This is a genomic window from Corynebacterium sp. HMSC05D08 (genome assembly GCF_001807215.1).
Taxonomy (GTDB): domain Bacteria; phylum Actinomycetota; class Actinomycetes; order Mycobacteriales; family Mycobacteriaceae; genus Corynebacterium; species Corynebacterium striatum.
Genome location: NZ_KV788319.1, coordinates 56,652 through 106,167, shown reverse-complemented (window position 1 = coordinate 106,167; position 49,516 = coordinate 56,652). Strand labels below are relative to the sequence as shown.

The following is a 49,516-nucleotide window of genomic DNA, read 5'->3' as shown; positions in this document are numbered from 1 at the left end:
GAAATTGTGCCCCCGACAGGGATCGAACCTGCGACCTTCGGTACCGGAAACCGATGCTCTAATCCGCTGAGCTACGGAGGCAAAAGATATGCGGCATGCGCCAGATATCAACGGTGTGATTCTAGCGCATGCTGTCACCAAGTAGCCAATACGGGGGCTACTTAGTGGTGTGGCGTCTAGCTAGCCTGGCTACTTCACGATGACCACGATGAGGTCGCGCGGACCGTGGACGCCCTCCACACGGGAGAGCTCAATGTCAGAGGTAGCAGACGGGCCGGAGATCCACGTAGCGGGGAAGTCCGGGTTAATGCGAGAGACCATCTCCGGAACTCCGTAGACGATCTGGTCCTTGCGCACGATGCAGACGTGACGATCCGGAACCAAAGTTAGGGCGCGGCGACCACACAGTGGGCCGGCTTCTAGCACGATGGTGCCAGTCTGTGCCGAGGTGACGTGGGACTCGGTCAGCACAGCATCAACGGTGTCGAGTTCGCGCGGATCCGAAGTTGGATCGTCAGGGGTGAAGGTGGCGTTGGACGTGATGGCGTCGATAAGCGCTGCGTCCATTCCCTGAGCGTAGGTGACCTTGGAGCATTCCTTGTTAGTGAAAATCTGGGAAATGGTCTCTGCCAGCTCAGCCTCGGTGGTCACGTGGACTTCGGCCTTGTAATCCTCGAGGCGTTCCACAAGCATGTCACGCAGCTCGTCGGCATTGAGCGTGCCCTCGGTGTCGTACTCACGCGGTGCCTCCACGTGATCGGACAAGCCTGCCTGCTTCTGCGCGGTGCGAATGCGCTTCAGGATCTCTTCTTTGGCGGTACTCACTTGATGCCCTCCTTCTTGGCCTGGGCGAGCAGTTCTTTAGCTTCATCGGAGTCGAACCACTGACGGAAAGACTTCTTTGGTGGAACAGCAGTATCGCGGGCATCGGACCACCCGGACAGGAACAACGGGAGCTTGTCCATCACTCCGTTGAATCCGCCGAGAACGCGGCCCAGCGCAACCATGTGCGTGACCTGGTTCCAGATCTTCGGGTGACCCCAGACCAGCTGAACCACACTGAAGAGCTTGGACTCGACTGGTGGGGTAGCGTGGGTGACCTTTTGGTGGCGGTTCTCCAGGATGACCTCAGAAAGCGGAATCTTCACCGGGCAAACCTCGTCGCAGCGTCCACACAGGGAGCATGCATAAGGCAGGCTGGCGGAAGGATCGTGGTGGTCCTTCATACCGGTCAGCTGTGGGGTCAGGGAGATGCCAATCGGGCCAGGGTAAACGGAGCCGTATGCGTGGCCGCCGGCGCGCTCGTAGACCGGGCAAACGTTAAGGCAAGCCGAGCAACGGATGCATTTGAGAGCCTGGTGGCCAATCGGGCTGGACAGGGCAGCGGTACGACCGTTGTCCAAAAGAATCAGGTGGAAGTTCTTCGGGCCGTCGTTTTCAGTTACGCCCGCCCACATGGAGGTGTATGGGTTCATGCGCTCTGCTGTGGAAGAACGCGGCAGCAGCTGCAGGAAGACCTCAAGGTCCTGGAAAGTTGGCACGAGCTTTTCGATGCCCATCACGGTAATCAGGGTCTCCGGCAGGGTCAGGCACATACGGCCATTGCCCTCGGACTCCACAATGCTGATGGTGCCGGTCTCGGCAACGCCGAAGTTCGCGCCGGAGATGGCAACCTTGGCCTTCATGAACTGTTCGCGCAGGAAGGTACGAGAAGCCTCCGCGAGTTCGGCCGGCTCAGCCTTGAGGGATTCATCCGTGTGCGGCATTTTGTCGACGAAGATGTCACGGATTTCGGCACGGTTGCGGTGGATGGCTGGAACCAGGATGTGGGAGGGCTTATCCTCGCCCAGCTGAACGATGAGCTCAGCCAGGTCGGTTTCGCGGGCATTAATCCCTACGGACTCGAGGTGCTCGTTCAGGCCGATTTCCTGGGTTGCCATGGACTTGACCTTGACGATGTCGGTCTCACCGGTCTCGCGGATAAGGCCCTCGATGATTTCGTTGGCTTCCTTAGCGTCGCGTGCCCAATGGACGATGCCGCCGCGCTTGGTTACCTGCTCCTCGAACTGCTCGAGAAGTTCCGGCATGCGGGCAGCAACGTCTTCTTTGATTGCGGAGCCGGCGTCGCGCAGCTTCTGCCAGTCCGGCAGCTCTTCGACGGCGTTGGCACGCTTATTACGAATGGTGGTGGTGGCGTGGTGCAGGTTACGACGCTGGGTCGCGTTGTTGAGGCCAACGTGGGCGAGTGGAACGAATGCCTTCTCGCCGCGGAGGTTGCCGTAGCCCTCCGGCGCGCGAGGCGGGGTGGTGTCGAGGAAGGAAGTCATTAGAGCATCTTCTCCTTGGAGTAAGCGGCCGTCTCAGGGGTCCAAGGGTGTTCCTTGGTGGAGGCCAAGATTTCAGCCATGTGCAGCACGCGAACGCCGCTGCGCTGGCGCGCTAGTGCGCCGCCGATGTTCATAAGGCAGGAAGAGTCACCGCCGGTGAGGTACTCGGCTTCGGTGTCCTTCACGTGGCGGGTTTTGTCAGAAACCATGGCCTGGGAGACCTCTGGGTTCTTAAGTGAGAAGGTGCCGCCGAATCCACAGCACTCTTCGACGTTTTCGAGCGGCACGAGGTCGATTCCCTCGACCTTGCTCAGCAGCTGGTACGGGCGGTCACCGAGCTTCAGGAAGCGCAAGCCGTGGCAGGAAGCATGGTAGGTGACCTTGTGCGGGAAGAAAGCGCCGAGATCGGTGCGCTGCTCGATGTCCACGAGGAATTCGGGCAGGTCCAAGGTCTTCTGGGAGGCCTTTTTAGCGCCATCCACGTCAGCGGAGGAGCCGAACCGGTCAGCAATCTTGACGTGCTGCTCACGAACTGCGCCAACACACGAGCCGGAGGCGGAAACCACGTAATCGATGGAAGGATCTGCGAACGCGTCCGCGTAGCTGCGGATCATGCCCAGTGTTTCCTTCTGGTAACCAGTATTGATGTGCATCTGGCCGCAACAAGTTTGCTCTTCCGGGAAGACCACTTCGTGGCCCAAACGGGAGAGGATTAGTGCGGTTGCCTTGTGAGCGTCCGGGAAGAGGGCGTCACCAATGCACGTAGAAAAAAGTGCAATTCGCATGCTTGCGCTCCTTTAACTGCCCAGTATGTGCCATGGAAGTCAGCGCGTACTTGGGTGGGCTAATTTTTATGGGTGTGCCTTAAATAATACCGATAAAAACGCAGAATTTCATAGTGAAAATGCCGTCTAGCTGCGGTTATTCTGCAACACTAATGTTGCGAAATTTATTACGTGCGCAAACCGCTACCGCCGTGCGTCTCGTGGGGAACTTGTGGTTTCTGATGAGTGATGCGTCACTTTAAGGCAATATACCTTTTGGGGGTAGACAAAAGTCTCCCCATCGCGCGGCTGTAATTGCAGCGGATGCGGAGACTTTCTTTAGGGGCAGAAGTTTTAAGGAACCAGGAAGCCCAACGCGTTGGTCATGAGGAACACAATGACACACACGACGGCCAGGAAGACGAGCGAGTAGCCCACGACTGCCTTGAGGATGCGGGACTCCTCGCCCTCCATCTGAACTGCCGTTGCGGCGATGGCCAGCGACTGCGGGGAGATCATCTTGCCCACAACACCACCGGCGGTATTCGCCGCCAGCATGAGGTCCGGGTTGACGCCGATGCGTTCTGCAGCGGTGACCTGGAGGTTGGCAAAGAGGGCGTTGGCCGAGGTATCCGAACCGGTAACTGCAGTGCCGATCCAGCCCAGCACCGGCGCGAAGAGCGCGAAGATGCCGCCCGCGGAAGCCACGAATTCACCGATGGAGATGGTCTGGCCGGAGTAATTCATGGTGTAGGCCAAAGCGAGGACCAAGATGATGGTCAACGCAGAGAACTTCATGCGGGAGCAAACCTCGCCGAACTTTGTCAGTGGGGCAGACTTCGGCAGGTGGTAGTGGCCGTTCTCGTTGAAGATCCAGAAGATGATGGCCACGATGAGTCCGGAGATGAGCAACAGCGTGCCCGGGTTGCCAAAGACATTGAAGCTAAACGAGGTGTCCATTACCTTGCCAGCAGAGTCAAGGACTGTGCCATCCAGGCCCGGCCAGGCGAACTTAATCTTCCAGAACCCAAAGAGCTTCGGAGCTGCGGTAGCTACCGCGAAGACTGCGGTCACGACTGCGTAGGGCAGCAGCGCCATCCAGATGCGGCTGCCGGACAAGTCGGTGACTGCCTCCTGCGCCGGAATGCCCATGCGCTTACGCAGCTCAGCAACGCCCTTTGGCTTCCACATGCGCAGGAATACGAACGCGCAGCCCAGCGAGACGATGCAGGCCACAACGTTGGTGAGCTGGTAGGCAAAGAAGTTGGCCGCAGCCCACTGCGCGATGGCAAAAGAAACGCCAATGACGCCAGCAGCCGGGGCGGCTTCCTTGAGGCCGCGGACTCCGTCCAAGATGAACAGGATGAAGAAGGGGACTGCCGCTGCAATCAGCAGCACCTGCAAGGAAATAAGACCTGCGATATCAGCAGTCTGCTCGGCGGTGCGGCCGCCCACTTCACCGGCGGTGGTCACTGGAATGCCCACCGCGCCGAAGGCCACCGGTGCAGTGTTGGCGATGAGTACCGTCGTCGCAGCCTTGAGTGGCTTGACACCCAGCGCCAGAATCATCGTCGCGGTAATCGCCACAGGGGCGCCGAAGCCGGCGAGAGCCTCAAGCAGGCCGCCGAAGCAAAACGCGATGAGGATGGCCTGGATGCGGATGTCACCGTCGCCAAGCAGGTCGAAAGTCTTGCGAAGATCCTCAAAACGCCCAGAGGCCACGGTGATCTCGTAGAACCAAATGGCGGTGATGATCACCCAGACAATCGGCAACAAGCCAAAGAGGCCACCGCGTGCGGCGGAGGACAGCGCCATGCCCGTGGGCATGTCGAAGCCGAAGATAGCAATGGCGAGAGCCACGATGAGTGCCACAGCGCCCGAGGTATGTGCGCGAGCCTTAAGGCCCAGCAACATGATGAAGAAGGCGATGAGGGGAAGTGTCGCTACGGCAGCGGAAAGGCCGAGGCTTCCGCCGATGGCATCCGTTGATATTTGGAAAGTGTTCATAGTTACCCAAGTCTCTAGAAGGAAAACGAGTGTCTTATTTAATACACAGTCTTTCTAAAGCCTAAAACTTGAGCGAGCCTTTTCGCGTAAGTTTCGCAATAAAGGGCATATGTCACACAAGTTGCTTGCTGTTATAAAAGACCCCAACGCGTGCCTGATGCTGCTCATGTCAGCGCGGGACGATAGACTTTGACGCTATGAATCCCGTAGATCTTTCTGTGCTTATTAAAGAGACCGCAGTCGCTGTATTGAGCGAACACGAGCTCGACACCGCCGTCCTTCCTGAGATCGTGACCGTGGAGCGTCCGCGTAATCCCGAGCACGGTGACTACGCCACCAACCTTGCCCTGCAGGTAGCCAAGAAGGCCGGCGTGAATCCGCGCGAGCTGGCCACCTGGCTGGCCGAGGCGTTGGCTAAGCACGACGCCATTGACGTCGCCGAGATCGCAGGCCCGGGCTTCCTGAACATCCGCCTGGCTGCCGCCGCACAGGGCGCCATCGTGGAACAGGTCCGCCAAGCAGGCACTAACTACGGCCACAACGATGCCTACAAAGGCCAGAAGATTAACCTCGAATTCGTCTCCGCTAACCCCACCGGTCCGATCCACCTGGGCGGCACCCGTTGGGCAGCCGTGGGCGATTCCCTCGGCCGCGTGCTCGAAGCCTCCGGCGCTGAGGTAACCCGCGAGTACTACTTCAACGATCATGGCCGCCAGATCGACCGCTTCTCCAACTCGCTCGTGGCTGCGGCCAAGGGCGAGCCGACTCCGGAGGACGGCTATGGCGGAGAGTACATCCAGGAGATCGCAGCCAACGTCCAAAACCAGGTCCCCGATGCACTCGAGGGCACCGAGGACGAGGTCCGCGAGAAGTTCCGCGCCGCTGGTGTGGAAATGATGTTTGACCACATTAAGGAGTCCCTGCACGAGTTTGGCGTTGACTTCGACGTCTACTTCCACGAGAACTCCCTGTTCGAGTCCGGCGCCGTTGACAAGGCCGTGGCGCACCTTAAGGACAACGAGAAGCTCTACTTCGAGGACGGCGCCTGGTGGCTCAAGTCCACCGACTACGGCGATGACAAGGACCGCGTGGTCATCAAGTCTGACGGCGACGCCGCATACATCGCTGGCGACATCGCCTACGTTGCGGACAAGTTCGACCGTGGCCACGACCTCGCTATCTACATGCTGGGTGCGGACCACCATGGCTACATCGCCCGCCTGCGCGCCGCCGCTGCCGCCATGGGCTATAACCCAGAGCAGGTCGAGGTTCTCATCGGTCAGATGGTGAACCTGCTGCGCGACGGCAAGGCTGTGCGCATGTCCAAGCGTGCTGGCACCGTCATCACTCTCGACGACCTCGTCGAGGCCATCGGCGTCGATGGCGCACGCTACTCCCTGGTGCGTTCTTCCGTGGATCAGTCCATCGACATCGACCTGGGCCTGTGGGCTTCCCAGTCCTCCGATAACCCTGTTTACTACGTTCAGTACGGCCACGCGCGCATCTGCTCCATCCTGCGCAAGGCGCAAGAGCTGGGCCTTGACGCCGCGGCTATGGCAGATGCAGATCTCGCGCTTCTCACCCACGAGAAGGAAGGCGATCTCATCCGCACCTTGGGCGAGTTCCCTGAGGTTGTCTCCACCGCAGCGACCTTGCGCGAGCCGCACCGCATCGCCCGTTTTGCTGAGGATCTTGCTGCTGTGTTCCACCGCTTCTATGACCAGTGCCAGGTGCTGCCGAAGGCAGGGGAGGAGACGCAGCCAATCCACCTCGCACGCCTCGCGCTTGCCGACGCCGCCCGTCAGGTCCTCGCCAACGCCCTCACCATGGTGGGGGTTAGCGCGCCGGAGAAAATGTAAATGGATTTTAACGAGCTGCCAGCGCACGTCTGGCCCCGTAACTCGCGCCGCGAAGAAGACGGCGTGGTTACCGTAGCCGGCGTCCCGCTGACGGAACTCGCCGAAGAATACGGCACGCCACTCTACGTCTTCGACGAGGATGACTTCCGCTCCCGTTGCCGCGACATGGCCCGCGCCTTCGGCGGCCCTGAGCACGTGCACTATGCCTCCAAGGCTTTCATCACCAAGCGCATCGTGAAATGGGTAAACGAGGAAGGCCTGTGCCTTGACGTCGCCTCCCTCAACGAGGCCAAGGTGGCGCTGGCCGCCGGTTTCCCGCCGGCCCGCATGACCGCCCACGGCAACAACAAGGAGCCCGAGTACCTCGAGCTGTGCGTGGACAACGAGATCGCGCACGTCGTCCTCGATAACGAAGGCGAGCTGGCGCAGCTCAACGAGATCGCACGCACTGCTGGCCGCGTGCAGCCGGTGATGATACGGGTGAAGCCGGGCGTCGACGCCCACACGCATGAGTTCATCGCCACCTCCCACGAGGACCAGAAGTTCGGCATCTCCCTGGCCACGGGCGCGGCTTTCGACGCCGCCAAGGCTGCCCTCGAGTCCGAGAATCTTCAGCTCGTGGGCCTGCACTGCCACGTGGGTTCCTCCGTGTTCAACGCTGAAGGCTTTAAGCTCGCCGCAGAGCGCGTGCTCTCGCTTTATAAGCGCATCCACACCGAGCTGGGTGTAGCACTCAAGGAACTCGACCTAGGTGGCGGCTTCGGCATTCCGTACATGGAGTACGAGGAGGCACTCGACGTCGCCAAGCTGGCTCAAGATCTCCTGGCAGCCGTGGAGCGCACCGCGCACGAGCTCGACATCGAGCCGCCCTTCGTGCTCGTCGAGCCGGGCCGCTCCCTCGTGGGTGCAAGCGCAGTCACCGTCTATTCCGTGGGTACGGTCAAGGACGTGGAGACCGGCAAGGCCGAGCTGCCTATCCGCCGTTATCTTTCCGTCGACGGCGGCATGTCCGACAACATCCGCCCAGCGCTCTACGAATCCGAGTACGACGTGCGTGTAGCCAATCGTTTCACCGACGGTGAGCCCGTGGACTCCCGCGTGGTGGGTTTCCACTGCGAATCCGGCGACACCTTGGTCAACGAACGCAAGCTTCCGGGAGACATCACCACCGGCGACCTGCTCACGTTCGCAACCACTGGCGCCTATCAGTACATGATGGCCTCGCGCTACAACGGCGCACTGCGCCCGGCCGTGGTGTCGGTGCGCAATGGGCAGGCAAATCTGATGCTGCGTCGCGAGACTGTCGATGACCTTTTGGCTCTCGAAGTCAATTAAATTCACTTAAAATCCACTGGCGGTGGGGCCATGACCAAAAGGTTTGCCCCTCCGCCTTCCTATATGGGGCCATGATTTTGATCCCTAAACCCAAAACTAGACAGCTCGTTCTGTATAGTGTGGTTAACAATTTCAGTACCGACGAATGAGGGACGATATGACTTCACAGACCAAGATTCGCACCGGCAAGGGCGAGGGCGAAGCAGTAGGTATTGCACTGCTCGGTTTCGGCACTGTCGGCGCCGAGGTCTTCCGCCTGCTGGGGGAGAACGCTGATGCTTTTGCACATCGCATTGGTGGTCCCGCAGAGATTCGTGGCGTAGCTGTCCAAAACAAGAACAAGCTGCGCCCAGGCGTTCCTAAGGACCTGCTTACTGACGACGCCAAGGCGCTAGTCATGCGCGACGATATCGACTTGGTCGTCGAGGTCATCGGCGGTATTGACTACCCGCGCGAGCTGCTGCTGGCCGCGCTCAATGCGGGCAAGTCCGTGGTGACCGCGAACAAGGCTCTGGTGGCCGCGCACGCGGACGAGCTGGCTGAGGCTGCCGACCGTGCGGGAGTCGACCTCTACTTCGAGGCGGCCGTCGCAGCCGCCATCCCGGTGGTAGGAATGCTGCGCCGCTCGCTGGCGGGTGACCAGGTGCAGCGCATCTCCGGTATCGTCAACGGCACCACCAACTTCATCCTGGATGCGATGGAGACCACCGGCGCTTCCTACGAGGATGCGCTGGCTGAGGCCACCCGCCTGGGCTACGCGGAGGCAGACCCGACCGCCGACGTCGAGGGCCATGATGCAGCTTCCAAGGCAGCCATCTTGGCTTCGTTGGGCTTCTACACCCGAGTCACCTTTGATGACGTCTACTGCGAGGGTATCTCGAGCATCACCGCTGACGACATCGCCGCTGCGAAGAAGGCGGGTTACTCCATCAAACTGCTTGCCATCTGTGAGCGCTTGCGCGACGAAGATGGCAACGAGTCCGTCAACGCCCGCGTCCACCCGACGCTCGTCCCGAAGGATCATCCGTTGGCTTCTGTGAACAAGTCTTATAACGCAATCTTCGTCGAGGCAGAGGCAGCAGGTTCTCTAATGTTCTACGGCAACGGCGCAGGCGGTAATCCTACTGCTTCCGCAGTGCTTGGCGACGTCGTCGGTGCCGCCCGCAACATCGTCCACGGCGGCCGCGCACCAGGGGAAAACACCTACGCCAACCTGCCGATTGCTCCCTTCGGTGAGGTTTCCACCCGTTACCACATCGACATGGAGGTCGCAGACCGCACCGGCGTTCTGGCGGCGATTTCCGCGCTGTTTGCCAAGCACAACGTCTCCCTGCGCACCGTGCGCCAGGAGGACGGCGACGACACCGCACGTCTCATCGTGGTCACCCATGCGGCCACCGAGGCTGAGCTCGAGGCCATCGTCTCCGAGCTGAGCACTCTCGACGAGGTCAAGGCAGTGCACTCCGTTATCCGCCTGGGCGGTGAAGCCCTGTGAGCATCGAGCTAGAGGTCGGCACCAAGGCCATCGTCACGGTTCCAGCCTCCTCGGCCAACTTGGGCCCAGGCTTCGACACGCTCGGAATTGCGCTGAGCCTGTACGACACCGTCGAGGTAGAGGTCACCAACTCTGGTCTTGAAGTGGAGATCTTCGGCGAGGGCGCCGAGGACCTGCCGCGTGACGGCTCCCACCTGGTAGTCAAGGCAATCCGTTCGGCCCTCAACGTTGCTGATGTTTCCGCGCCCGGCCTGCGCGTGGTCTGTAACAACAACATTCCGCAGTCCCGCGGCCTGGGTTCCTCGGCGTCGGCAGCCGTAGCAGGCGTTGCCGCCGGCAACGGACTTGCAGGATTCCCGCTTACCGAGCAGCAAGTAGTGCAGCTTTCCTCGGCTTTCGAGGGGCACCCAGATAATGCCGCGGCATCGGTTCTGGGCAACGCGGTGGTCTCGTGGACCACGGTTCCCGTCGATGGCCATTCCCTGCCGGAGTACAAGGCGGTCACCGTGGATGTGCATAAGGACATCAAGGCAACGGCATTGGTGCCTAACTTCCACGCATCGACCCAAGCCGTGCGCCGCGTGCTGCCATCCCACGTCACCCACGGCGACGCAACGTTCAACGTCTCGCGCACCGCTGTGCAGGTCGTAGCGCTTCAGAACTACCCGGAGCTGCTCTGGGAAGGTACGCGCGACCGCTTGCACCAGCCTTACCGTGCCGACGTCCTACCGGTGACCTCCGAGTGGGTCAACCGTCTGCGCAACCGTGGTTTCGCGGCCTATCTTTCGGGCGCCGGCCCTACCGCCATGGTGCTGCACACCGAGCCCATCGACGAAAACATCTTGCGCGACGCGCGCGAGGCCGGCCTCCGCGTTATCCCCTTGGAGGTCGCGGGGCCGGTCGAGGTTAAGGTCGTTCAGGCTTAAGAAGACCGCTTCACGTGCACGCAGCAGGTTCCGTTGCCAGACTTCGGAAGCAGCGTAAGCTGGAGGCGGTTTCCTGCGTCTGCGGCTGATTGCTCGAGGAAGCCGTCGTGGATAGCACACAAGAATGGGGAAGGCTTGATGCCTGCGGTCACGAATGGGCAGGCGTGCAGCTCCATTTCCGTGTGGCCCTTTTCCTCAAGGTCGGCGTTTGAGGCAGTAGGGTCGAAACCCATGTCACGCATCTTGCGGTAAAGCGGGGTCAGCGCATTCGCGGAAGCGTACTGGTCCTGCTGCGTGGAGTTGGCCCACTTACGGCCGATTTCCCGGGCTTGTTCGGAGGCGAAGTCATTAAGCTGGTCTTTGTCCGCGAGCATCTCTGCTAAGACACTGATCAAGGTCACGTATTCCTCGGCCACCGAGCGATTGTCAGGGATGCGTACCTGGAAGATAAGCGAGGGACGTCCGCGGCCCTTGGCCGGGGCCGTAATAACGCGCACGGCGCCCACGTGTACGAGCTCGTCTAGATGGCCGCGCGCGGTGTTGACATGCATGCCCATGTCTTGGGCGATGTCTGCTGCGCGAGCTCCCTGGGGATATTCCTGCAACGCGTTGAGAACCTCGCGCTGCTTTGGGGAAAGGCGCAGCGCCTCGGGAAAAAGTTCAGTGGAAGAACGCGGAGCTTGGGTGGGCATGTGTTTACCTCGGTGAAAGTTTTTGACGTGAATTTATTAGGGTAATCAGTTGTTAAAAACGACGATACAACTACAACCCGTAAAAAATACAAACTAGCGAGTGCGATATATGCCACTACGTGGAGCGACTTCCCCCTAATTAGTGAGGATAGAGCAGTGGACTTGCCCGCCGACGACGAGCTTTGTTGCCTCGGTGACCGAGATTTCGGCGTCTACAGATTGCCCGCCCAGGTCCAGGGTAACGACGGCCCGGTCCAAGGAGATAGCTCGCAAATCCAGCACGGTGGCAGTGATGCTTCCGGAAGGGGAAAGCACGACGTCGCTGTTGCTTAGGATGAGCGTTGTGTCGCCCTGCGGATCGGGCTGCAGCGCGCCTGCAACCTTGTTGCCGCGGATGACGCTGCGGCCAAGTAACTGCGCCACGAAGCGGTTGGGCGGAGCATTGACGACGTCCTGGCGAGGGGCGTGGGCAAGAATTTCGCCTTTTTCCACCACCGCGATGTCATCGGCCAGGCTGAGAAGATCGAGAACATTGTGGGTGACGAGGATCGTGGTGCGGTCGTGCGCCGCGGCAGCAAGCAGGCGGCGCCATTGTGCGGCGGCAGCGGCGTCCACTGCAGCCAGGGGTTCGTCGAGTAGCAGCACTGCCGGCCGCGCGGCCAAAGCGCGCACCAAGGCGGCTTGTGCTGCTTGTCCACCGGAGAGGTCCCGCACCTTGACGTGGGCGATCTCATCCAACCCTGCAGCGGAAATGAGCTGCGCGGTAACGTCCTCGACATCGGTGACCATGGTGATCGCCTCGGTCACTGTGGACAGCGGCGGCAATGCGGGCTTCTGGGTGAGCATGACGCTTTCAGAGGAGTCAGCGATGCGGCGCAGCAGCGTTGTCTTGCCAGCGCCGTTAACGCCCACTACGGCGGTCGTGGCATGGGGCCGGAACGGTGTGAGTTCGCGGCTTTGCTGCGGCTTACTTAGCTCGCGGAGCTTTTCGATATCAAGTGGGCCTTGCGCGTGTGCCCGTGGCGCTGGTTCCTTGCGCAGCAGCGTGGGCAGGCCCGCGAGTGCTAAACAAAGCACGGCCAGGCCGATGAGCACGGCGGAGAGAGCATAGGCGTTGTCCGTGCTGACCTCGCGTTCTAAGTAGATGCCGCTTGACATCGTGCGCGTAATACCTGGCGCCGAACCAGCGAAGGTAATCGTGGTGCCAAACTCGCCCAGGCTGCGCGCGCAGGCCAGAACGGCGCCGGTAAAGATGGAGGGCGCAATGGTAGGCAGCGTGATCTTCTGCCATACCGCCCACCGTGACATTCCCACCCGGCGCGCTGAGGTGGATACCTCCTGGTCAATGTGGCGTAATGCCGAGTCCACCGCCACCACCACGAAGGGCAGCGCCACGAAAGTATGCGCTGTGACCACACCGGCAAAGGCAAAGGCGAACTTCAAGTGGAGGGCGTCGAGAAGCGGGGCCAAGAGCCCGCGCCGCCCGAGTGCCGCGCTTAGCGCTAGGCCGCCCACCACTGGCGGCATGGCCAGCGGAAGGTAGACCAGCAGGCGCACAGCCTGGCCCATGTGTTTGAGGCCGTGGAGCCACATGGCGAGCCCGACGCCCAGGAACGTGGCAAGGACGGTGGCCAAAACTGCAGAACTCAAAGTCACGCGCAGCAAGTCGTGGGTGGAGTCTTGACCGACGACCGCCCCGAGACGGGACCACGGTACGCGCGTTGCTAGTGCCACGACGGGAATAGCAACGTATAAAACCGCCACGGCGCCCACGATGGCGAAGGGCCACGGGGCGCGAGTGGGGGTTTCGTGAGAAGCCATGCAGAGCAGTTTAGTCGGCGGGTTGGAAGCCGTACTTCGTCCAGGTTTCATCAAAGTCGTCGGAGAGCGTATCCAGTAATTGCTCGGCAGCGTCGCGTCGCTCGGAGTGCGTGACCACGGCGCCCATAATCTTGTTGCGGTACTTCTCAGCGCCCTCGATGGGGATGACCTCGAGGTCTGGGTTGGCCGCGGCGTCTGTGGAGTAGACAAAGCCGGCGTCGGCTTCGCCGCTGGCGACCTTGCCCACGACGTCAGCTACCTGGCCTTCTTGCGAATCGGGAGTGATGGTGAGGTGGAGGTCCTCCATGATCTTGTCCGCGATGTCGCCGCAGGGCACGGACGGATCGCAGCGCACGAAGTAGTCGTCCTCGCGCAAGTCTCGGACCGAGGAAATCCCTGCCGGATTACCGGGTGGGACCACCATGACCATGGTGTTGGTGGCTAGCACGCGGGGCTTGTCCACATCGCCGTTGTCCACGGCTTTGTCCATGGTCTTTTCTGAGGCCGTGATGAGGAGGTCTGCCGGTGCTCCTTGGTGAATCTGCTCGACGAGGGATGCTGATCCGCCGTTGTTGAAAAGCACTGGGGTGGTGGCCGTGAGGGCATCGTTGAGCACACGCGTCGAGGACGCGGCAAAAACGTTGAGTTCCGCTTGGTCGCTGGCGCAGGCGCTCAGCGACGAAGCCGCAAGCGCCGATGCAATGAGCGGGGTAAGGATCTTCTTCATGGCTATCTAACTTACGCCAGCACTAGGCGGTGCGGGTGAACTTGATGTGGAAATCTTGTGGTTCTTCCTTGAGGTAGGCAAGGTCGAAGGACTCCTCGCGTGCCTCAATCTCCTTGAGCAGTGGCACTGGGTTGTGCGGCGCGATGAGGATCATCGATTCGCCAACGTTGAGGGTGCCGAGCGCGCCGTGGATGGCGCCGTGGCGGACTGCGTGCGGAATTTCAGAGGCGTTCAGGGTAGGGATGTCGTTGCCTTTGTGCGCATCAGAGATGGGCAGTTGCATGTTATTCCTTTCGTTGGAGGTGCTCGAAAGCGTTTCGAGTTTCACCTTAGACCCAATATTAGTACGATAAAAGTTGTGAAAAATAGTGCGCATCGTTTCGTGTTTCTGGCATTCGCCGGCGCGGCGTTGCTCGTCGGCCTTTTCGCCGGTGCCTCACTGCTGGGCGTCGCCCCAGCCAGCGCAGTAACCAACGCCCATGGCCCACTGATGGTGTTCGGTTTCGTGGGAGGTGCCATCGGCTTGGAGCGTGCCGTCGCAGTGAAGAAGACGTGGGCCTGGGCGGGCCCGGCCTTCCACGTGCTGGCAGTGCTAACGCTCCTCGCCGGGGTAACGCGACCCGTACCCGCGGTGTGCTTTGCACTGAGCTTCCTCGTCCTGGGCTTTATCTATCTGGAGGTCCATCGCCGCCAGCCCACCCTCGCTGTCCTCGTCCAGGCTGCCGGCGTGATTGGGGGAGTCGCCGCTTCCTTACTGTGGGCGATGACGCCCTCCTTTGCTACGGCCATGCCGCTGTGTGTCCTCTACGTCGTTGCCACCATCATCGGCGAACGCATGGAGCTCGCCCGCGTGACCATGGCCGGCACTCGCGCGGAAAACCTCATCACTGCATTGGTCCTCGCCCTGGCAGCCGCGGGAGTTATCTACATCCTCGTACCCGCAGTGGGCTACCGCCTGATGGGTGCGCTTTTGCTCGCCATCTCCTGGACCACTGTCCGCGTGGACGTGGCCAAGAACCTCGTGCGCGCTAAGGGGCTGCCCCGATATTCCGCAGCCTGCATGCTGGCCGGTTACTTCTGGCTGGCGTTAGCTGGACTGGCGTGGCTAGGCATGGGGCAGGTCAGCGGCTTTAGCTACGACGCTTCGGTGCACACCATTTTCTTGGGCTTTGTCATGTCCATGATCTTTGCGCACGCACCGATCATCTTGACGTCTGTCATTCGAAAGAAGCTGCCCTATAACCCCGTTCTCTACGGGCCTGTGGTGCTACTGCACGCGGGCCTTATGGTGCGCGTCGGCGCGGATATCGTTGCTCACACTGGGGTGTATCAGGTAGGCGGTATGACTAACGTGGTGGCGGTGCTGCTGTTCGTTTTAAGTGGCTTTGTTTTGACCATCCGGGAGGCACGACGTGCACATCGCTGACGTATCTTTAGCCGCCCGCGGACGCTGGCACACGATCGCAGCGAGCGTCATTGGCTTCTGGGTGTTGGTGGGCGTTGCCATCAACGTGGCAGGAAATCTCGGTGTCAACGTGGTGTGGTGGGATCTCATTCACCCGTTCACGATTGGCGCGATGACCACGGCGATCATCGTGTATTCCACGCACTTTACTGAGGCACTGACCCGCATGCAGGCCCGTGGCTACAAGTCGGTGGCCTGGCGCGTGGCGCTAATTCAGGTGGGCTTGGTCCTCCTGCTCGTCGATCGTGCGGGCTATGATTGGGGCCCGCTTTCCGACGCCGCCTCGCTTCTCATCATCGTCACCTTCTTCTGGCACGCGTGGGACATCTACCGCGCGCTCAAAGGTTCGCTCGCGGGTTCTTTTGCCGTGACAGTACCTTTCTACATTGCTGCCGCTGTGTTCTTGATGGCCTCAGTCGTGATGGTCATTTTCGCGGCTAACGGCGTGGGCAACTACTCACTGCTGGTCGCCGCGCACTCCCGCGGAATGGTGTGGGGCTTTGCCTGGCTGACCATCCTCGGAACAGTGGTCACGCTGCTGCCCACGCTGTCGAGCACCAAGATCGCCCCGGCAGCGCGCGCCCGCTGTTCCCGGGCACTTATAGTGCACTGCGTAGGCCTCGCCCTCGCGGTGGGGCTTTACGCAGTGGGGCTTACTCGGGCAGCGGGCATGGCCCAGTTGCTCGTCGTGCTCGCCGCAATTTACATCATTCAGCCCATCCTGGCCACGGTGGTGGCGGGAAACCCGCAGCAGACCACGGCGACGGTCTCGGTCGTCGCCGGACTGTTGTGGATGCTCAGCTTATGCGCTGCGGACGCGGTGTGCGCCGTAATCGGCGTCTACCCCCGCGCGGTGACGTTGTTGCTCATGCCCGCCTTCGTCGGCGCTGGCCTGTTGCAATTGGTCACCGGCGTGCTCCATCACCTCCTGCCCACCCTGTTGGGCGGCGGTCCGGCGAAAGTCACACTAGGGCGAAAAGTCGCTGACCGCGGCGGTTATGCACGTTTGGTGCTTATCAACTTGGGCGCAGTGTTGTGCTTACTCGGCGCGGATGTTGCCGGGCTTATCATGATGGGGCTTGGCCTCATCACCAACGTCTTGGCCATCGTAGTGGCCGTTTACAAGCAGAAAAGACTGGAGAACTAAATGCTCAGCGTTTCTTCGAATCAATCTCCGAAGCCGCCGGCTCAAAACAATTGGGCTTCCTGGTTGCTCATCGGCATTGCCCTTGCCGCGATTATCGCGCTCGCGGTGTTTAATAGCACGGGCAAGGCGCAAAGGGCGTCGGAAAGCGCGGGCGTGGAAGCGACCGTTGTCGACGTCTCAGTCTCCGGCATGGCCTTCGTCCCGGCCTCCATCGACGTGCCACAGGGCGCCCACCTGGTGGTCAACTTCACCAACGTCGGCGACCAGGTCCACGACCTAAAGATTGGTGACAACGAGACCGGCCGTGTGGAGCCAGGCAAGACCGTTGAGCTCGACGCAGGCATCATCAATGAATCCACCCAGGGCTATTGCACCATCGCCGGGCACAAAGCACAGGGTATGGTGCTCCAGATAAACACGACTGACGACGCCGCGGGAGCTGCCAGCACCGCAGGCTCTGCAGGCACAGCAGGCGATGCTCAGCACGAGCACCATCACTCTGCGAGCCACCCCGACGTACCGAGTGCAGCGGAGCGCACCAAGAAGCGCGACGACTTCAAGGCTTTCGATGCCCGCTTGGCCAAGGCCGAAGGAACCACCCACGAGGAGACCTGGACCATGACCGAGGAAGAGGTCGAGGTCGCACCCGGGGTAAAACAAACGCGGTGGCTATTCAACGGCCAAGCCCCAGGGCCAACCCTGCGCGGCAAGGTAGGCGACAAGTTCAAGATCACCATCAAGAATGAGGGAACGATGGGCCACTCCATCGACTTCCACGCCGGTGAGGTCAATCCGGATGAGAACATGAAGTCCATCGACCCAGGCCAGTCGCTAACCTACGAGTTCACCGCTAACCGCGCGGGCATCTGGATGTATCACTGCTCCACGGCGCCGATGAGCCTGCACATTGCCAACGGTATGGCTGGTGCGGTGGTCATCGATCCGCCAGAGCTTGGCGACGCCGATGCGGAGTACGCAATGATTGCCTCTGACATCTTCCTAGGCGACGAGAACGGTGCCGACGCCGACCGCGTCTCAAACGGCGAGTACGACCTGATGGCGTTTAATTACTATCCGAATCAGTACGACCTTGAGCCGCTGCATGCCAAGGTGGGCGATAAGGTTCGCATCTGGCTGCTCAACGTGGGCCCAGACCAGCCGTTGTCCTTCCACGTGGTGGGCGAGCAGTTCGACACCGCGTATAAGGAGGGCGACTACCTCATTAAGGACCGTCGCGATTCGGGTTCGCAGGCGCTGGATCTGCTTCCCGCGCAGGGCGGCTTCGTGGAGATGACGTTTAACGAGCCGGGTACCTACAGTTTTGTCAATCACATCATGACCGCGGCCGAAAAGGGCCAGCACGGAAAGATTGTGGTCACGCAGTAGCGCTTAGACAAAAGGAGCGAGGAAGAAATCTTCCTCGCTCCTTTAATCGATCTAGTGCTTAGGCACCGTGGGCAGGAGTCTCGTTGGCGTCGAGCTGCGCGCGGTGGGAACGCACCGGCTCCCACGCAGTGTGCGAGCGCATATCCGTAGTGCGCTGGTCGCGGGAACGGTAGACCACGTACGGACGGGTGACGTAGCCAACCGGCGCTGAGAAAGCGTGAACCAGGCGAGTAAAAGGCCAGACGGCGATGATGGTAAAACCACACAAGACGTGGACCTTGAACTGCCAGGGAACATCAGCCATCCACTCCGGGTGGATGTTGAAGATCAGCAGCTGGCGCAGCCACGGCGAGATGGTCTCGCGGTAGTCATAGCCTTGTGGTCCGCCGAAGACCTGGGTGCTAAACGTCGCGATGGTGCCAGACAGCAGCGCTAGCGCCAGGAAGAAGTACATGACCTTGTCCGAGCTCGAGGTGGACAGGAACACTGAGCGATTAACGATGCGGCGGTAGAGCAGACCCAGGAAGCCAAGAATCACGGCGACCGCCGCGATAGAGCCAGGGATCGTCGCTAACAGGTGATAAGCGTGGTCACTGATGCCTACCGCACGCGTCCACGACTTTGGGAAAGCTAGGCCCATCAGATGGCCGATGACCACGAAGACCATGCCCCAGTGGAACAGCGGGGAGGAAAGGCGCAGCAGCTTCGATTCATAGATCTGGGAAGAGTGCGTGGTCCAACCGAATTGGTCGGTGCGCCAGCGCCAGAAGATGCCGACGAAAAACGCGGCGATGGCCAGCCACGGGAAGGCACCCCATAAAAAGCTGTTGAAATAATCCATGAGTGCTCCTTAAACGAGATCAGGTTGAGCAGTGGGGAAAGGAAGATCAGCAATGCCCACCATCTCAGCTGGAGGGCCGGTACGAATGAGATCGACGTATTTCTGAGCGGTTTCGGCATCTACCTCCGGCAGCGCCTTGCACACGGCGACGATTAGGCGCACATAAGGCGAATCCTGTTGTGAAAGTGCAGCACGCAGCACCTCTATGCCCTCGCGATAGCTCGCCAGCATCTCAACGGCGCGCGCATGGTCTTTGCCCTCGGCGAGTCCTAGCGCTTCCAGAACCACGCAGAGGTGGTCCGGCAATTCATTTTCTGCCAGCTGGAAACCAAATGACTCAAGCTGTTGGGAGAAAGACAAGATGGCCATTCCGCGCTGCCGGGTATCGCCGACGGCGTAGTAGGACAAAAACAGCGAGCAGCGGCGACGCTGATCGAAGGTCTCAACGTAGTGCTCCTGCAGTGCGCGCAGCCCCGCGGTACGGGCGGCGTCGATAAAGCCCATGAAATCCGTTGCCAGCGCCATTGGTAGCTGGTCGAGCTGGTCCTGGACCACGTCCAAATGGGAGAGAAAATCCTCCTCCGGGTAGCGCAGCAAGACGCTGGCCGCCATGGCGACGATACGCCGCTGGGTCTCATCGACCGCCACCGGTGTCACGAAGTCAGTGGGGACCTGGCCGGTGTGCGTGCGTGCCGTGCGCTTGACATCGGCAGCTCCGCCTAAAGAGCCGATGCCGGCAGGCACACCGCTGACGGTGCCGAATCCTGCCACGGCGTCATCTTGCGGAGGTTGAGCCGCACGGGCGGCAAGTTTTTCAAAGATATTCATCTTTCAGACTTACCCCCTAGTCGCGGTTTGGGAACATCGAATCGGGGCGGTCACCAGTCCACGACAGCAGGGAAACCGTGCCGGAACCTGCTGCCGCGCCGTGCGTGCAGGCCTCTGGCGCGCCCATGCCCAAGTCGTGGAAGACGTCCTCGGAAGCGCGTGCCGGGTCGACGTCGCCGAAAGGATCCAGCGAAGCGATGCCACGCGGGGTCTCCGGGGAGGCAGTCGGGATGACGTAGCGGTCGTCGTACTTGGCGATGGAAAGCAGGCGGTACATAGCCACCATGTCCTCTCCGGTCATGCCGACGGCCTGTGCAATTTCCTCCTGTGGCTCGTTGCCCAAGTTGATATCGCGCATGTAGGAACGCATAGCGACGAGGCGGCGCAGCGACTTTTCCACTGGCACGGTATCGCCTGCGGTGAAAAGACCTGCGAGGTATTCCAGCGGAATACGCATGTTAGACAGCGCGGAGAAGAGGATCTTGTGGTCCTCGCCGTCATTGCCAGTGGCGCTTACCTGGTCCACGATGGGCGAAAGCGGCGGGATGTACCAGACCATCGGCAGCGTGCGGTACTCAGGGTGCAGCGGAAGCGCGACGTTGTACTTGAAGATGAGGTCGTAGATTGGCGAGTTCTGCGCGGCATTGATCCAGGAGTGCGGGATGCCTTCTTTCTGTGCGGCAGCTACGACAGCAGGGTCGTGCGGGTCCAGCATGATGGACTTCTGCGCTTCAAAGAGGTCCTGATCATTCGGCGTCGAGGCAGCCTCGGCCACGCGATCGGCATCGTAGAAGATGACGCCCAAGTAGCGCAGGCGGCCCACGCAGGTTTCAGAGCAAACCGTGGGCTGGCCTACCTCAAGGCGCGGGTAGCAGAGCGTACATTTCTCGGCCTTGCCGGTCTTGTGATTGAAGTAAACCTTCTTATAAGGGCAGCCCGAGACACACATGCGCCAGCCGCGGCACTGGTCCTGATCCACGAGCACGATGCCGTCTTCAGCGCGCTTGTACATCGCGCCGGAAGGGCACGAAGACACGCAGGTGGGGTTCATGCAATGCTCGCAGATGCGTGGCAGGTAGAACATGAAGGAGTCCTCGATCTCCTTCTTTACCTGCAGATTCATCTGGTGCAGGGTAGGGTCCTGGTCCATGGTCTCAACAGAACCACCCAGGTTGTCATCCCAGTTGGAAGACCACTCAATCTTGTTTATTTCGCGGCCATCGATTTGAGAGACCGGCTTTGCGGTGGGCTGGGTCTTTTGACCAGCCTTGGCACCCATCAGATCCTCGTACTGGTAGCTCCACGGCTCGTAGTAGTCCTGGATGGTCGGCAGGTTCGGGTTATGGAACAGGGTAGCCAGCTTCTTCAAGCGTCCACCGGCCTTGGGTTTGAGCTTGCCAGAGCCGGTAAGCTCCCAGCCGCCCTTCCACTTTTCCTGGTCCTCCCAGGTGCGGGGGTAGCCCACGCCGGGACGAGTTTCAACGTTATTGAACCAGATGTACTCGGTGCCTTCGCGGTTGGTCCATGCCTGCTTACACGTGACTGAACAGGTGTGGCAGCCGATGCACTTGTCCAGGTTCATGATCATGGAGATTTGGGCCATGACTTTCATTAGTAAGAAACCTCCTGGGAGCGACGGCGCACGCGGGTGACTTCGTCGCGGTTGTTGCCGGTTGGGCCGATGTAATTGAAGTGATAGGTCAGCTGGCCGTAGCCGCCGGCAATGTGGACCGGCTTGATAGAGATACGGGTCAGCGAGTTGTGCGTGCCGCCGCGGCGGCCGGTGAACTCGTTGATTGGGGTACCTACGGTGCGTTCCTGGGCGTGGTTGCAGATCATTGTGCCCTCCGGGATGCGGTGGGACACGATGGCGCGGGCGGAAACGATGCCGTTGCGGTTGTAGACCTCAACCCACTCGTTGTCCTTCACACCGATCTTTGCGGCGTCCTTGTCCGACATCCAGACCACCTGGCCACCGCGGGAAATAGACAGCACGTGCAGGTTGTCGAAGTATTGCGAGTGAATCGACCACTTGTTGTGGGTGGTGAGATAACGCAGGGTGACCTCGACTTCGCCGCGCTCATTCTGCAAGGTCTGGCCCGGCGCGAATTCGCCGTGCATATGCAGATGATCAAGCGGCGGGCGGAAGATAGGCAGCGCCTCGCCGTAGTCCATGAACCAATCGTGGTCGATGTAGTAGTGCATGCGGCCGGTCAGCGTGTGCCATGGCTTGTCGAACTCGACGTTGATGCTAAACGCCGTGTAGCGGCGCTTATTGCGCTTGTCAGCCGTCCATTCCGGCGAGGTGAGGACCTCGGTCGGGCGCTCCTTGATGGAATCCCAGCTGATGCGCACGTCCTCATCGGAGGCCGCAAGCGGTGTCATGTCACGGCCGGTGCGCGAAGACAGATACTCGAAGCCTTGCTTTGCCAGCTCGCCGTTGGATACACCGGACAGGTGCAAGATGGCGTCGATGACCTTTGTGTCTTTGCTCAGGTCAATGAGCTCACCCATTGAGGTCTTCGAGGTTCCACAGATGAGCTCAAGCTCCTTGACCTGCTTTTCCACGTTGAACTTGGTGCCATGCACCACAGTCCCGGCCTTGGCCGGCAGCGGGCCCAAGTGAGTCCACTTCTCATAGATCTTGGTGTAGTCACGCTCCACCACATGCAGCTTCGGCATGGTAACCCCTGGCACCAAGCCGAGCTTTTCGACGTCGGGCACAATGCCGTTTGGCATGCTCAACTCATCGGGGGAGTCGTGGTGGCTCGGTTGCGTGATGATGTCAGTTTGCACGCCGAGCCACTTTGCGGACTTGGCAGAAAGCGAAGCTGCGAGGTCGCGGAAGACCTCGAAGTCGGTGCGGGCCTCCCACGGCGGGTTGATGGCCGCGTTGAAGGAGTGCAGGTATGGGTGCATATCCGTCGAGGACATATCGTGCTTTTCATACCAGGTAGCTGCTGGCAGCACGATGTCAGAGACCAAGGTCGTCGACGTATTGCGGAAGTCCGTGGTCATCATGAGGTCGAGCTTGCCCTCAGGAGCCTCATCAACCCACTTGATGGTGCGTGGACGATCCTCGGCAGCGAGCTCTTCGGCCGTGGCATCGGAGTCGATTCCGAGCAAGTGACGCAGGAAGAACTCGGTGCCCTTTGCAGAAGAACCCAGCAGGTTGGTACGCCAGTTCAAAAGAATGCGCGGCCAGTTTTCTTCTGCCGAAGGGTTGTCGTAGGAGAACTCGAGGTCGCCATCTTTGAGCTGGCTTACAACGTAGTCATTGATGTCGACGCCTTTTTCCTTTGCCTCTGCCGCAAGCAATAGGTTGTTGCGGTTGAACTGCGGGTAAGCCGGCATCCAGCCGCGACGCATAGCCTCAGCCATGGTGTCGGAGACCATCTTGTCACCGATGACACCGTGGCTGGCCAGGGGCGAACCCAGATGGGAGGCGCGGGAGTTGTCGTAGCGGTATTGCTCGGTGGCGAAGTAATAGAAGCCTGTCGAAATCATGTGGCGCGGAGGACGCTGCCAGTCGGTGGCCATGGCCCACTGGGTCCAGCCGTTGATAGGACGCAGCTTCTCCTGGCCCACGTAGTGAGCCCAGCCGCCACCGTTGACACCCTGGGTACCGCACATCGAGGTCAGCGCCAAGAAGGTGCGGTAGATGGTATCTGCGTGGAAGTAGTGGTTGACGCCGGCACCCATGATGATCTGGGAGCGCCCCTTGGAATCTGCGGCGTTCTGCGCGAACTCACGGCCGATGCGGATGGCGGTATCGGCAGGCACGCCGGTGAGGCCCTCCTGCCAGGCTGGCGTGCCCACTTCGGAGGCATCGTAGAAGTCCTTCGGCCAGGAACCTGGCAAGTTAAGCTCTTCGCGATTGACGCCGTAGTGCGCGAGCATGACGTCGAAGACCGTGGTCACGAGCTTGCCGTCGACGCGACGAACCGGCACACCGCGGTGCACAATGCCCGTGCCAACTGGCTTGTCGGTGCCGATGTCGGCTGGATCCGCATCTAAGTCGAAGCGCGGGAAGAGTACCTCGGCGGTCTCGAAGGAATCGGTCTCTGCGATGGACATGACAGGATCGGCGTTGTCGAGGGAGAGGTTCCACTTCGCCGAGTTGTTGTCCCAGCGGTCAGCGACGGTGCCGCCCGGATCGACTACCTTGCCGTCTTCTTCCATGACCAGGCCACGGTGGGTGGCGTTTGGCGAGGAATTCAGCTCCGCATCGGAGACCTGGGAAGCCGTGAGGAACTTGCCTGGGGTATAGGTTCCGTCCTCGCGCTCGTCCAAGGTGACCAAGAAAGGCGAGTCCGTGTACTTGCGCATGTAGTTCAAGAAGTACGGTTCTTGGCGCTCAACGTGGAACTTCTTCAAAATGACATGCCCCATGGCAAAAGCCAAAGCGGCATCAGAACCCGGCTCGATGCGGGCCCACTCGTCGGCGAACTTCGTGTTGTCAGCGAAGTCCGGCGAAACCACGACGACCTTGGTGCCTTTGTAGCGTGACTCCACCATGAAGTGTGCATCCGGGGTACGGGTAACAGGGATGTTGGAGCCCCACATCATGAGATAGGAGGAGTTGTACCAGTCACCGGATTCCGGCACGTCAGTCTGATCACCGAAGGTCTGGGGGGATGCCGGCGGCAGGTCGGCGTACCAGTCATAGAAGGACAGAGCGACGCCGCCGATGCTCTGCAGGAAGCGGGTGCCGGCGCCATAAGAGACCTGCGACATGGCAGGAATAACTGTAAAGCCGAAGATGCGGTCCGGACCGTACTTGCGAATGGTGTAAACGTGCGCCGCAGCAGCGATGTCGATTGCCTCTTCGTAGCTGATACGAATCAGGCCGCCCTTGCCACGCTGGGAGATGTAAGCCTTGCGCTTTTCAGGATCTTCCTGGATGGCACGCCATGCGAGGACAGAGTCGCCGCCGTTTTTAGCTTTTTCCTCACGGAACATGTCCACCAGAACGCCGCGCGCATAGGGATAACGCACGCGGGTAGGCGAGTAGGTGTACCAGGAGAAAGAAGCACCACGAGGGCATCCGCGCGGCTCGTATTCCGGCATGTCATTGCCGGTGGTCGGGTAGTCCACGGCCTGGGATTCCCAGGTGATGACGCCATCTTTGACGTAGACTTTCCACGAGCAAGAACCCGTGCAGTTGACGCCGTGTGTAGAGCGAACCATTTTGTCGAAGGCCCAACGGTTACGGTAGAAGACATCTGCCTGCCTGCCGCCCTTCAAAAACAGCTGTTGGCCAGAGTCGCTGGCTTCGCCTTTGCGCAGATAGGCGCCGAGCTTGAAAAGGGAGCTGGGGCCGGATTTATTTTCAGTCATGGGGGTGGGTTACTCCTTTAGGAAGGCGTGGTTTAGCCGGGGAAAGGCGCGCGTGGACGGGCGTAGTAGATCCACACGAGGACAGAGGTGATTGCGAAATACACAACGCAACCCCAGAAGAACGTGGCGGCCGGCATCATGGAAAGCAGCACGCCTACGACGAACGGGCCGAAGGCGCCGATGGCACCAGTCCAACCGATGACGCCGCCTGCCTGACGCTTCGGCAAAATCATTGGCATCTGCTTGAAGGTGCCGGCATTGCCCAGACCGGTGAAGAAGAACATGATGAGCATGCAGGTCAAAAAGCCCTTGAACTCGCTCGGGTCGGAGGGGTTTAAGAAGAGTGCAGAAAGGGCAGTAAACACCGTCATGCCTACACAACCGACGAAGGTCCAGATAGCGCCGCCGAACTTATCGCACAGCGGGCCCCACAGCGCGCGGACCAGCGCGCCGATCAGCGGGCCGAGGAAGGCATAGGCAGCCCCGCGCGGCAGGTCATCGAACTGGCCAGCAAACTGAGAATCGGCGCCGAAGGTCTGGTTGATAAGAAGCGCCATTTGAGCCGCGAAGCCAGAGAAAGCGCCGAAGGTCATCAAGTAGACAACGGTCAAGATCCACGTGTTCTTGTTGCCGAAAATATCGATCTGCTGGCGGAAGTTTGCCTTGACTGGAACGTCCTTGAGCAGCATCCATGCGAGAACAGCACCAACTAGTGCCCATGGAACCAAGAAGATTGCTGGGTTGTGCACGAAGATTGCGCCATCATCTGTGCGCTGTGGTGCCACGAAGCCGATTCCCAGGAGGGTAAAGCCCATCAGCCACGGCGCAACCAGTTGAATGAAGGAAATACCGAAGTTGCCCAAGCCTGCCTGCAGGCCGAGGGCGGTGCCGGACATGCGCTTAGGGAAGAAATAGCCGGTGGAAGGCATAAAGCCAGAAAAGACGCCGCCGCCGATACCGGACAGGAAAGCCAAGGTTAAAAGCCACCAGTACGGGGTGGAGGTGTCCTGCACGGCGAAGAACCAGCCGAGCATCGGGATGATGAACAGCAGGGAGGACACGAACACCAGCTTGCGGGTGCCGATGATAGGTGGCAGGAACATAAACAGCAGGCGGAATAAGCCGCATGCGAGGCCTGCAATGGAGGTCAGCCAGTACAGCTGACTCTTGCTGAGATCGAAGCCGATCTGGTTGAGCATCGGTGCAATTGCGGAAACGAGATACCACGTTGCAAAACCGATGATCAGCACGAAGGTGGAAACCCACAAGGTTCGCCACGCAACCTTGGAATCCCAGTGGTCTTTTTCTTCGGGGTTCCATCCTTGGATGGTCTTGCCCGACGTATCAAGTGCAGTCATTATTCCTCGGTATTCTCGTAGAAACTTTCTCTTTCTAATGTAGTTTCAATTATCCTAAAAAGAGGAATTTTCTACGGAATTCTTCGAGTTTAATTAGGGAGCATTAGTGTTGCGGAAATATTTCATATACCGACCTTTCGCTGGTTAACCCGTCAAGGGGTAGGAAACTGCTGCTTATGACTCGTTTCTGTTAAAAATGTCACACCATTAAACCGAGGTAAAGGACGCCCACATGAAACCTGCCACCGCTGCCATAATCGTCACCGCTGACCGCGTTTTGAGCGGCGCAAAGCCTGATTCTGCAGGCGCCTTGGCCAAGGAGCTTTTGTTGGCTCAGGGGCTCAAAGTGGCGAGCCACGATGTCGTTGCGGAAGGCTACGCCCGCGTGGCCGAAGCACTGCGCGAGCAAGTACGGGCCGGCGTCGACGTCATTGTGGTCATCGGAGGAACTGGCATCGGTCCCACCAACTACACACCTGAAGTAACCGAAGAGTTCATTGCTGCCCGCCTGCACGGGCTGGAAACCCAGGTGCTGATCAAAGGCCTAGAGGGTTCGCACAAGGCTGGCCTTTCCCGCGGGGTCATTGGCATGACTGACCGCGGCTGTGGCTCGCTGATTATCAATTCCGCGTCCTCCCGCGGCGCAGTTGCTGACACCTTGGGTGTCGTTCTCCCTTTGCTCGGGGATATTTTTCGGGACGCGAAGGGTAACTGATAAGCGCGGTTACTTATTAAGCTCGGCGGCGCTCCCACTCGGCGAGTTCAGCCAAAGTATCGTAGTCCATTTCCGCGCCTGTACCCGGCACCGCGATGAGGCGGGGGACTGCGTGCAACAGCCTGCGGGCTGACTTGTTGTGCAGGCAGTCGAAGGAATCTACCGCTTGGCGCAGGCCGTCGTAGTGCCACAGTGCGCACAGCGGCTGAATAAAATCGCCGCTTAAAGCTGCCGCTACCGAGGGAATCGAGCTTTGCGCTCCGCAGGCGGCGAGTTTTTTCAACAACTTTGGCAGCATTTGGGGCGAATCCGGCGCATCCACAGATAACACTGCGATATAGCGAAGTGGCGCTAAACTACGTGCTTCCAGGTTCTTCAGGCCTGCCGCGATGCCAGCTGCAGGCCCACCAAAAAGCGGATTTTCGCATACCTGCGGCAGGCCCAGAGGAAACGGGGAAACCACGCAGACCGGCGCGCCATAAGGAAGCTGTCTGCGCACGACGTCGACAAGCCTTTCGCCCCGCACACGCACCGACCCCTTATCGCGCCCGCCCATCCTGGTGCCGCGGCCGCCTGCCAGGATGATGACTCCTAGCTCGTGCGGTTTGTAGTTCAGCATTGCCTAGGTTTTAGGAAGCTCGCGGCTCCAGTCGCCGGAACGGCCACCGGATTTTGCGGTGATCCCACAGCGGCGGATAAAAGCGGAGCGGTCGACGCCTTTGACCATATCGATGATGGACAGCGCCGCGACGTTGACCGCGGTAAGCGCCTCCATCTCCACACCGGTGCGATCGGCGGTTCGCACCGTTGCCTCGATGAAGACGTGGTCGTCTCGGATTTCTAGATCGACCGAGCAACCATGCACGCCGATGGTGTGGGCGAGAGGAAGCAGTTCCGGAACCTTCTTGGCCGCCGAGATGCCGGCGATGCGCGCGACCGCTAGCACGTCGCCCTTGGGAACCGTGCCGTCGTGAAGCGCTGAAAGAACCTCACGAGAACATGCAACCTCGCCTTGCGCGGTAGCGGAGCGGACGGTGGGCTGCTTTTCTGTCACATCCACCATGTAGGCGGAGCCGGAGGAATTGAGATGGGTAAGTTTCATGGGTTCTAGTCTAATTAAGGCCTAATCGAGAATTAATAGATAACCACGCGGACCTCATCGCCAGCCTGAATTTCGGAGGTCACCTCAACCAGGCCGCACGTGCCATGGAGCGAGGCCACGAAGTGGCTGCTCAACCCGCTGGCAAAAGGGTACGCCACGACGAATTCGCCGAACTCCAAGCGCGTGGGCACAAATGCCGTGCCGTGCTTGTGTGCCATGGGGAACTCCTCCCCGGCGCGCGCGACGATGGTGCGCCCGCTGCAGACCTTCGTGCGGGCAGGGCGCCCGCTCAAGGCCTCGAGGAAAGGCGAAACATACAGGTGATAGGAAACAAACGCCGCTACGGGATTGCCCGGCAGGGAGATAACCGGCAAACCTCCATAGAGGGAAAAACCTTGCGGCGTGCCCGGCTTTTGCTTGACCCCGCCAAACCAAGCCTCACAGTCCTCTGCGGCCTGGAGCGCGGTCTGCGTAACGTCGAAGGCGCCGGCGGAAACACCGCCCGTCGTGATTACTACTTCGTGGGAATGAAACAGCTGCTCAATCGTCTCGCGCAGCTGCTCCGGGGCGTCGGAAGAGCGCTTGTGCGTTACCACCGCGTGCGGGATAGTGGAGCGAATCAGCGACTCGATCATCGGCCCATTCGAATCGGGTAGCTGGCCCGGCTCGAGGCTTGAGCCCTCGACCAGTTCGTCGCCGGAGGAGACCACGCCTACGAGAATGGGGCGGTAGACGCGAACGTGCGTGATGCCAGCCGAAATCAGCGCGGCAATAAGGCCGGCATCGACCACGGTGCCCGGCTTGGCGATGGTCGCGCCCTCCCGAACGTTTTCTCCCTTCGGGCGGATGTGCGTGCGCCTGGATGTCTCGTTGATGGTGACCTCACTCGGCAGCTCGTGTGGGCCGGCTGGAATATCGGTCAACTCCACCGGGACTACAACTAGGTCATCGTTGTCCTCCGGAACCGGCGCGCCGGTCATGATGCGCACCGCCTTGCCCGCTGGCACCTCCTTGGGGGCCTGGCCCGCCGGAACGTCGCCTGCGACGGGCAAACGCGCAGGCAGCTCAAGCAGATCCTTTACGTGTACCAAAAAGCCATCCATCGCAGAGTTGCTAAACGGCGGCACCGCTAGGCGCGCAGTGACGTGTTCTGCAATAACGCGGCCCAAAAGTTTCTCGTTGACCGGCTGGACTTCCGGAAATACCTCTACCGGCACCGGCCGGGCGTGAGACATTATCGCATCGAAGTGTTCTTGTGGGGAGCGCATACTTTTCAAACTATATCCTTAGCCTTTAGCCACCGATTGCTGCCATCAAGCGATCCGGCTGCAAGAAACCCTCGTCATTCACGCCGTGGCCGGGCAGCTTCGCCCACATTTCGGCGGCCCATGCCTCCATGAGCTCTTCATCGCTGGCGCCCGCGCGTATGAGGTCACGCAGCGAGGTTTCAGAGTTTCCAAACAAGCAGTTGCGCACTGCACCATCCGTGGTCAAACGTGTGCGATCGCAGGAACCGCAGAAGGAGTGGGTGACTGAGGCGATGACACCGATCTTGCCCACATGTTCGCCGCCGCGGGAGGCGTTCCACAATGCCGCGGGTGCGGAGCCGCGCGGTTCACTGGCTGGTTCAAGTTCAAAGGAAGCGCGCAGACGCTCCAAGATATCTTCTGCCGTCACCATGTTCTCGCGGCGCCACTTATCACGTGGCCCCAACGGCATCTGCTCGATGAAGCGCAGCTGCGCGCCCGCCTCGATGCAGTACTCGGCCAGCGGAACGATGGAGTCCTCGTTCACGCCCGGCATGACCACTGCATTGACCTTGACCGGGTGCAGCCCGGCGCGGGTAGCGGCTTCGATGGCTGTGAAGACATCCTGGATGCGGTCGCGCCGGGTTAGCCGGGCATAAAGCTCGCGGTCGGTGGTATCGAGCGAGATGTTCACGCGGTCGAGGCCTGCTTCCACCAGTCCATCGATACGCCGGTCGAGGCCCAAGCCGTTCGTGGTCAGTGCGGTAGACGGTGATTTACCTTCGTCGGTGCGCAATTGCTTAGTGGCAGCGACAATCTTCTCCAAAGACTTGCGCAGGAGCGGTTCGCCGCCGGTGAACCGTACCTGGCGGATACCTAGTTTTTCGACGCCGATGCGGATTAGGCGGATCGTTTCCTCATCGCTCAAGGTTTCTGTGGTGGGAAACCACTCGAGACCTTCAGCCGGCATGCAATACGTGCAGCGGAGATTGCAGCGATCAGTAAGCGAAACGCGCAGGTCGCGGGCCCTGCGGCCGTATTTGTCTAGAAGCGGATAAGTCATTGTCGTCCTAGTCTATAGGCAGAGTGGTCTTATCCATATTAACCCGGAAATATTCGAGTTTAATCCGGGAGCTAATCACGGGGCGGAAAATGCTGCGGCAAGTCATCTAGGCGCTGTGACTCGCCAGGGCCTTTCAGTCGAATGATGTTGTATTCGCCTTCGGCCAAGTGTGAGCGCAGGTCCTTCTTATCGAACTTGCCCACCGAGGTTTTGTCGATGTTCTTTACGAAGGTCCAGTACTCCGGAAGCATCCAGGAAGGAAGCTCCTTGCGCATGCCTTCACGGATGCGCTCGGCGGTTTCGATTGTTGGAGAAAACCCTGGTGCCAACACCGTTACCGCGAGAGGGCGTTCCACCCACTGTTTATCCGGATAACCGATGACCGCGGCTTCCACCACGACAGGGTTGGCCATGATGAGGTTCTCCAGCTGCACGGAATAGATCCACTCACCACCAGAGCGGATGACGTCGCGGGCGCGGTCCTCCACAGTAAGGAAGCCATCTTCGGTGACGGAGCCGACGTCGCCAGTGCGCAGCCAGCCATCCGCGGTGAATTTGGATTCGGCATCCTCGACCTGCTTGCCGCGGAACTCTTCTGCTGAGCCGCCCGGCTCGGAGGTGGGTGAGTGGTAATAAGAGCCCGTGACCAGGTTGCCGCGCACCTGAATCTCGCCGGCGTTGCGGTCGGAACTGGGCACGACCACGCCGTCGTTGACCACGCGGTATTGCAGCGAGGCAGGAAAACGGCCTTGGGAGACGCGGTAGGCCCAGCGGGTATCGCCATCGGCACCCTGGGGTGGACGGGCAACCGTGCCCACCGTGGTGGTCTCGGCCATGCCCCAGACGTGGACAACATCAACGCCGTATCGCTCCTCCCACATCTTGATCAGTTGCGGCGGCACCGGCGAGCCGCCTGCGAAGATTTCCGTAAGCGTCATGCGGCTTGGCGGGTTCTTGAGGTAGTGAACGAAGAGCTGAATCCAAATCGTTGGCACGCCATGCGCCACGCGCGGCGACGTTGCCGCGATGATGCTGGCGAGCGTCGGTGCGGAAACATCGGCGTCGGGAAGCACCAACGGCGTACCCGTCATGAAAGCCGCAAACGGAACACCCCAGCTCAACACGTGATAGATAGGGATGCAGCACAGGAAGGTCTCGCCGTGGGTCACGCACAGTGAGTCGGATGCGCGCAGCTGCATGCTCTCAAGGTAGAGCGCGCGGTGGGAGTAGAGCACGGACTTCGGTGCGCCGGTGGTGCCGGTGGAGTAACACAAGGCTGCCGCCGTATGCTCTTCCAGCTCCGGCCAGTTGTATTCGGTGGAACGTCCGTCAAGCAGCGCCTCGTAGGAGTACACCTCGACGCCCCGTCCAAACTTTCCTGCGTGCGACTGCGGATTGCTGGCCCCGATAAACAGCACGGCGCGCACGGATTCTGCTCCGGCTAGAACCTTGGCGAGCTGATCTGCCAGACGTGGGTCAGCGACGATGACCTCCACCTCAGCATGGTTAATGATGTGCCGGATTTGGTCATTCATCAGCTGCTTGTTCAAGGGAGTGAAAACAGCGCCCTTGCAGGCTACGCCAAACATCACCTCGAGATGTTCCGCACAATTCCACATGAAGGATGCGACACGCTGATCCCCGGTAACTCCAAGTTCGTCGTGCAGCACGTGCGCGAAAGCTGCGGCTCGTGCGCCGATGGCGGAGAAGCTGGTCTTTTCCGGTTCCGAGTTGCTATGCCACGTGGTCACCTGTGTCTGCCCATGAACGGTGGACCCGTATTCCAGGATGCGTGTAAGGGAGAGCGGGATGTCCTGCATGGTGGAAAGCATGCTGTCTACTTTAGCGGTGTCACTTCCAGCTTGCGCGTACAATGCGTTATAGTTGACAGCGACTGGTGCGGATTGGCTTGACAAGTGTTTCCGAGTCGCCGCGCAACCGAGTATTCCGAGGATGCAACCTCGTGTTACTTTCTCGCTCGCAGTCGCCTTCTACTAATTCTCCTCCGTGGCATTCCTTTTCCCAGGGGAGAGGCCTAGATATTTCACCGCCCGCGCAGTTAACCCGAATAATTCGTTACTTCGGAACTTGCTTCGCTCGTGGCGGCATGCACCATAAAAATACAGATTGGCTTCCAGCGCGTAGGCCACATTTCAGGCTACGCAAATCAATGCTGGTGAAGCGACGAAAGGATATCCGTGAGCAATACGGACAAAGCCGCAGCACAGGATTACGCATCCCTGAAGCTGCCGGAACTGCGCAAGCTTGCTGCAGAGCGCGGCCTTCGAGGCGTCTCTGGTTTGCGCAAGGGGGACCTCATCACTGCACTGACCACTGGCCAGGTTCCAGCCAAGGCCGCCAAAGCTGCCAAGGCCGCAAAGCCCGTAGCGGACGCTGCGCCTGGCGACGCCGCGGCGAAGCAGGAATCTGCAGCCGATGCAGCTGAATCGAAGAACGCTGGCGCAAACCCGCGCCGGGTTCGTAAGGCTACCCGCAAGGCTGGTGCTGCACACGACCACGCAGCGAACGACCACGCGGACAACGACAATTCCGCGAACTTCGCAAACGCCGCAAACGCCGCTGCCGCCGAGGCTCAGAACGAGAACAAGGGCGAGCAGAAAGGCGAGCAGAAGGGCGACGAGCAGCGCTATGAGTCCCGTTCCCAGGCCCGTCGTGCCCGCCGTAACCGTGCTCGCCGCCAAGAGCGCGAGAACGCCGAGAACACCAAGTCTGACAACGATGCTGGCAATGGCGCTGCGAACGAGGGTTCCCAAGATTCCTCCAGCGAGCAGCAGGGCAACGAAGACAAGCGCGAGAACAACGACCGCGGCGACCGTGGCGACCGTGGCGATCGCAACGAGCGCAATGACCGCAATGACCGTGGTGGTCGCAACAATCGTCGCAACACCGATGATGACGATGACAACAACGGCGGACGTCGTAACCGCCGCAACCGTCGTAACCGCCGCAACCGTGGCGGCAACGACAATAACGGCGGCGGCAATGACCTGCAGATCCGTGAGGGTGATGAGGTGCAGGCAGTCGGCGGCATCCTCGAGGTCGTAGACAACAACGTAGCCTTCCTGCGCACCACCGGTTACCGCGCGGCAAGCTCCGACGTCTTCGTGAACAACAACCTCGTTCGCCGCCTGGGCCTGCGCTCTGGCGACGCCCTGACCGGTAAGGTCAAGGTCTCGGGCCCAACGCACACCCACGGCAATGGCCGCAACCGCCGTAAGTACAACCAGTTGGTGCAGGTTGACACGGTTAACGGTGCGGATCCTTCGACCGCGCAGAACCGCCCGCACTTCTCCAAGCTGACCCCGCTGTACCCGAACCAGCGCCTGCGTCTGGAGACCGATCCGAAGATCCTGACCACCCGCGTCATCGACCTCATCATGCCGATCGGTAAGGGCCAGCGCGCGCTCATCGTCTCCCCGCCTAAGGCCGGTAAGACCACCATCCTGCAGAACATCGCCAACGCGATCTCCGCAAATAACCCAGAGTGCTACCTCATGGTCGTCCTCGTCGACGAGCGCCCAGAAGAGGTCACCGACATGCAGCGCAGCGTCAAGGGCGAGGTCATTGCCTCCACCTTCGACCGCCCGCCATCAGAGCACACCTCCGTGGCCGAGCTCGCCATCGAGCGCGCAAAGCGTCTCGTGGAGCAGGGCAAGGACGTCGTCGTCCTGCTCGACTCCATCACCCGCCTGGGCCGTGCATACAACAACTCCTCGCCGGCTTCCGGCCGCATCCTCTCCGGCGGTGTGGACTCCAACGCCCTTTACCCGCCGAAGCGTTTCCTCGGTGCTGCCCGCAACATCGAAGACGGCGGCTCCCTGACTATCATCGCTACCGCAATGGTCGAGACCGGCTCCACCGGTGACACCGTCATCTTCGAGGAGTTTAAGGGCACCGGTAACGCCGAGCTCAAGCTCGACCGCGCTATCTCCGAGCGCCGCATCTTCCCGGCTGTCGACGTTAACCCGTCTGGCACCCGTAAGGACGAGCTGCTGCTCGTTCCGGAAGAGGCACGCATCATGACCAAGCTGCGCCGCATCCTGTCCGGCCTAGACTCCTTCGCCGCGATCGACTTGCTCATCAAGCAGCTCAAGAAGACCCGCTCCAACGGCGAGTTCCTCATGCAGGTGGCAAGCTCTGCACCGATGGTTGCTGACAAGGAAGCTGAGGATTACATCTAATGGCAAGCCAAGTTTCACTCGTTGACGACATCGTCTCCGAGTACCAGGGCATCGAAATGCAGATGGGCGACCCAGAGGTCGCCGGCGATCAGAAGCTCTTCCGCAAGCTTTCCAAGCGCTACGCGGAGCTGCGTCCTATCGTTGCCGTCAACAACGACCTGGTCCAGGCACGTCAGGACCTCGAGGACGCCAAGGAAATGGCATACGAGGACCATGACTTCCAGGACGAGGTCGATCGCCTTGAGCCGCTGGTAGTCGAGCTCGAAGAAAAGCTCGCCGACCTGCTCGCGCCGCGCGATGAGCACGACTCCGAGGACATCATCATGGAGATCAAGGCCGGTGCCGGTGGCGAAGAGGCAGCCCTTTTCGCAGGCGACTTGGCCCGTATGTACGAGCGCTTCGCCGACAAGGCTGGCTTCCAGTGGGAAGTCTTGGGACTCAACGAGTCCGACCTCGGCGGCGTGAAGGACATGTCCATCTCCTTCAAGTCCAAGACCCCGTCCCGCGACGGCGCTTGGTCCGTATTCAAGTTCGAGGGTGGCGTGCACCGCGTGCAGCGAGTCCCGGTCACCGAGTCCCAGGGGCGCATCCAAACCTCCGCCGCTGGCGTGCTGGTGTATCCAGAGCCGGACGAGGTCGAGTCCGTCAACATCGACGAGAAGGACCTGCGCGTCGACGTCTACCGTTCCTCCGGTAAGGGCGGCCAGGGCGTTAACACCACCGACTCCGCAGTGCGTATCACGCACCTTCCCACCGGCTTGGTGGTGACCTGTCAGAAGGAGCGTTCCCAGATTCAGAACAAGGCCCGTGCACTGCAGGTGCTGCAGGCCCGCCTGGATCAGATTGAGCGCGAAGCTCGCGAGGCTGAGGCCGGCGAGCAGCGTGCCTCCCAGGTCCGTACCCTGGACCGCTCGGAGCGCATCCGCACCTACAACTGGCCGGAGAACCGCATTACCGATCACCGCATTGGCTACAAGGCCAACAACCTGGATGCCGTGCTCAACGGTGACATGCAGGATCTCATCACCGCCCTGCAGGCCCAAGAGCGAGCTGAGCGCTTGGAGGCGGAAGGCTAAAGGTGGCTTTTCACACCTACGCAGAAGCGCTTCGCGACGCCGCGGAGCGCTTTCGCGCATCTGGAGTTCCCAGCCCCGAGTGGGATGCCCGTTTGTTGGCCGCCGAGCTCATCGGCTGCGGGCACATGGACATAGACCTTGATGCAGCTCCCATCCCGGGCTTCGACATCGCGTACGAGGGCTGGGTGGCGCGCCGTGCCGCCCGCGAGCCGCTGCAACACATCCTCGGTACTGCGTGGTTTGGCCCGCTTGAGCTCCAGGTCGGACCAGGCGTGTTCATCCCACGCCCCGAGACTGAAGTCCTGGCGGATTGGGGAGTGCGCATGCTTCGCGACGTCGCCAAGCACACAGCTCCTACAGCTCTTACAGTTCCCGCGTCGCCTCCGCGTGTCGTCGACCTGTGTACCGGTAGCGGCGCGCTGGCCGGCTACGTCAAGCACGAAATGCCGGAAGCCGAGGTGTACGCGGTCGAGCTCTCCGATGAGGCGTTTTCCTATGCGCAGCGCAACCTCTCCCGCGTGGCCGGCGAGGGGCTGCGGCTTGTCCAGGGCGACGCGACTGCGCCTGCGACCTTGCGCAAGCTCGACGGCAGCGTCGACCTCGTGCTCACCAACCCGCCCTATGTGCCGGAAACCCCAGATCTCGAGCCCGAGGTCTACCACGACCCACACATGGCAGTCTTTGGTGGGGAGGACGGTATGGCTATAATCAACCGCCTCGTCCCGCGCATCGCGGAGCTGCTCAAGCCCGGCGGGAGAGTGGGCATCGAGCACGACGACGCCACCAGCGCTGCAGTGCAGGCTGTGCTCCACGCTGATGGACGGTTCACCGATATCGCCGTGCTGCGGGATCTGACAGGCATCGCCCGTTTCGTTACGGCGCGCAAAGTGTAAGCGCCTACTCCGCAGGAGTACAGTAGGTTGGTCTGTAAACATGAAGTGAGGAAAGCATGCAGGGAAAGATTTATAACTGCGCCGACCAAGCAGAGCGCGAAGAGGGAATGGCACTCGCAGTAAAGGCTGCGAAGTCGGGCCGTCTGGTTGTGATGCCAACTGACACTCTTTACGGCCTGGGCTGCGATGCGTTCGACAACGACGCCGTGGCAAGCCTGCTGGCCACCAAACATCGCGGTCCTGACATGCCGGTCCCAGTACTAGTGGGATCGTGGGACACAATCCGCGGCCTAGTTTCCAGCTATACCGACACCGCACGTACCTTGGTCGAGGCTTTCTGGCCGGGCGGCCTGTCCATCGTGGTGCCACAGGCGCCGTCTCTGCCCTGGAACCTCGGCGATACCCGCGGCACCGTGATGCTGCGTATGCCGCTGCACCCGATCGCGATTGAACTGTTGCGCGAGGTAGGCCCCATGGCTGTGTCTTCCGCAAACATTTCCGGTCAGACCCCGCCGACCACCGCCCTTGAGGCAAAGCAACAGCTGGGTAAAGCCGTGACCGTTTACCTCGATGGCGGCGAGACCGCAATTGGAAAGCCCTCCACCATCATCGACCTCTCCGGGGAGCGTCCGTACCTGCTGCGCGAGGGTGCGCTGTCCGCGGAGGAAATCGCTGCGGTTATTGGTGTGACCGCAGAGTCTCTGCGCACCCGTCCTGGCGCCTAGGCGCTGAGGCGTAGTAGTGCCTAGGCGCTGAGGCGCAGTAGCAAAGACAAGAACCCGAGCGAAAAGGAGAGTGTGTGGGCGGAACTGGAGTACCGCTGCGCGAGATAGCCCTCGTTATTCTCGTCGCAGCGACCTTTACCTATCTTGCCACTGGCTTAGTTCGGAGCTTTTTGGTCCGCACTGGCCGAGTGGCAGAAATTCGCTTGCGAGATTCGCATTCTCAACCCACCCCGCAGATGGGCGGCGTGGCGATGTTTACCGGGTTTGCGGCCGCGGTATTCATTGCGGGTCAGTTTCCAGCATTGACTCGCGGCTTTATGCCCGTTACCCCGGAGATGAACGCGGTCTTATGGGCGGCGCTGGCCATAGTGCTTGTGGGTGTCATCGACGATCTTGTTGAGCTCAGTGCGGTAGTCAAACTAGTGGGCCAATTACTGGCCGCTGGAATCATGAGCGGCCTCGGTCTGACGTGGACGTTGCTCTTCATCCCGCTGGGGGATGGAACTACGGTTCTTCTCGACCAAATCCAGGGCACGCTCTTGACTACATTCTTTACGGTGCTGTTGATTAACGCTATGAACTTCGTGGATGGCCTTGACGGTCTCGCCGCCGGCCTAGGCCTTATTGCAGGCGCCGCGATCCTGGTCTTCTCCCTGACCGTCTTGCATGATCAAGGTGGTGCGGTCTCCGCATATCCGCCCGCAATCATCGCGGCAGCGCTGGTGGGTATATGTGCCGGATTCCTGCCCCACAACTTTGAGCCTTCTCGTATCTTCATGGGGGACAGTGGATCGATGCTCATTGGCCTGCTGCTGGCGGCGGCTTCGACGTCTGCCTCGGGCAAGATCAATATGTCCTTGTACGGTACTGTCGACATGGTGGCTCTCGCTTCGCCGTTCATCGTCGTGGCCGCTGCTGTATTTATTCCAGTCCTGGACCTTGTCTGGGCGGTTATTCGCCGACTCTCACAGGGGCGTTCGCCTTTCTCTGCGGACAAAGCGCACATCCACCACCGCCTCTTGTCCTTGGGTCATACTCACCGCCGAACCGTACTCGTCCTCTATTTGTGGGTATCCGCTGTAGCTTTTGGGGCCGTGTCTTTTTCCATAGTCCCGCCGGTTCTCGCAACGACTATTACGGTGCTGGCTTTGCTCTTTGCCTTCGGCGTCACGCTCATCCCACTTCGCCAGGGCAAGCTCGGACGCGCCAAGCCTGGCGCCACAGTAGTAGCCCATACGGATCCTTCATAGACGCGGGCGTGATGTAGGCTTTTTGCCTATGACTAACAACGCCGCGAATGATGCGCCGATTAACAAGGTTGAAGACTTTGATGATCCAGTTTTGCCGCTCAAGCGTGCCTTAAACTTCGGCTCGATGGCACTGGTAGCGATAACTATCTTGTCCCTGGCTGTCTGGGGTAGTATGCGCGGACTACCCGGCATTTGGGGCGTCGTAATTGGCGCCGGCATCGGCGGCGGTTTCGTACTGCTGACTGTGGTGTCTGTGCTCGCTGCATCCAAGACTTCGCCGACCAATACCATCATCGTGGTGATGGGCAGCTGGCTGGTGAAGATCTTGGTCCTCATTATCATCTTGGCCGTGATCCGCGACCTTGAGTTTTACGACAAGATGGCCATGTTCGTGACCGTAGTCCTGGCGCTCTTGGCGACTCTCGGCACAGAGGCATGGGGCGTAGTCAGTGCCCGCGTATCTTACGTGCATTAAATTCTCGCGCTAACCCATTTTTGCCGAACTTATCGGCCTGTACCCCGTGGTGGGTGGACATTCGTTGTCTGCTTGCCCGGGGTGGCTTATGTTTTGCGCCATATAACCCGAATGTGGGGCAGGTACCTTCCTTGGGGGAACGTGTGAAAAGTGTGTAAATTCCACCCCCGGGGTGGTGCATATTTCCTGTGTGTGACAAAGGCCATAAAAGATCTTTTGCCTAGTCATAAGCCTTAAAAGTGGGAAATAGCGAAGCGGGGCGGGGTGGTGTCATTTCGGCTCCACCCTGCTACACGTCTCAAACGCGCTGAACTGATATTATTTCGTGCGGGTTACCGCGGAACCGAAATATTTTCCTTGCTAGCTGCGAGGTCATTGAGATTTCGGCTCCCGCGCGGTCAATCCCTGTCACTTCTTCGAAGATGTGCGACGGAGTCCGAAGTCGTGACAGAGAGCTTGAGACGTCCATCGCACCGTCCGCAATATCCAATTGCGGCGGCCCTAACACGGGAGAGAACGCTGAGCGTTACAACATTGGCCATGAAAGGGCACTTCCACGCGCCTGATCTGGGTGAAGAATTCTTCCCGGGGCAAGTAGATGCTGACCATCTGTTCTTCGGCGACTTTGCCGACGGATGGTTCGCGCTTGATCGCCTAATGCTGGTGCGCATCTTGATGACGCTGGTATTGGTGGTTCTTTTCATGTTGGCCTTTAAGAACCCCAAGTTGGTTCCAAAGGGTCTGCAGAATGTCGGCGAGCATGCGGTCGATTTTGTCCGCATCTACATCGCCGAAGACATCTTGGGTAAGAAGGAGGCGAAGCGATTCCTCCCGGTTATCGCGACGATCTTCTTCGCAGTCCTGTTTATGAACGTACCGACCATCATCCCGGGACTTAACGTCTCGCCGAATGGTCGTATCGGTATGCCTATCGTTCTTGCAGCGGTTTCGTACATCGCAATGATTTACGCCGGTGCAAAGCGCTACGGTTTCGGCAAGTTTGTTAAGTCCTCGGTGGTTATTCCTAACCTTCCGCCGGTCCTGCACTTGCTCGTTGTGCCGATCGAGTTCTTCTCGACCTTCATTCTGCGACCAGTTACCCTCGCCATTCGTCTCATGGCGAACTTCTTGGCTGGACACATCATTCTGGTCCTCCTGTTCTCTGCTTCGAACTTCTTCTTCTGGCAGCTGAACGGTTGGACGGCACTGTCTGGTTTGACCATTGTTCTGGGACTTGCATTCAGCTTGTTCGAGCTCCTGGTCATCTTCCTGCAGGCCTACATCTTTGCCCTTCTGACGGCGGTGTACATCGAACTGTCCCTCCACGCGGATTCGCACTAAGGACGAGGTCGACGAGCGCGACCGAGAAAAATCTCAACTTCACAGAAACTATCTCCCTGTTCGTAAGAATGCGGACAGGACATACGAAAGGGAACGACTTTCACCATGAACGAAATCATTCTTGCACAGGATGCTGCCGCTAACCTCGACAGCTTGAAGGCTGTTGGCTACGGCCTCGCCGCAATCGGCCCTGGTATCGGTATCGGCATCGTTGCCGGTAAGACCGTTGAGGCTATGGCTCGCCAGCCTGAAATGGCCGGCCAGCTGCGTACCACCATGTTCCTTGGTATCGCCTTCACCGAGGCTCTTGCACTTATCGGCCTCGTTGCAGGCTTCCTGTTCTAAAAAGTTCGCGTTTTCCTAAACCAACCTTTTAAGACTGGAGACCACATGAACAACGTCTTTTATACGCTTGCGGCGGGGGAGGAGAACCCGGGTTCCGGCAGCTTCTCCGTCCTTCTGCCCAAGAACTATGACATTTTCTGGTCTTTGATCTGTTTCGTTGTCATCTTGTGGCTGTTCTGGAAGTTCGTTCTTCCGGCATACAACAAGATGCTCCAGGAGCGCGAGGACCGAATCGAGGGTGGCATGAAGCGTGCTGAGGCTCAGCAGGCTGAAGCTAAGGCTGCTCTCGAGAAGTACAACGCACAGCTTGCTGACGCACGTGCAGAAGCTGCAGAGATCCGTGAGCAGGCGCGCGAGCGCGGCAAGCAGATCGAGGCTGAGGCTAAGACCCAGGCCGAGGAAGAATCCCGCCGCATTGTCGCCTCTGGCGAGAAGCAGCTGCAGGCTTCCCGTGCACAGGTCATCTCCGAGCTGCGTTCCGAAATCGGACAGAACTCCATCAACTTGGCTGAGAAGCTGCTCGGCGGCGAGCTTTCGTCCGCTACCAAGCAGTCCTCCACGATTGACAACTTCCTGTCCGAGCTCGATTCTGTGGCACCGGCCGGAAAGTAGGCAACTATGAAGGCAGCTAGCCGCGAAGCTCTCGCGAGCGTTGAATTCAAGCTGGATCAGTTTCTGGCTTCGGACAACGCTGTTGCGAGCGCTGCACAGGCAGGTCTCGACCTCTTCGAGGTCGTCGATGTCCTTGATACAGACCGCGAACTGCGCGTTGCGCTAACCGACGCCGCCGTTCCGGCCGACACCCGCAAGTCTCTGGTGCAGAACCTCTTCGGCTCCAAGATTGCTCCGATCGCCGCTCAGGTCATCGAAGCAGCTGCAGCCGAGCAGTGGTCCTCCACTCGTGACTTGGTCAAGGGTCTCGTATCCCTTGGTCGCCGCGCACTCCTGCGTGGTGCTGAGGCTCAGGGCCAGTTGGGCCAGGTGGAAGACGAGCTCTTCCGTCTGTCCAGCATCCTGAAGAACGAGGCAGAGCTGACCCAGTTGCTTTCCGATCGAACTGCTACGTCCGCACGTAAGCGCGGATTGCTGGCAAGCGTGCTCTACGGCAAGGTAACGATGTTCTCTGAGGCGCTTGCGCTCCAGGCCATCGGCCGCCCTGAGCAGAACCCCATCGATGATGTCGCCGCTCTGGCCGACTACGCAGCGCAGCTGCAGGGTCGCACCATTGCACGCGTCACCACCGCGGGTGAGCTGAATGATAGCCAGCGTGCAGCACTCGCTGAGAAGCTGGGCAAAATTTATGGTCGTGCGATGTCCATTCACTCTGAGGTTGACACCAGCCTCCTCGGTGGTATGGCCATCCGCGTCGGCGATGAAGTTATCGACGGTTCCACGGCAGGCAAGATTGCCCGCCTGCGTGCCAAGATGGCTTAGCCGAAACGACAGAAATGATTAAGTAATTGCTGGAAGATACTACCGAGAGCAGGAAGAACATGGCGGAGCTGACGATCTCCTCCGATGAGATTCGTAGCGCGATTGCGAACTACACCTCGAGCTACTCCGCGGAGGCCTCCCGTGAGGAGGTCGGCGTGGTCATTTCGGCAGCTGACGGTATTGCGCAGGTTTCGGGCCTGCCATCCGTTATGGCGAATGAGCTGCTCGAGTTCCCAGGCGGCGTTATCGGCGTCGCACAGAACCTCGACACCAACTCCATCGGTGTCGTTGTCCTGGGCAACTTCGAGTCCCTCACCGAGGGCGACGAGGTCAAGAGGACTGGCGAAGTCCTTTCCATCCCCGTGGGCGAGGAATTCCTCGGCCGCGTTATCAACCCACTGGGCCAGCCGATCGACGGCCTGGGCCCAATCGCCGCTGAAGAGGACCGCGTCCTCGAGTTGCAGGCACCGTCCGTGCTGCAGCGTCAGCCGGTTGAAGAGCCGATGCAGACCGGCATCAAGGCTATTGACGCAATGACCCCGATTGGTCGTGGTCAGCGTCAGTTGGTCATTGGTGACCGTAAGACTGGTAAGACCGCAGTCTGCATCGACACCATCCTGAACCAGAAGGCTAATTGGGAGTCTGGCGACAAGGATAAGCAGGTACGTTGTATCTACGTCGCTATCGGCCAGAAGGGCTCCACCATTGCTGGAGTCCGCCACACCCTGGAGCAGCACGGCGCACTGGAGTACACCACCATCGTGGCTGCTCCGGCTTCCGACGCTGCCGGCTTCAAGTGGCTCGCCCCGTTCTCCGGTGCGGCCCTGGGGCAGCACTGGATGTACCAGGGCAACCACGTCCTGGTTATTTACGATGATCTCACCAAGCAGGCTGAGGCCTACCGTGCGATTTCCCTTCTGCTGCGCCGTCCGCCGGGCCGCGAGGCATACCCGGGCGACGTTTTCTACCTCCACTCCCGTCTGCTGGAGCGTGCTGCAAAGCTCTCCGACGACATGGGCGCAGGTTCTATGACCGCACTGCCGATCATCGAGACCAAGGCAAACGACGTTTCCGCATTCATCCCGACCAACGTTATTTCCATTACCGACGGCCAGGTCTTCCTGGAGTCCGACCTGTTCAACCAGGGCGTCCGTCCGGCAATTAACGTCGGTGTGTCCGTCTCCCGTGTGGGTGGCGCTGCGCAGACCAAGGGCATGAAGAAGGTCGCCGGTAACCTGCGTCTTGAGCTTGCTGCTTACCGTGACCTGCAGGCATTCGCTGCCTTCGCTTCCGACCTCGACCCGGCCTCCAAGGCACAGCTCGAGCGCGGTGAGCGTCTGGTCGAGCTGCTCAAGCAGGCAGAGTCCTCCCCGCAGCCTGTCGAGTTCCAGATGGTTTCCATCTACTTGGCAGACCAGGGCATCTTCGACGTCGTTCCCGTCGAGGATGTACGTCGCTTCGAAGCTGAAGTTCACGAGTACCTGCACTCCAACACCCCACAGGTGTTCGAGCAGATCGCTGGTGGCCAGGCTCTGTCCGACGAGTCCAAGGATGCGCTCGTTAAGGCTGCAAAGGAATTCACCCCAACCTTCCGTACCTCCGAGGGCCACAACATTGGCTCCGAGGCACCGGTTGAGCCGCTCGACGCGGCTGAGGTGAAGAAGACCGAGCTCAACGTCTCCCGCAAGACGGCTAACTAGAGTCCGCACAGCTCTAAGAATCAACCGTCTAGATAAAAGAAGGGAGGAGCGAACACCATGGCTAATCTTCGTGAACTGCGTGACCGCATCAGGTCCGTTAATTCCACCAAGAAGATCACCAAGGCACAGGAGCTCATTGCTACCTCGCGCATTACCAAGGCACAGGCAAGGGTTGAGGCATCACTGCCTTACGCACACGAGCTTGCGAATGTTATGAACAGGCTCGCAGCGGCCAGCTCGCTGGATCACCCCATGCTTCGTGAACGTGAAGATGGCAAGGTCGCCGCTATTCTCGTGGTCTCTTCTGACCGCGGTATGTGCGGTGGCTACAACAACAACATCTTCAAGAAGGCAGCCGAGCTTGAAGCACTGCTCAAGAAGCAGGGCTACGAGACCGTCCGCTACGTCACGGGTAATAAAGGCGTTGGCTTCTACAAGTTCCGTGAAGCTGACGTTGCAGGCAGCTGGGCTGGTTTCTCCCAGGATCCGTCCTGGGAAACCACCCACGATGTCCGTCGTCACATGATTGACGGATTCATTGCAGGTTCGAAGGGGACCGCTAAGTACCGCGAAGGCATCAACACCGAGGGCGAGGCCATCCGTGGCTTCGACCAGGTCCACGTTGTGTATACCGAGTTTGAGTCCATGCTGACTCAGACCGCGCGTGCCCAGCAGTTGCTGCCAGTGGTTCCGGTCATCGAGGACGAGGAATTCCACCTCGGCGAGTCCGCGCTTTCCGACGCCGAGCCCGCTGATCAGGTCACCCCTGATTACGAGTTCGAGCCGGATGCGGACACGTTGATGGAGAGTCTGCTCCCGCAGTATGTCTCTCGCATCCTCTTCGCGATGTTCTTGGAGGCTTCCGCTTCCGAGTCCGCCGCTCGCCGTACCGCAATGAAGTCTGCTACTGACAACGCTACCGAGCTGGTCAAGAACCTCTCGCGCGTGGCCAACCAGGCTCGTCAGGCACAGATTACCCAGGAAATTACAGAGATCGTCGGTGGCGCTGGTGCGCTCGCCGAAAGCGCAGAAAGTGACTAGATTATGACTTCAGCTCTGCAAGAGCAGAACACACAGTCGTCGGCTGTTGCCGGCCGTGTGGTGCGCGTCATCGGTCCGGTCGTCGACGTGGAGTTCCCGCGTGGCGGACTGCCGGCACTGTACAACGCACTGACCGTCGAGATTACTCTCGAGGCTGTTGCAAAGACCGTCACCCTCGAGGTCGCTCAGCACCTCGGTGACAACCTCGTCCGTACCGTTTCCATGGCACCGACCGACGGCCTCGTCCGCGGCGCTACCGTGACCGATACTGGCAAGCCAATCTCCGTTCCAGTCGGCGATGTGGTCAAGGGCCACGTCTTCAACGCACTGGGCGACTGCCTCGACCAGCCTGGTCTGGGCCGCGACGGCGAGCAGTGGGGCATCCACCGCGAGCCGCCAGCATTCGACCAGCTCGAGGGCAAGACCGAAATCCTGGAGACCGGTATTAAGGTTATCGACCTCCTGACCCCGTACGTGAAGGGCGGCAAGATCGGCCTCTTCGGCGGTGCAGGTGTTGGTAAGACCGTTCTTATCCAGGAGATGATTACTCGTATCGCACGCGAGTTCTCCGGTACTTCCGTCTTCGCCGGCGTCGGCGAGCGTACCCGTGAGGGCACCGACCTCTTCCTCGAAATGGAAGAGATGGGCGTTCTCCAGGACACCGCCCTCGTGTTCGGCCAGATGGATGAGCCGCCAGGAGTCCGTATGCGCGTGGCTCTGTCCGGCCTGACCATGGCGGAGTACTTCCGCGATGTGCAGAACCAGGACGTGCTGCTGTTCATCGACAACATCTTCCGTTTCACCCAGGCAGGTTCTGAGGTTTCGACCCTGCTGGGCCGTATGCCTTCCGCCGTTGGCTACCAGCCAACCCTGGCTGACGAGATGGGTGTCCTGCAGGAGCGCATTACCTCCACGAAGGGCAAGTCGATTACCTCTCTGCAGGCCGTTTACGTTCCTGCGGATGACTACACCGACCCGGCTCCGGCCACCACCTTCGCCCACCTCGATGCAACCACCGAGTTGGACCGTGGTATTGCTTCCAAGGGTATTTACCCGGCTGTGAACCCGCTGACTTCTACCTCTCGTATTCTGGAGCCGTCCATCGTGGGCGAGCACCACTACGAAGTTGCACAGCGTGTTATTCACATCCTGCAGAAGAACAAGGAACTCCAGGACATCATCGCCATCCTTGGTATGGACGAGCTGTCTGAGGAGGACAAGGTCACCGTTCAGCGTGCACGTCGTATTGAGCGCTTCCTGGGCCAGAACTTCTTCGTCGCAGAGAAGTTCACCGGCCTGCCAGGCTCCTACGTCCCGCTGACCGAGACCATCGACGCTTTCGAGCGCATCTGCAACGGCGAGTTCGATCACTACCCAGAGCAGGCCTTCAACGGCCTGGGTGGCTTGGACGACGTCGAGGCTGCGTACAAGAAGCTCACCGAGAAGTAGGGAGTGGCACATGGCTGACATCACCGCTGAATTGGTATCCGTCGAGCGCATGCTGTGGTCTGGACAGGCCACGCTGGTTACGGCTGAGACCACCGAGGGTGAGATCGGCGTGCTTCCTGGTCACGAGCCATTGGTCGGCCAGCTGGCCGAGAACGGCGTCGTGACCATCCACCCAGTGGACGGCGAGCGCCTCGTCGCCGCTGTCCAGGGTGGCTTCCTCTCCGTGTCCAGGGACAAGATCACTGTCCTCGCCAACTGGGCCACCTGGTCCACCGAAGTTGATGAGGCACAGGCTTCCGAAGACCAGAAGTCTGACGAAGCTCTCGTCCACAACCGCGGTGCAGCCGCACAGCGTGCTGTGCGCCGCGCCAACAAGGGCTAGGAGAGTAACGGGCAGCAAAGCCCTTCCGCTCTCGAAGCGCTCCATTTCCTCCACACGAGGAGATGGAGCGCTTTTTCGATCTCGCCATTCATTAGCGCGATTAGTGGCATTTGGTGCAACTAAAGCGTTAGAATTCATTCATCAGCTACGGTTGCCTAGCAGTAAGGAGCACCTGAATATGAATTCATCAGTAATTGGTTTGTTCCTTCTTGCGGTGGGGCTCATTGTGTTGGCCTGTTTGTTCCTCGCCGCACGCCGTTTCTTTATGCTGCGTGAGCGCGGGACCTCAGTACTGCTGCGTTCCTTGCCGGCTAAGGATTCCCACACTTGGCGCCATGGTGTGATGCGCTACAACGGCGAGTATGTTGAATACTTCAAGCTTCGCTCCGTTTCACTGCAAGCAGACCTGCGCTTTAATCGCCTCGACGTCGAACTAATTGGCACGCGCCCATTGGACGATGACGAGGCTGCTTTCATGTCTGAGGGGCAATCAGTGCTGCATTTCTCCTTTGGCGGGCAGGAGTATGAGATCGCCTCGGATTCGCACGGCATCATGGGGCTTACGGCTTGGATTGAGGCTGCCCCATCGAAGCGTCAGGAGAGGCTGGATTACCGCCAGCTTCGGCAGCGGGCGACCCGCTTTGCTAAAGAACAATAGCCAACCTATATGGTAGAGGGCATGCGTTTAGTCATCGCCCGTTGCTCAGTAGATTATGTTGGCCGCTTGGATGCTCACCTGCCCATGGCGGACCGCCTTGTGCTAGTTAAGGCCGATGGCTCCGTGTCCATTCATGCCGACGACCGCGCCTACAAGCCGCTCAACTGGATGACCCCACCCTGCACGCTCGAAGAGTCCGCTATCACCGACATTGACGGCGAGGACACCGGCGAGCAACTGTGGCTCGTAGAAAACCCCAAAGGTGAGCAGCTGCGCATAACAATCGCAGAGATTCATCAGGACATCTCCGTGGAGCTGGGCGAAGACCCCGGCTTGGTCAAAGACGGAGTCGAGGCTCACCTGCAGGAGCTCCTTGCTGAGCACATCGACACACTCGGTGAGAATTATTCGCTGGTCCGTCGCGAATATCCCACCGCGATTGGCCCAGTAGACATCATGGCCAAGGACCAAGACAACAAGTTCGTGGCCGTCGAGGTCAAGCGGCGCGGCGGTATCGACGGCGTCGAACAGCTCACCCGCTACCTTGAGTTGCTCAACCGCGATGAACTTCTTGCTCCTGTGCAGGGCGTGTTCGCCGCCCAAGAGATTAAGCCGCAGGCGCGCACACTCGCCGAAGACCGCGGTATCCGCTGTGTCATCCTGGACTACCAGGACCTCCGCGGGATTGAATCGAACGAACTGCGGTTGTTCTAGTGCCACGTCGCAACCGCCGTAATCGCCCTGAACTGCGTCCTCTTCCTAAGGACGGATCCACCTTCTTCGGTTCCCAGACAGTCGAGGGCCCTAAATGGACCCACGGCGAACCTTTCATTATGCGCCACATTGGCAGCGCCGCCGCCACGAAGTTTTATATCTGTCCGGGATGTAATCAAAACATCCCGCCACGCGTGGCTCATATCGTGGCCTGGCCTCGCGATACCGGTGGTAGGGAAGAGGACCGTAGGCACTGGCACCGGCACTGTTGGGAGCGTAGGTAGGATAGCGGGCATGATTGTTGCATTTTCTGTAGCGCCAACCGTCGTTGGCGATGAAACCGCAGAGATGTCCGCGGCCGTAGCCGAGGCAGTGCGCGTCGTTCGCGCTTCCGGGCTCCCCAATGAAACAAATGCCATGTTCACCCTCGTGGAGGGAGAATGGGACGAGGTCTTCGCGGTCATCAAGGAGGCAACCGACGCCGTGCGCCAGGTTTCTCCCCGTACGTCCTTGGTCATCAAGGCCGATATCCGCGAAGGCGTGACCGGGCAGCTCACACAAAAAGTAGACTCTGTTAATCGTCGTCTGGAGGAAAAGAAGTGACCGGACCTTACGTTGGCGGTGCCCTCGACCTGGGCGCCTTGAAGAAGAAGGCAGAAGCGCCTAACGATGCCCCCGCAGGCATCGCGGCTTTCTTCGAGGTCACCGAGGAGAACTTCGAAGCAGAATTAATCCGCCGCTCCGCTGAGGTGCCTGTCATTGCACTCATCGGTTCCCCGCGCTCACCTGCTTCCGAGCAGCTCAAAGCTGATCTCAAGTCCCTGGCGGAGGCCGGTAACTTAAGCTTCATCGTCGGCTACATCAACGCCGACGTGGTGCCCCAGGTGGCTCAGGTCTTCGGTGTCCAGAACCTGCCGACCACCGTCGCCATCGCTGCAGGCCAGCCCGTCACCAACTTTGAGGGAGCTCAGCCCAAGGATGCCCTTGAGCAGTGGACTGGGACCCTCGTTGAGAAACTCGGTCCGCAGCTGCGCGGCTTAAGCGGTGGGGAAGCACAAGAGGAATCTGAGGCGCCGGATTCCCGCCTGCACGTCGCTGAGGAAGCCATGAATCGCGGCGACTTCGACGCCGCTATCGCACAGTATGACGAAATCCTGGCTTCTGAACCCGACAACGTGGAGATCAAACAGGCGCGCAACACCACGGTGCTGCTCAAACGCCTCGACCCTGCCAATCGCAGTGAGGATCCAGTGGCGGCAGCGGACGCGGAACCGCAGGACGTCGCCAAGCAGCTCGATGCAGCCGACGCCGAGGTAGTCGCCGGCACTCCCGAAAAGGCGTTTGACCGCCTGATTGAGGGTATGAAACGTACCGCGGGTGACGAGA

At 59.9% G+C, this 49,516-nt stretch carries 45 protein-coding genes and 1 tRNA gene (1 of these 46 running past the window's edge); 27 read left to right on the top strand and 19 right to left on the bottom strand.

What is annotated here, in order from left to right; genetic code table 11:
• Nucleotides 1-7: 7 nt before the first annotated feature.
• The 5 genes from HMPREF3148_RS04165 to HMPREF3148_RS04145 all read right to left on the bottom strand — a co-directional run bounded on the left by HMPREF3148_RS04165 (nt 8) and on the right by HMPREF3148_RS04145 (nt 5,098).
• Nucleotides 8-81, bottom strand: a tRNA-Arg gene (locus HMPREF3148_RS04165).
• Nucleotides 82-189: 108 nt separating this feature from the next.
• Complete coding sequence (locus tag HMPREF3148_RS04160) at nt 190-825, bottom strand: LutC/YkgG family protein (protein ID WP_005531997.1); 636 nt, start codon at nt 823-825, stop codon at nt 190-192.
• Nucleotides 822-2,327, bottom strand: coding sequence for a LutB/LldF family L-lactate oxidation iron-sulfur protein (locus HMPREF3148_RS04155; protein WP_049166721.1), 1,506 nt, complete (start codon nt 2,325-2,327; stop codon nt 822-824). Before HMPREF3148_RS04155 ends, HMPREF3148_RS04160 begins: the two co-directional genes overlap by 4 nt.
• The gene (locus HMPREF3148_RS04150; protein ID WP_046645516.1) at nt 2,327-3,112 is read right to left on the bottom strand and encodes a (Fe-S)-binding protein; all 786 of its coding nucleotides are present in this window, start codon (nt 3,110-3,112) and stop codon (nt 2,327-2,329) included. Before HMPREF3148_RS04150 ends, HMPREF3148_RS04155 begins: the two co-directional genes overlap by 1 nt.
• 333 nt (nt 3,113-3,445) lie before the next feature.
• Complete coding sequence (locus HMPREF3148_RS04145) at nt 3,446-5,098, bottom strand: L-lactate permease (protein ID WP_049151594.1); 1,653 nt, start codon at nt 5,096-5,098, stop codon at nt 3,446-3,448.
• A gap of 197 nt (nt 5,099-5,295) precedes the next feature.
• Here HMPREF3148_RS04145 and argS point away from each other — a divergent pair, with 197 nt between their 5' ends.
• The 4 genes from argS to thrB all read left to right on the top strand — a co-directional run bounded on the left by argS (nt 5,296) and on the right by thrB (nt 10,713).
• On the top strand, nt 5,296-6,957 hold the full coding sequence (gene argS, locus HMPREF3148_RS04140) for an arginine--tRNA ligase (RefSeq protein WP_049151595.1): 1,662 nt from the start codon (nt 5,296-5,298) through the stop codon (nt 6,955-6,957).
• Nucleotides 6,958-8,292, top strand: coding sequence for a diaminopimelate decarboxylase (gene lysA, locus HMPREF3148_RS04135; RefSeq protein ID WP_049062606.1), 1,335 nt, complete (start codon nt 6,958-6,960; stop codon nt 8,290-8,292).
• Nucleotides 8,293-8,449: 157 nt separating this feature from the next.
• Complete coding sequence (locus HMPREF3148_RS04130; RefSeq protein WP_034657595.1) at nt 8,450-9,787, top strand: homoserine dehydrogenase; 1,338 nt, start codon at nt 8,450-8,452, stop codon at nt 9,785-9,787.
• Entirely contained in the window at nt 9,784-10,713 is a 930-nt protein-coding gene (gene thrB, locus HMPREF3148_RS04125) for a homoserine kinase (protein WP_005532011.1), read from the top strand. Before HMPREF3148_RS04130 ends, thrB begins: the two co-directional genes overlap by 4 nt.
• On the opposite strand, the gene HMPREF3148_RS04120 is transcribed toward thrB, so the two are convergent.
• The 4 genes from HMPREF3148_RS04120 to HMPREF3148_RS04105 form a co-directional block, all read right to left on the bottom strand.
• Nucleotides 10,710-11,405 carry a helix-turn-helix transcriptional regulator gene (locus HMPREF3148_RS04120; protein WP_005532012.1) on the bottom strand — a complete coding sequence of 232 codons (696 nt, stop codon included), beginning with the start codon at nt 11,403-11,405 and terminating at the stop codon, nt 10,710-10,712. The genes thrB and HMPREF3148_RS04120 overlap by 4 nt on opposite strands.
• 135 nt (nt 11,406-11,540) lie before the next feature.
• Nucleotides 11,541-13,226, bottom strand: coding sequence for an ATP-binding cassette domain-containing protein (locus tag HMPREF3148_RS04115; RefSeq protein WP_005532015.1), 1,686 nt, complete (start codon nt 13,224-13,226; stop codon nt 11,541-11,543).
• A 10-nt stretch (nt 13,227-13,236) separates the two neighbouring features.
• Nucleotides 13,237-13,953 carry a molybdate ABC transporter substrate-binding protein gene (modA, locus tag HMPREF3148_RS04110; RefSeq protein ID WP_005532017.1) on the bottom strand — a complete coding sequence of 239 codons (717 nt, stop codon included), beginning with the start codon at nt 13,951-13,953 and terminating at the stop codon, nt 13,237-13,239.
• A 22-nt stretch (nt 13,954-13,975) separates the two neighbouring features.
• Nucleotides 13,976-14,236: a DUF2249 domain-containing protein gene (locus HMPREF3148_RS04105; RefSeq protein ID WP_034657596.1), complete on the bottom strand. Its 261-nt coding sequence runs from the start codon at nt 14,234-14,236 to the stop codon at nt 13,976-13,978.
• A 75-nt stretch (nt 14,237-14,311) separates the two neighbouring features.
• Between HMPREF3148_RS04105 and HMPREF3148_RS04100 the strand changes: the two genes are divergently transcribed.
• From HMPREF3148_RS04100 to HMPREF3148_RS04090, 3 genes are read left to right on the top strand one after another with little or no spacing between them, the layout of a single operon-like run.
• Nucleotides 14,312-15,379 (top strand): hypothetical protein, encoded by a 1,068-nt coding sequence (locus tag HMPREF3148_RS04100; RefSeq protein ID WP_246818801.1) that lies wholly within the window; start codon nt 14,312-14,314, stop codon nt 15,377-15,379.
• The gene (locus HMPREF3148_RS04095; protein ID WP_049062601.1) at nt 15,366-16,565 is read left to right on the top strand and encodes a hypothetical protein; all 1,200 of its coding nucleotides are present in this window, start codon (nt 15,366-15,368) and stop codon (nt 16,563-16,565) included. Before HMPREF3148_RS04100 ends, HMPREF3148_RS04095 begins: the two co-directional genes overlap by 14 nt.
• Nucleotides 16,566-17,951, top strand: a complete 1,386-nt coding sequence (locus HMPREF3148_RS04090) for a multicopper oxidase domain-containing protein (RefSeq protein WP_049062600.1) — start codon at nt 16,566-16,568, stop codon at nt 17,949-17,951.
• A gap of 58 nt (nt 17,952-18,009) precedes the next feature.
• Here the strand turns inward: HMPREF3148_RS04090 and narI are convergent, their stop codons facing one another.
• From narI to HMPREF3148_RS04065, 5 genes are read right to left on the bottom strand one after another with little or no spacing between them, the layout of a single operon-like run.
• Nucleotides 18,010-18,792, bottom strand: coding sequence for a respiratory nitrate reductase subunit gamma (gene narI, locus HMPREF3148_RS04085; RefSeq protein WP_070508752.1), 783 nt, complete (start codon nt 18,790-18,792; stop codon nt 18,010-18,012).
• 9 nt (nt 18,793-18,801) lie between these two features.
• The gene (narJ, locus tag HMPREF3148_RS04080) at nt 18,802-19,620 is read right to left on the bottom strand and encodes a nitrate reductase molybdenum cofactor assembly chaperone (protein WP_005532027.1); all 819 of its coding nucleotides are present in this window, start codon (nt 19,618-19,620) and stop codon (nt 18,802-18,804) included.
• 16 nt (nt 19,621-19,636) lie between these two features.
• On the bottom strand, nt 19,637-21,232 hold the full coding sequence (gene narH, locus HMPREF3148_RS04075; RefSeq protein ID WP_049062598.1) for a nitrate reductase subunit beta: 1,596 nt from the start codon (nt 21,230-21,232) through the stop codon (nt 19,637-19,639).
• Nucleotides 21,232-24,960 (bottom strand): nitrate reductase subunit alpha, encoded by a 3,729-nt coding sequence (locus tag HMPREF3148_RS04070; RefSeq protein ID WP_005532030.1) that lies wholly within the window; start codon nt 24,958-24,960, stop codon nt 21,232-21,234. The genes narH and HMPREF3148_RS04070 overlap by 1 nt, the downstream gene beginning before the upstream one ends.
• 32 nt (nt 24,961-24,992) lie before the next feature.
• A complete protein-coding gene (locus HMPREF3148_RS04065; protein ID WP_005532032.1) occupies nt 24,993-26,318 on the bottom strand; it encodes a nitrate/nitrite transporter in 1,326 nt (441 codons plus the stop codon).
• A gap of 232 nt (nt 26,319-26,550) precedes the next feature.
• On the opposite strand from HMPREF3148_RS04065, the gene HMPREF3148_RS04060 reads away from it, so the two are divergent.
• On the top strand, nt 26,551-27,033 hold the full coding sequence (locus tag HMPREF3148_RS04060; protein ID WP_049062597.1) for a molybdopterin-binding protein: 483 nt from the start codon (nt 26,551-26,553) through the stop codon (nt 27,031-27,033).
• Nucleotides 27,034-27,049: 16 nt separating this feature from the next.
• On the opposite strand, the gene HMPREF3148_RS04055 is transcribed toward HMPREF3148_RS04060, so the two are convergent.
• The 5 genes from HMPREF3148_RS04055 to HMPREF3148_RS04035 all read right to left on the bottom strand — a co-directional run bounded on the left by HMPREF3148_RS04055 (nt 27,050) and on the right by HMPREF3148_RS04035 (nt 32,277).
• On the bottom strand, nt 27,050-27,652 hold the full coding sequence (locus HMPREF3148_RS04055) for an NTP transferase domain-containing protein (RefSeq protein WP_005532036.1): 603 nt from the start codon (nt 27,650-27,652) through the stop codon (nt 27,050-27,052).
• A gap of 3 nt (nt 27,653-27,655) precedes the next feature.
• Nucleotides 27,656-28,135: a cyclic pyranopterin monophosphate synthase MoaC gene (moaC, locus tag HMPREF3148_RS04050; protein WP_070508749.1), complete on the bottom strand. Its 480-nt coding sequence runs from the start codon at nt 28,133-28,135 to the stop codon at nt 27,656-27,658.
• Nucleotides 28,136-28,167: 32 nt separating this feature from the next.
• On the bottom strand, nt 28,168-29,403 hold the full coding sequence (locus HMPREF3148_RS04045) for a molybdopterin molybdotransferase MoeA (RefSeq protein WP_049062596.1): 1,236 nt from the start codon (nt 29,401-29,403) through the stop codon (nt 28,168-28,170).
• A gap of 25 nt (nt 29,404-29,428) precedes the next feature.
• Entirely contained in the window at nt 29,429-30,445 is a 1,017-nt protein-coding gene (moaA, locus tag HMPREF3148_RS04040) for a GTP 3',8-cyclase MoaA (RefSeq protein WP_049062595.1), read from the bottom strand.
• 71 nt (nt 30,446-30,516) lie between these two features.
• Complete coding sequence (locus HMPREF3148_RS04035) at nt 30,517-32,277, bottom strand: long-chain fatty-acid--CoA ligase (RefSeq protein ID WP_070508747.1); 1,761 nt, start codon at nt 32,275-32,277, stop codon at nt 30,517-30,519.
• A 366-nt stretch (nt 32,278-32,643) separates the two neighbouring features.
• Here HMPREF3148_RS04035 and rho point away from each other — a divergent pair, with 366 nt between their 5' ends.
• The 19 genes from rho to HMPREF3148_RS03940 form a co-directional block, all read left to right on the top strand.
• Nucleotides 32,644-34,647 (top strand): transcription termination factor Rho, encoded by a 2,004-nt coding sequence (gene rho / locus HMPREF3148_RS04030; RefSeq protein WP_005532045.1) that lies wholly within the window; start codon nt 32,644-32,646, stop codon nt 34,645-34,647.
• Nucleotides 34,647-35,723, top strand: coding sequence for a peptide chain release factor 1 (gene prfA / locus HMPREF3148_RS04025; protein WP_005532046.1), 1,077 nt, complete (start codon nt 34,647-34,649; stop codon nt 35,721-35,723). The genes rho and prfA overlap by 1 nt, the downstream gene beginning before the upstream one ends.
• A gap of 2 nt (nt 35,724-35,725) precedes the next feature.
• Complete coding sequence (gene prmC, locus HMPREF3148_RS04020; RefSeq protein ID WP_070508746.1) at nt 35,726-36,616, top strand: peptide chain release factor N(5)-glutamine methyltransferase; 891 nt, start codon at nt 35,726-35,728, stop codon at nt 36,614-36,616.
• Between the two features lie 56 nt (nt 36,617-36,672).
• A complete protein-coding gene (locus tag HMPREF3148_RS04015) occupies nt 36,673-37,341 on the top strand; it encodes an L-threonylcarbamoyladenylate synthase (protein ID WP_049062702.1) in 669 nt (222 codons plus the stop codon).
• Nucleotides 37,342-37,415: 74 nt separating this feature from the next.
• A complete protein-coding gene (locus HMPREF3148_RS04010; RefSeq protein ID WP_034657597.1) occupies nt 37,416-38,591 on the top strand; it encodes an MraY family glycosyltransferase in 1,176 nt (391 codons plus the stop codon).
• A gap of 28 nt (nt 38,592-38,619) precedes the next feature.
• Entirely contained in the window at nt 38,620-39,066 is a 447-nt protein-coding gene (locus HMPREF3148_RS04005) for a Cg1360 family ATP-synthase-associated protein (RefSeq protein ID WP_049062703.1), read from the top strand.
• A gap of 540 nt (nt 39,067-39,606) precedes the next feature.
• Nucleotides 39,607-40,407 carry a F0F1 ATP synthase subunit A gene (atpB, locus tag HMPREF3148_RS04000; RefSeq protein ID WP_005532051.1) on the top strand — a complete coding sequence of 267 codons (801 nt, stop codon included), beginning with the start codon at nt 39,607-39,609 and terminating at the stop codon, nt 40,405-40,407.
• A gap of 105 nt (nt 40,408-40,512) precedes the next feature.
• Nucleotides 40,513-40,752: an ATP synthase F0 subunit C gene (locus HMPREF3148_RS03995; RefSeq protein ID WP_005532052.1), complete on the top strand. Its 240-nt coding sequence runs from the start codon at nt 40,513-40,515 to the stop codon at nt 40,750-40,752.
• Nucleotides 40,753-40,797: 45 nt separating this feature from the next.
• Nucleotides 40,798-41,364: a F0F1 ATP synthase subunit B gene (locus HMPREF3148_RS03990; RefSeq protein ID WP_049062704.1), complete on the top strand. Its 567-nt coding sequence runs from the start codon at nt 40,798-40,800 to the stop codon at nt 41,362-41,364.
• Nucleotides 41,365-41,370: 6 nt separating this feature from the next.
• Nucleotides 41,371-42,186 (top strand): F0F1 ATP synthase subunit delta, encoded by an 816-nt coding sequence (locus tag HMPREF3148_RS03985; RefSeq protein WP_005532054.1) that lies wholly within the window; start codon nt 41,371-41,373, stop codon nt 42,184-42,186.
• 59 nt (nt 42,187-42,245) lie between these two features.
• On the top strand, nt 42,246-43,886 hold the full coding sequence (atpA, locus tag HMPREF3148_RS03980; RefSeq protein ID WP_046645538.1) for a F0F1 ATP synthase subunit alpha: 1,641 nt from the start codon (nt 42,246-42,248) through the stop codon (nt 43,884-43,886).
• Between the two features lie 57 nt (nt 43,887-43,943).
• Complete coding sequence (locus HMPREF3148_RS03975) at nt 43,944-44,927, top strand: F0F1 ATP synthase subunit gamma (protein ID WP_049062706.1); 984 nt, start codon at nt 43,944-43,946, stop codon at nt 44,925-44,927.
• Nucleotides 44,928-44,930: 3 nt separating this feature from the next.
• Complete coding sequence (atpD, locus tag HMPREF3148_RS03970; RefSeq protein ID WP_005532061.1) at nt 44,931-46,376, top strand: F0F1 ATP synthase subunit beta; 1,446 nt, start codon at nt 44,931-44,933, stop codon at nt 46,374-46,376.
• 10 nt (nt 46,377-46,386) lie between these two features.
• Complete coding sequence (locus HMPREF3148_RS03965) at nt 46,387-46,758, top strand: F0F1 ATP synthase subunit epsilon (RefSeq protein ID WP_005532062.1); 372 nt, start codon at nt 46,387-46,389, stop codon at nt 46,756-46,758.
• 178 nt (nt 46,759-46,936) lie between these two features.
• Nucleotides 46,937-47,416 (top strand): DUF2550 domain-containing protein, encoded by a 480-nt coding sequence (locus HMPREF3148_RS03960; RefSeq protein ID WP_049062707.1) that lies wholly within the window; start codon nt 46,937-46,939, stop codon nt 47,414-47,416.
• A 21-nt stretch (nt 47,417-47,437) separates the two neighbouring features.
• Nucleotides 47,438-48,130 (top strand): endonuclease NucS, encoded by a 693-nt coding sequence (gene nucS / locus HMPREF3148_RS03955; RefSeq protein ID WP_046645542.1) that lies wholly within the window; start codon nt 47,438-47,440, stop codon nt 48,128-48,130.
• The gene (locus tag HMPREF3148_RS14000) at nt 48,130-48,414 is read left to right on the top strand and encodes a hypothetical protein (protein WP_080970039.1); all 285 of its coding nucleotides are present in this window, start codon (nt 48,130-48,132) and stop codon (nt 48,412-48,414) included. The genes nucS and HMPREF3148_RS14000 overlap by 1 nt, the downstream gene beginning before the upstream one ends.
• Before the next feature lie 10 nt (nt 48,415-48,424).
• Nucleotides 48,425-48,733, top strand: a complete 309-nt coding sequence (locus HMPREF3148_RS03945) for an MTH1187 family thiamine-binding protein (protein WP_046645543.1) — start codon at nt 48,425-48,427, stop codon at nt 48,731-48,733.
• Nucleotides 48,730-49,516 carry the 5' portion of a tetratricopeptide repeat protein gene (locus HMPREF3148_RS03940; RefSeq protein WP_046645544.1) on the top strand. The gene runs 104 nt beyond the window's last position, so 787 of the gene's 891 nt are visible here — the first part of the coding sequence; its start codon is at nt 48,730-48,732; the stop codon falls past the right edge of the window. The genes HMPREF3148_RS03945 and HMPREF3148_RS03940 overlap by 4 nt, the downstream gene beginning before the upstream one ends.

Bases quoted from the DNA above. Each gene is read 5' to 3' on its own strand.
- HMPREF3148_RS04155 (WP_049166721.1), bottom strand. From the start codon at position 2,327: ATGACTTCCTTCCTCGACACCACCCCGCCTCGCGCGCCGGAGGGCTAC.
- HMPREF3148_RS04150 (WP_046645516.1), bottom strand. From the start codon at position 3,112: ATGCGAATTGCACTTTTTTCTACGTGCATTGGTGACGCCCTCTTCCCG.
- HMPREF3148_RS04145 (WP_049151594.1), bottom strand. From the start codon at position 5,098: ATGAACACTTTCCAAATATCAACGGATGCCATCGGCGGAAGCCTCGGC.
- argS (WP_049151595.1), top strand. From the start codon at position 5,296: ATGAATCCCGTAGATCTTTCTGTGCTTATTAAAGAGACCGCAGTCGCT.
- lysA (WP_049062606.1), top strand. From the start codon at position 6,958: ATGGATTTTAACGAGCTGCCAGCGCACGTCTGGCCCCGTAACTCGCGC.
- HMPREF3148_RS04130 (WP_034657595.1), top strand. From the start codon at position 8,450: ATGACTTCACAGACCAAGATTCGCACCGGCAAGGGCGAGGGCGAAGCA.
- HMPREF3148_RS04120 (WP_005532012.1), bottom strand. From the start codon at position 11,405: ATGCCCACCCAAGCTCCGCGTTCTTCCACTGAACTTTTTCCCGAGGCG.
- HMPREF3148_RS04115 (WP_005532015.1), bottom strand. From the start codon at position 13,226: ATGGCTTCTCACGAAACCCCCACTCGCGCCCCGTGGCCCTTCGCCATC.
- modA (WP_005532017.1), bottom strand. From the start codon at position 13,953: ATGAAGAAGATCCTTACCCCGCTCATTGCATCGGCGCTTGCGGCTTCG.
- HMPREF3148_RS04105 (WP_034657596.1), bottom strand. From the start codon at position 14,236: ATGCAACTGCCCATCTCTGATGCGCACAAAGGCAACGACATCCCTACC.
- HMPREF3148_RS04090 (WP_049062600.1), top strand. From the start codon at position 16,566: ATGCTCAGCGTTTCTTCGAATCAATCTCCGAAGCCGCCGGCTCAAAAC.
- narI (WP_070508752.1), bottom strand. From the start codon at position 18,792: ATGGATTATTTCAACAGCTTTTTATGGGGTGCCTTCCCGTGGCTGGCC.
- narJ (WP_005532027.1), bottom strand. From the start codon at position 19,620: ATGAATATCTTTGAAAAACTTGCCGCCCGTGCGGCTCAACCTCCGCAA.
- narH (WP_049062598.1), bottom strand. From the start codon at position 21,232: ATGAAAGTCATGGCCCAAATCTCCATGATCATGAACCTGGACAAGTGC.
- HMPREF3148_RS04070 (WP_005532030.1), bottom strand. From the start codon at position 24,960: ATGACTGAAAATAAATCCGGCCCCAGCTCCCTTTTCAAGCTCGGCGCC.
- HMPREF3148_RS04065 (WP_005532032.1), bottom strand. From the start codon at position 26,318: ATGACTGCACTTGATACGTCGGGCAAGACCATCCAAGGATGGAACCCC.
- HMPREF3148_RS04060 (WP_049062597.1), top strand. From the start codon at position 26,551: ATGAAACCTGCCACCGCTGCCATAATCGTCACCGCTGACCGCGTTTTG.
- HMPREF3148_RS04055 (WP_005532036.1), bottom strand. From the start codon at position 27,652: ATGCTGAACTACAAACCGCACGAGCTAGGAGTCATCATCCTGGCAGGC.
- moaC (WP_070508749.1), bottom strand. From the start codon at position 28,135: ATGAAACTTACCCATCTCAATTCCTCCGGCTCCGCCTACATGGTGGAT.
- HMPREF3148_RS04045 (WP_049062596.1), bottom strand. From the start codon at position 29,403: ATGCGCTCCCCACAAGAACACTTCGATGCGATAATGTCTCACGCCCGG.
- moaA (WP_049062595.1), bottom strand. From the start codon at position 30,445: ATGACTTATCCGCTTCTAGACAAATACGGCCGCAGGGCCCGCGACCTG.
- HMPREF3148_RS04035 (WP_070508747.1), bottom strand. From the start codon at position 32,277: ATGCTTTCCACCATGCAGGACATCCCGCTCTCCCTTACACGCATCCTG.
- prfA (WP_005532046.1), top strand. From the start codon at position 34,647: ATGGCAAGCCAAGTTTCACTCGTTGACGACATCGTCTCCGAGTACCAG.
- HMPREF3148_RS04015 (WP_049062702.1), top strand. From the start codon at position 36,673: ATGCAGGGAAAGATTTATAACTGCGCCGACCAAGCAGAGCGCGAAGAG.
- HMPREF3148_RS04005 (WP_049062703.1), top strand. From the start codon at position 38,620: ATGACTAACAACGCCGCGAATGATGCGCCGATTAACAAGGTTGAAGAC.
- atpB (WP_005532051.1), top strand. From the start codon at position 39,607: ATGAAAGGGCACTTCCACGCGCCTGATCTGGGTGAAGAATTCTTCCCG.
- HMPREF3148_RS03995 (WP_005532052.1), top strand. From the start codon at position 40,513: ATGAACGAAATCATTCTTGCACAGGATGCTGCCGCTAACCTCGACAGC.
- HMPREF3148_RS03990 (WP_049062704.1), top strand. From the start codon at position 40,798: ATGAACAACGTCTTTTATACGCTTGCGGCGGGGGAGGAGAACCCGGGT.
- HMPREF3148_RS03985 (WP_005532054.1), top strand. From the start codon at position 41,371: ATGAAGGCAGCTAGCCGCGAAGCTCTCGCGAGCGTTGAATTCAAGCTG.
- atpA (WP_046645538.1), top strand. From the start codon at position 42,246: ATGGCGGAGCTGACGATCTCCTCCGATGAGATTCGTAGCGCGATTGCG.
- HMPREF3148_RS03975 (WP_049062706.1), top strand. From the start codon at position 43,944: ATGGCTAATCTTCGTGAACTGCGTGACCGCATCAGGTCCGTTAATTCC.
- atpD (WP_005532061.1), top strand. From the start codon at position 44,931: ATGACTTCAGCTCTGCAAGAGCAGAACACACAGTCGTCGGCTGTTGCC.
- HMPREF3148_RS03965 (WP_005532062.1), top strand. From the start codon at position 46,387: ATGGCTGACATCACCGCTGAATTGGTATCCGTCGAGCGCATGCTGTGG.
- HMPREF3148_RS03960 (WP_049062707.1), top strand. From the start codon at position 46,937: ATGAATTCATCAGTAATTGGTTTGTTCCTTCTTGCGGTGGGGCTCATT.
- nucS (WP_046645542.1), top strand. From the start codon at position 47,438: ATGCGTTTAGTCATCGCCCGTTGCTCAGTAGATTATGTTGGCCGCTTG.
- HMPREF3148_RS03945 (WP_046645543.1), top strand. From the start codon at position 48,425: ATGATTGTTGCATTTTCTGTAGCGCCAACCGTCGTTGGCGATGAAACC.